Below are 55870 nucleotides of genomic sequence, written 5' to 3' on the forward strand. Positions count from 1 at the left end.
GGGTGGGGTGGGTGACGGGGAGTGGAGGGCCGTGGGGGGGTGTTGGGCGGGGCCTGCGGCGCGGGTGAGTCGGTTGGGTGCGCCGCAGGCCGGAGCGGCCCTGCCCGCAACGCGCCACCCCCGTGGACGCGTTGCGGGGGCCCCGACCCGAACGGGGGAGGCCGGGCCGGGACCCCGCCGGGTGTTCGGGGGCACCCGTGGGAAGCGATCTCCACGATGCCGTCCGCACTCCCTGCCCACCACCGTCATCTTGTTGCAACGGGGCCTCCGGAGGCCGGTCGATACCTGGGCGTACCCCCGCATTACGCCGCCCGGTGCGAGAGGAGCCGTGTTGCGGAGCCGGTCCGGACCGCTCATAGTTGCGCTGCGGAAGAGGTGGCAAACCGGGGGTGGAATGGGCGATGGCCGGGCACGGGACGGAGGAGCATCCACACGGAGCCGACCGACTGTGCGCCGCCGGGGATCGCGTGTACTCCCGGGCCGTGCGCCGGGGCCGGGTCCCGCGCACGGACGCCGACGCGGTGCCCTGTCTGCTCGAACTGGCGCTGCTGCACCCGGACCCCGACGACATGGACTGGCTGGTGCCGACCTCCCCGCAGGAGGTCATGACCCGGCTGCTGCGCGGGGTCTACGACGAGGTGACGGACAGCCAGCGACGCGTGGGCTCGGCGGTGGCGGCGTTCGACTGGTACGCCGGGCTGGGGCGGCAGCTGCCGGACCTGACGGCCGCCGCCGACGGTACGGCGGCCATCCGCGTCCTTGACGGGCTGTCACGGATCCAGGCGGCCATGGACGAGGCGACGGAGGCCTGCACGGCCGAGGTGCTCACCGTGCAGCCCGGCGGCATCCGCCGCGAGTCGGAGCTGACCGAGGGCCTGCACCGGGCCCTCGCCCTGCGCGGCCGCGGCGTGCGGATGCGCGACCTCTACACCCACGTCGCCCGGCACGGCCAGGGACTGCTCAACTACCTTGAGCTGATGGGCGACGCGGTCGAGGCCCGTACCCTCGACGAGGTCATCGACCGGCTGATCCTCTTCGACCGCACGGTCGCCTTCATCCCCGCGAACGCGGACCGCACGATGGCCCTGGAGCTGCGCCACCCCGCCCTGGTCGAGTACTTCGTCACGGTCTTCGAACGGCTGTGGCGGCTGGCCATCCCGCTCACCGCCCCGCTGCCCGACACCGGCATCGAGGGCATCTCGCACCGCGAGCAGTCCATCGCGGCGCTGCTCGCCGAGGGCCACCAGGACGCGGTCATCGCGGAACGCCTCGGCATCAGCGTCCGTACCTGCCGTGCCCACATCGCCCGGCTCTCGGAGACGCTGGGCGCGGCCAGCCGTACCCAACTGGGCGTGCGGATAGCGCAGGTGGGCCTGGACCGGCCGCCGGGCGGGGCGAGCGGGACCAGCGCGCAGGGTGCGGCGCCGGCCGTGGTCAGTCTTCCCGATCAAGGATCCCCGAGCGTCCGATGAGATAGCCGAGCTGGGCGCGGCTGTCGCTGCCGAGGGTCACGCCGAGCCGGGCGATGTGGTCCCGGGCGGTCCGTACGTTCATGCCGAGCCGTTCGGCGATGACGGCGTCGGTGTGACCCTCCACGAGCAGGGCGGCGATCGCCCGCTGGCGCGGCGTGACGCCGCCCACGGTGGGCCGGTGCTCGACGTCCGGGTAGATCGGGGTGGCCAGCCGCCACAGCCGGTCGAAGGTGGTGACGAAGTACGTGATCAGCGCCGGATGCCGGACCTCGAGGGCGAGGGAGCCGTCCGCGTCGGCCGGGACGAAGGCCACGGTCCGGTCGATGACGATCAGCCGGTCGGGCAGCTCGTCCAGGGCACGGGCCTCGAAGTCGCCCCGGAGCTCCTCGAAGACGCCGTACACCTCCGGCACATGGCGCAGGGTGTGCTGGTAGAGGGCGCGGACCCGGGCCCCCCGGTCCAGGATCGCCTGGTCCCGGTCCCGGGCGGCAGCGGCGGCGGCCCGGCCGCGGGCGCCGGTGAGACCGGAGTGCGACTGGATGCAGAGCACCTCCCGGCCGGCCTCGGCCATGGCGTCGGTGATGGCCCGGTTGATGGGGCGGGTCCCGCTGTGCAGCCGCAGCGTCGGGGTGCCGCCGTCCGGCGGGGACGGCGCGTGGACCCGCATCAGCGGTTCGAACAGCTCCACCAGCCGTTCCTCGCGCCGGCGTTCGTCGGCGACGCGGGCGGCGGCCGAGCGCAGCAGCCGGTGCAGGGCCGTGGCGGGCGGCTCGGGCTCCAGCCGGTCCAGGTCGTCCAGCGCCGGGTGGAGGAGGCCGAAGTCGGTCAGGCAGGGCGCGTCGGCGGCGTCCCGGACGCTGATGTGCCCGGCGCGCAGCGCGCGTTCGTACAGTTTCGCGCCGGCCGGGCACAGCTCCTCGACCCCGTGCTCGCAGCGGGTCAACGAGCCGCCTCCGCGCGCTCCGGGAGCGCCGGCCTCCCGTGCTCGGTGCCCGGGGCGGACGTCACGTGCCGCCGCCGTCCTCGGGGATCTTCCGGTCCAGGATCCCGGACTGGGCGATCAGGTAACCGAGCTGGGCGCGGCTGCCGCTGCCGAGCACCTGGGCCAGTTTGGCGATGTGGGCCCGGCAGGTGCGGACGTTCATGCCCAGCCGGCGGGCGATGGCCTCGTCGACGTGCCCCTCGACCAGGAGCTTCGCGATCGAGTGCTGGATGTCGGTGATGCCGTCGGGAGCCGTCTCGTAGGGGGCGCCGGCGCTCAGCGGCACGGCCCGGGTCCACATGAACTCGAAGACCTTGACCAGGTAGCGGACCAGGCCCGGGTGGCGCAGTTCCAGAGCGACCTGCTGGTCCTCGCGGATGGGGATGAAGGCGACCGTCTCGTCACAGATGATCAGGCGCTCCACCAGCTCGTCTATGGAGCGGTACTCCACCTTGCCGTCGGCGAGCTGGGCTCCGTAGGCCAGCTTCTCCTGGCTGTAGCGGGCGGTGTGCTGGTACAGCGTCCGGATCCGTACGCCCCGTTCTATGAGGGGCCGGTCGCGTTCCAGGCCGCGCAGCATGCTGGCCTCGGAGATCCGGTCGCTCGGCTGGACCGTGAGCATCTCCGTGTGGCACTGGGCGGTCGCCAGGTTGAGCGCGGTGTTGATGCGCTCGCCGCCTTCCAGGACCGTGATCGAGCCGCCGCCCGCCGTCGACTGGCCGCCGATGGACAGAAAGGGCTCGAAGGTCCCCGCGATGTCGGTGGCCAGCCGCCGGCGTTCGGTGATCTCGCGTTCGAGGGGGTTGAGACGCTGGGCCAGCGCGATGGCAGCCGGCACCGGCCGCAGCCAGTTCGGGTCGTCGGGATCGGGGTGCAGCAGGGCGGAGTCCATCAGGCAGGGCGCGGGTTCCGCGTCCGCGCGCGCGATGCGTCCCGCGCGCAGAGCGGCCGCATACAGCCGACTACCCTCCGTGCACAGCTCGTTCACGGCATGGGGATGTGTCGCATTTGAGTGACTTGTTACCAAAACTCCACCCCCCAGGGTCCTGAACATGCAGGAACATGATGCACCGATTGTGTGGCCACGACGTGCCCGAATGAGCCATCGTCGTACCTGACGGGGGAAAAGGGGACCTTCAAGTGAGGACGAAGCCGAAGATGCGTAACAAACTGCTTCGCTCGGTACTTGTCGCCGCCTTGTCCGCCGTCGCAGCCCTCGGGGTGCTCAGTGGCTTTTCGGCCGCCGGGAAGAGTGAGGTTCGTGCGAACAGCAGCTGGCCATCGGTTGCCGTGAACTCCGAGACTGCCGGCGCTACTGATTCCGTGACCGATGGAGCCGGGAGCTGAAGTGACCACCCCACCCGACGACCGATCCTTCCGCCGTGAGATGGCCACCGCGTACCGATCCGGCTGGCATTTCATCGACCTGGTCACCGCCATCCCCCACAGTGGTGACTCGCTGATGGTGACCGTCTTCGGAGAACCGGTGGTCGTCACGAGGGACGAGGACGAGGACGTACGGGCGTACCGATGCCTGCGCAAGCCGCGGGGCGCGCCACAGCCTGTGCGCTGTGCCGTCCGGTACGGCATGATTTTTGTGAATCTGGACCAACGGGACCATCGGCTGGCTGAGCCGGAGGTACCGGACGTGAGGACCATCTCGGCCACCCCCCGCAGTGCCTGACGCGATTCCCCCGTCGTAACAAAGATCGCTCAGGTGCTTCCCCCCGCAGCGGCGTCACCGTGACCTGAACACGGTGACGCCGCTGCAGTTTTGTGGGGACATTTCCTGGTATCGGCCGCTTCCGGCCATCATTCACGGTGGCCGAAACCCGCCGGTGGAACGGGTCGGCCGCCCCGGCCCCGCCGCGCCGACCTCCCCGGACACGCCACGCCGGCCTCCCCGTGCCCCCTCCCTGTACCCCTCCCGCACCTCCTGCGGAACAGTTGCCGGAAGACCTCCCGGTCTCACCTTGAGTGGAATAGACTCAAGTTTGTGTACGTTGGCTGAGTCAGTACCGGGACCAGCATGGGGACGTAGGAGGAGAACGCGAACGTGGACGCCGAGCTGACCAACAGGAGCCGGGACGCCATCAACGCGGCCAGCAGCCGGGCCGTGACCGAGGGGCACGCGGACCTCACCCCTGCCCACCTGCTGCTGGCTCTGCTGGCGGGGCAGGACAACGAGAACATCACCGACCTGCTCGCGGCCGTCGACGCCGACCAGGCCGCCGTACGCCAGGGCGCCGAGCGCGCGCTGGCCGCGCTGCCCAGCGTGACCGGGTCCACGGTCGCGCCGCCGCAGCCCAACCGCGACCTGCTCGCGGTCATCGCCGACGCCGGGGAACGCGCCAAGGACCTCGGCGACGACTACCTCTCCACCGAGCACCTGCTCATCGGTATCGCCGCGAAGGGCGGCGCGGCCGGCGAGGTGCTCGACCGGCAGGGCGCCACCGCGAAGAAGCTGGCCGAGGCCTTCCAGAAGGCGCGCGGCGGCCGCCGGGTGACCACCGCCGACCCCGAGGGCCAGTACAAGGCGCTGGAGAAGTTCGGCACCGACTTCACGGCCGCCGCCCGGGACGGCAAGCTCGACCCGGTCATCGGCCGGGACACCGAGATCCGCCGGGTCGTCCAGGTGCTGTCCCGCCGTACCAAGAACAACCCGGTGCTCATCGGCGAGCCCGGCGTCGGCAAGACGGCCGTGGTCGAGGGGCTCGCGCAGCGGATCGTCAAGGGGGACGTGCCCGAGTCGCTGAAGGACAAGCGGCTGGTGGCGCTGGACCTGGGCGCGATGGTCGCGGGCGCCAAGTACCGGGGCGAGTTCGAGGAGCGGCTGAAGACCGTCCTGGCCGAGATCAAGGACTCCGACGGGCAGATCATCACCTTCATCGACGAGCTGCACACGGTCGTCGGGGCCGGCGCGGGCGGCGACTCCGCCATGGACGCCGGCAACATGCTCAAGCCGATGCTGGCCCGCGGCGAACTGCGCATGGTCGGCGCCACCACCCTCGACGAGTACCGCGAACGCATCGAGAAGGACCCGGCGTTGGAGCGCCGTTTCCAGCAGGTGCTGGTCGCCGAGCCGACCGTCGAGGACACCATCGCCATCCTCCGTGGCCTCAAGGGCCGTTACGAGGCCCACCACAAGGTGCAGATCGCGGACTCGGCGCTGGTCGCCGCCGCGACCCTGTCCGACCGGTACATCACCTCCCGCTTCCTCCCCGACAAGGCCATCGACCTGGTGGACGAGGCCGCCTCCCGGCTCCGCATGGAGATCGACTCGTCCCCGGTCGAGATCGACGAACTGCAGCGCTCCGTCGACCGGTTGAAGATGGAGGAGCTGGCGCTGGAGAAGGAGACCGACCCGGCCTCCGTGGAGCGCCTGGAGAAGCTGCGCCGTGACCTCGCCGACAAGGAGGAGGACCTGCGCGGCCTCAACGTCCGCTGGGAGCGCGAGAAGCAGTCCCTGAACCGGGTCGGTGAGCTGAAGGAGAAGCTCGACGCCCTGCGCGGCACCGCCGAACGCGCCCAGCGCGACGGCGACTTCGACACCGCCTCCAAGCTGCTGTACGGCGAGATCCCGCAGCTGGAGAAGGAGTTGGAGGCCGCGTCCGAGGCCGAGGAGGAGACGGCCAAGGACACCATGGTCAAGGACGAGGTCGCCTCCGACGACATCGCCGACGTGGTCGCCGCCTGGACCGGCATCCCGGCCGGCCGGCTGCTGGAGGGCGAGACCCAGAAGCTGCTCCGCATGGAGGACGAGCTGGGCCGCCGTCTGATCGGCCAGACCGAGGCCGTACGGGCGGTGTCCGACGCCGTACGCCGGTCCCGCGCCGGCATCGCCGACCCGGACCGCCCCACCGGCTCCTTCCTCTTCCTCGGCCCGACCGGCGTCGGCAAGACCGAACTCGCCAAGGCGCTCGCCGACTTCCTCTTCGACGACGAGCGGGCGATGGTCCGCATCGACATGTCCGAGTACGGCGAGAAGCACAGCGTGGCCCGGCTGGTGGGCGCCCCGCCCGGCTACGTCGGCTACGAGGAGGGCGGCCAGCTGACGGAGGCGGTCCGCCGCCGCCCGTACACCGTGGTCCTCCTGGACGAGGTGGAGAAGGCCCACCCCGAGGTCTTCGACATCCTCCTCCAGGTCCTCGACGACGGCCGGCTCACCGACGGCCAGGGCCGCACGGTGGACTTCCGCAACACCATCCTGGTGCTGACGTCGAACCTGGGCAGCCAGTACCTGGTGGACCCGTCGCTCGGCGCCGAGGAGAAGAAGCAGCAGGTCCTGGAGACGGTCCGGCGTTCCTTCAAGCCGGAGTTCCTGAACCGCCTCGACGACCTGGTGGTCTTCTCGGCCCTGGAGAAGGACGAGCTGGCCCGGATCGCCCGGCTCCAGATCGACCGGCTCGCCAGGCGGCTCGCCGACCGCCGGCTCGCCCTGGACGTCACCCCGGAGGCGCTGGCCTGGCTCGCCGAGGAGGGCAACGACCCGGCGTACGGCGCCCGCCCGCTGCGCCGGCTGGTCCAGACCGCCATCGGCGACCGGCTGGCCAAGGAGATCCTGTCGGGCGAGGTCAAGGACGGCGACACGATCCGTGTCGACGCCTTCGGAGAGGGGCTGATCGTGGGTCCGGCGACCCCCGACGAGGCCGCCGGGAGCAGCGGTACGGAGACCGGAAAGACGCTCTGAGCTGAATTCCGCCAACGGGAGGTGAACCCGCCGGGGCGGGGGTTGCCACCCCCCTCCCCGGATGGGAGAGGATGGCAGGATCCGTATGAAGGGAAAAACACGGTGACCATCGACCCGTCCTCGATTCCGAACTTCGGGGGCCAGCCCGAGCCGCAGCCCCAAGGACCGGCGGGCCCCGTCGTCCCGGATCAGGATCTCGTGAAGCAGCTCCTCGACCAGATGGAGCTCAAGTACGTCGTCGACGACGAGGGTGACCTCGCGGCGCCGTGGGAGCAGTTCCGTACGTACTTCATGTTCCGCGGTGAGGACGAGCAGGCGGTCTTCTCGGTGCGCACGTTCTACGACCGTCCGCACAAGATCGACGAGAAGCCGCAGCTGCTCGAGTCCATCGACGACTGGAACCGGCGGACCCTGTGGCCCAAGGTCTACACCCACACCCACGACGACGGCACGGTCCGTCTCATCGGTGAGGCGCAGATGCTGATCGGCACCGGCGTCGACATCAACCACTTCGTCTCGTCCACGGTCAGCTGGGTGCGCGCCGCGATCGAGTTCGACAAGTGGCTCGTCGAGCAGCTCGGCCTGGAGGAGGCCGTCAACGAGGCGGACAAGCCCGAAGACGGCGACGAATAAGCAGCCGGGCAGGCAGCGGGCAAGCAGCAGACCTACAGCGGTGTGCGCGCGTACACGACGAGGTACGTGCCGTAGCCGAACGAGAGCCCGGCCAGGGCCGTGACCATCACCGTCGCGTGCCAGGGCCGGGCTCTCGCCGTGCGCACCAGCGCCCGGGCCGGCGGCAGCAGCAGCGGGAAGGCCGGGAGCAGGAAGCGCGGCTTCGACTCGAAGAAGCCCGAGCCGCCGAGCGTGATCAGCAGCAGCACGGCGCTGTAGACGAGCAGCGGGAGCGGGGCCCGGTCCAGGGCCAGCAGGGCGTACAGGACCACCGCGGCCGCCACGATCAGCAGGGCCACCGGGAAGACGAGGCGGTGGGCGCCCAGCAGCAGCTCACGGACGAAGCGCAGCGAGCCCCGGCCCAGGTCGAAGCGCGAGCCCCACAGGCGCTGCACGTCGAAGTAGCCGCCCAGCAGGTCGCCGGTGCGGCCGCCGACCCACAGGACGTACGCCGTCCAGCCGAGCGGGGCGAGCGCCGCGCCCGTCCACAGTCTGTGGGTAACCCGGCCGCGGTGGCGGCGCAGCTCGCAGGCGGCGGCGACGAGCACGGCCGCGGCGACCGCGAAGCCGTTCGGCCGGGACAGGCCCGCCAGCGCCGCCAGGGACCCCGCCCACAGCCAGTTCCCGGCCAGCACCGCGTACAGCGACCAGGCGGCGAACGCGGTCAGCACCGGTTCCGTGTACGCCATGGACAGCACCACGGAGTGCGGGAGCAGGGCCCACAGCAGCACCAGCGCGGTGCCCACCGCACGGCCGTGCAGCCGGGCCCCCACCGCGTAGACACCGGCCGCGGCGACGGCCGCCGCGGTCCAGGCCACGAGCAGCCCGGCGCCCGCCCCGCTGAGCGGCGTCACGGCCGTCAGAGTGCGGATCAGGGCCGGGTAGAGCGGGAAGAACGCCAGGTCGCTGTGGACGATGCCGGGCCCGAAGTGCAGGGTGCGGCCGTAGCCGTGCGCCGCGATGCCCAGGTACCACGCCGAGTCCCAGGACCGGCCGAGCAGCGTCAGCGGATGCCCGCCGCCCGCCCACGCGAGCAGCGCGAACACGGCCATGCCGGTGAGCCGGACCGCCGCGAACAGCCCCACGGCGACCCCGCCGGCCGTGACGAGGGACAGCCGGGTGCCGGGCCGCTGGGCGACGGGCGGGGCGAGGGCGGTGCTGGCGTGGCTCACACTGGCACAGTGCCGTCGGACGCCGAGGCGAGCGAGAAATAGGCGCCCGATGGGGGACTGCTACCGTCCGGCCGCGTGAACGACAGCGTGAACGACAGCGTGAACGATGGCTTGGGTGACGGCTTGGGTGACGGCGTGAACGGCCGCGTGGGCGAAGGCTCGGGTGACGGCGTGGGCAATGGCCCGGGTGACGGCGTGTACGTGGGTAACGCGGGTGTGGACGCGGCCCTGGACCGGGGGTGGCTGCTCGGGCACTTCAAGGGCCCCGGCAATCCGCGGCACAGCGAGGCCGTGGAGATCAAATGGGGTGTCCACCCGCGCGGCGACGAGCGGGCGCGGTGGGTGGAGGGCGAGGAGCGCACCGCCCTCCTCGTCCTCGTCAGCGGCCGCTTCCGCGTCCAACTCCCTGGCCGCAGCGTCCTGCTGGCGGAGCAGGGCGACTACGTCGTCTGGGGCCGCGGGGTCGGCCACTCGTGGGTCGCCGAGGAGGAGTCGGTGGTCCTGACCGTGCGCTGGCCGTCCGTACCCGGCTACGCCGTGCCGGATGGCTCCGCCTAGCCGGACCGGCCGCCGGCTACGACAGCTTCCGCAGCCGCTCCGCCGCCTCCTTCAGGACCTCCGCGCGCTTGCAGAACGCGAACCGCACGAACGGCGCGCCCGCCTCCCGGTGGTCGTAGAAGACCGCGTTGGGGATGGCGACGACCCCCGCCCGCTCCGGCAGCGAACGGCAGAACGCGAAGCCGTCGCTCTCGCCGAGCGGGCGGATGTCGGTGGTGATGAAGTACGTGCCGGCGGTGTCGTAGACCTCGAAACCCGCCTCCTTCAGACCCGCCGCGAGGATGTCGCGCTTGGCCCGCATGTCCTCGCGGAAGGACTCGAAGTACGCGTCCGGAAGGGCGAGGGCCTCGGCGACCGCGTACTGGAAGGGGCCCGAGGAGACGTACGTCAGGAACTGCTTCGCCGAGCGCACCGCCGCGACCAGCGCCGGGGCCGCCGTCACCCAGCCGACCTTCCACCCGGTGAACGAGAAGGTCTTCCCGGCCGACCCGATGGTGACGGTGCGCCCGCGCATCCCGGGCAGGGTGGCGAGGGGCACGTGCTCGGCGTCGTCGTAGACCAGGTGCTCGTACACCTCGTCCGTCACCACCAGCAGGTCCCGCTCCACCGCCAGCTCGGCGATCGCGGTCAGCTCGGCGCGGGTGAGGACCGTGCCGGTCGGGTTGTGCGGGGTGTTGACCAGCAGCAGACGGGTGCGCGGGGTGACCGCGGCGCGCAGCTCGTCGAGGTCGAGGCGGAACGCGCCGCCGTCCGGACGCAGCGTGACCGGCACCCGGGTGCCGCCGGCCATCGCGATGCAGGCCGCGTAGGAGTCGTAGTAGGGCTCCAGGGCGACGACCTCGTCACCGGGCTCCACGAGGGCCAGCAGGGCCGCCGCGATGGCCTCCGTGGCGCCCGCCGTGACCAGCACCTCGGCGTCCGGGTCGTACGACAGCCCGTACCGGCGCTCCTGGTGCGCGGCGATCGCGGTGCGCAGCTCGGGGACGCCCGGACCCGGCGGGTACTGGTTGCCGCGCCCCTCGCGCAGCGCGCGCACGGCGGCCTCCCTGATCTCCTCGGGGCCGTCGGTGTCCGGGAAGCCCTGCCCCAGGTTGATGGAGCCGGTGCGCAGCGCCAGGGCGGACATCTCGGCGAAGATCGTGGTCCCGAACTCGGCGAGCCGGCGATTGAGGAAAGGGCGTTCGCTGGAGGTCATGCCGGTCATCCTGCGCCCAAGCTCTGGACTTCCTCAACTCTGCTTTGGCTGGTGAGACGGCCGGGCATCCCAGGGTCACGCCGCGCTCCCGCGGCGGCCGGGGCGCCCACGGGGGGTCGTCCCAGGGGGAAGGAAAGCAGGTGACGCCATGAGCGCCGTGTTCGTCGTGGTGGTGGCCGCGATCGTCTGTCTGGCGATCGTCCGGGGGGTGGCCCGCAGGGGCGGGTCGGGCAAGGGGTCGGCGTCCGGCGGGGGCGGGTCCTCCTCGTACGACGGCTCGAGCAGTTGGTGGGCGGGGGACGGCGGCGGGTCGTCGTCCTCGTCGCACGGTGGGCACGGCGGGCACGGCGGGGGCCACCACGGGGGGCACTCCTGCGGTGGCGGTCACTCCTCGTGCGGAGGCGGTTCCTCCTGCGGCGGAGGGTCCTCGTGCGGCGGCGGCGGTGGCGGCTGCGGCGGGGGCAACTGACCGGGGGAGGGGGAGCGGGGGGAACGGGGGACGGGGCGTCCGGCGGGAGGGCGGGGGAGCTCTCCGCGGACGCCCCGGCGCGCGCCGGGTGCCCTACGGCGCACGACATGGTTGAACAGTTGAGCTGTGGAGCCCTCTGAGGGATGGAAACCCCACGAAGTTGGGTAAAAACGCTGTGGCAGCGCCACAGTTCATGATTCCCTCTAAATCACCAAAGCAGCACCTCGGACGTCCTGACGACACCCCTCCCCGGCTGGGCCGGCCGGGCCGCTCTCCCGGTGTCGACCGAGGTGCGCCGGACCACACTCCCCTTCTTTTGCGTGCTAGCGGAGCCGATCCATGCTCACGACCCTCAACACCTCCTACACCGATACGCGCGCGGCCGACCTCGCCTGGGCCCTGGGGCGCGAGCCGTTGCCCGCCCTGGCCACCCTCGACCTGGAACTGAGCGGGGCGAAGCTGCAGCTGAGACTGCTCGGCGCGTCCCACCAGGTGCTCCTGGAGGAGGAGCGGGGCGGCTGTTCGGAGACGGTGGCGTGCATCCCGGGGTCCAGCACCCCCCTGCCGCTCGGGGTCGCCAAGCGCAACGGCGACTGGGAGTACGAGTTCGCGGCCCGTGTCGAGGTGCTGTCACCCGGCTCCTTCGCGGGCCGCGCCCAGGAACTGCTCGCCCTGGTCTCCGAGCACCCGCACGGCCTCGCCGGGGTCTTCCCCGGCAGCCCGCACGCGTTCACCGCGCTGCTCGCCCAGCGCCACGAGGGCCAGGTGCACTGGCGGACCTGGCACGCCTACCCGCAGGACGGCCAGTTGGTGGCGACCAGGACCAGGGTCGGCGTACGGGCTCCGGTAGCGCAGTCCATCGGTCGATGACATAAACCAACTGGGCGTCAAGGCCCGCGAGTTCCACACGTGTGGGTGACGAAGCGTACCGAGTGAGTGACGTAACGTCGCAGAGTGATCGAACCGCACGCACCCGCCCCGCCCGGCGCACCGCCGCCCTGGGGCACGCCACGCGCGCCGCTGCCCGTGCGGCCGGGCACGGGCCGCCTGCTGGTTCTGGCGTGCGTCTTCGTCTGCGCGGCCTGCGGGCTGGTGTACGAACTCGAACTCGTCGCCCTCGCCTCGTACCTGATCGGTGACTCGGTCACGCAGGCCTCCGTGGTGCTGTCCGTGATGGTCTTCGCGATGGGTGTCGGCTCGCTCGGCGCGAAGCGGCTGCGCTGGCACGCGGCGGCCGGATTCGCCGCGGTGGAGGCCGTGTTGGCGCTGGTCGGCGGATGCAGCGCGATGGCCCTGTACGCGGTCTTCGCCTGGACCGGCGGCTGGGGCGGCCTGTGGGCGGCCGGTCCGCGCTGCCTGCTGGTCGCCTTCTCCCTCGCCATCGGCCTGCTCATCGGCGCCGAGGTGCCGCTGCTGATGGAGCTCATCCAGCGGATCCGCCGCCAGGACGCGGGCGGCGCGGTGGCCGACCTGTTCGCGGCGGACTACGTCGGCGCGCTGGTCGGCGGTCTCGCCTTCCCGTTCCTGCTGCTGCCGGTGCTCGGCCAGCTGACCGGCACCCTGCTCACCGGCACGGTCAACGTGGTGGCCGGCGGCGCCCTGGTCCTCGGCCTGTTCCGGCGCGACCTGTCCCGGCGGGCCCGCTGGACGCTGGTCGTCACCAACCTGACCGTCCTCGGCGTCCTCGCCTCCGCCGCCGTCCTCGTCGACGACTTCGAACGGGCCGCGCGGCACGCCGTCTACGGTGCCGACGTCCGGGTCGCCCTCCAGACAGACGTCCAGGAGATCGTCCTCGCCGGCGGCACCCACGGCCGGCCCCTCGACCTCTTCCTCGACGGCCGGCTGCGGGTCGGCGGCCGGGACGAACGCCGGTACCACGAAGCCCTCGTCCACCCCGCGATGAACGGCCCGCACGCGCGCGTGCTGATCCTCGGCGGTGGCGACGGCATGGCCGCCCGCGAGGTGCTCCGCGAACCCGGCGTCCGGCGGGTCGACGTGGTGGAACTCGACGCCGGACTGATCCGGCTCGCCCGCCGCGACCCGGCCCTCGCCGCGCTCAACGGCCACGCCTACGACGACCCCCGCGTCCACGTGGTCACCGCCGACGCCTTCCGCTGGCTGCGCGAGGCACCGCGCTCCGGGTACGACGTGGTCATCGCCGACCTGCCCGACCCCGGCATCACGGCCAGCACCAAGCTCTACTCCGAGGAGTTCTACGGCCTGGCCCGCGGTGCCCTCGCCCGCGGCGGCCGGCTGGCCGTGCACGCCGGCCCCGTGCGGGCCCGTCCCGGCGTCTTCTGGACGGTCGCGGCGACCATGCGGGCGGCGGGCCTGGCACCGGCCCCCTACCGGGTCCTGGGCCGGGACGCCGGCTTCACCCCGGGCCCCGACCGCTCCGCGGGCGAGTCCAGGGCCCCGCACGACTGGGGCTTCCTGCTGGCGACGCCGGGGCGCCGGCCGCCACGGCTGCGGCTGCCGGCCGACGGACCGCCCCTGCGCACGCTGACCCAGCGGGAACTGACCCGGGACGCGCTGCCACCGCCCCCGCCGGACCTGCCGGTCTCCACCCTGGTGGATCCGCGGTACTGAGGCGGTACGGCTGCCCGTGCGTCGCGGAGTGGTGAGGCGGCGCGGCTCCTGGTGCGTCGAGGAGGGTGTGTCGGCCCGACTCCTGGGTACGCTCAGACGCCATGGAGCACCAGGTGTACGTACCGGCCCCGAGCGCGCGGCTCCGGGACGCGCTGGCCGACCCCGAGCGGGTCGCCCGGGCGGTCCCCGGCCTCCAGCAGGACGCGGGCGCCGCCCCCGGCACCGGCCGGCTCAAGGTCCGGATCGGCAGCCACTCGATCACCTACCGGGGTGCCCTGAGGGTCAGCGCCCGCGACGACGGGGCCTACGCGGTCGACGCCGACGCCACCGAGGCCCGCGGCACCGGCACGGTACGGCTGGCGCTGGTCCTGCGCCTCGCGGACGCGGACGAGGGCTGCGAGGTCACGGTGACCGGTACCGCCTCGGCGGGCGGACGGGCGGCGGAGCTGCCTGCGGAGGCGGTGGAGTCGGCGGCGGCGAGGCTGCTGAGCCGTTTCGTGGAGGGGCTGGGGGAGGCGCGGCCCGAGGCCCCGGCCGAACCGGCGCCGACGGTCTTCGAGACGGAGGTCCCCCCACCGTCCCTGGCCCCCGGACCGGCGGAGCCGGTGGAGGTGCCGATCGAGGAACCCCTCCCCGAGATCTTCGCGGAGGCGGCCCACGCCCGCCGCACGATGATCGGCCGCAGCGCGGAGGAGGTCGACCACGCCCCGCCGAGAGGACGCTACGCACCCGTCCCCGCACCCCAGACGGTCGCATCGAACCCGGCACTGCGCTGGGCAGCCCCGGCAGCGGCCCTGGCACTGGCATCGGCGATCGTGGTGACGAGGGCCCTGCGCAAACGCCGCTGAGTCGAGGCGCCTCGTGAGGGGCGCGGGCCCCGGTATCGACATGCGGCTCCGCCGCGTGGGCGCGATCAGCCCCCACCCACCCGCACCCGAAACGCAACCCACTTCCCCCAGTACTGTCATCCCGTGAGTAACGAAGACATCACGCTGACCGCGGGCGACGCGGAAGTGCGCCTCCACCCCGGCAACGGCGGCCGTATCGCCGGCCTCAAGGTCGGCCCCCTGGAACTCCTCCGCCAAGGCGACCGTTTCGGCTGTTTCCCGATGGTCCCCTGGTGCGGCCGGATCCGGGACGGCCGCTTCCTCGACGGCGCCACCACCGTCCAGATGCCCCTCAACTCCCCGCCGCACGCCATCCACGGCACCGCCCGCGACGGCGCCTGGCGCACCGCCCGCGTCTCGGCGGACCAGGCCGTGATCACGTACGAACTCGTCGCCCCCTGGCCGCACCCCGCCCGCATCACCCACGACGTGCGGCTCACCGCGGACTCGCTGACGCTGACCATGGGCGTCGAGACGTACGACGACTCCTTCCCGGCGCAGATCGGCTGGCACCCCTGGTTCAACCGGAGCCTCGGCGGCCAGGACGCCCGGATCGCCTTCGACCCCGCCTGGCAGGAGGAGCGCGGCGACGACCACCTGCCCACCGGCAAGCGCGTCGACCCCCGGCCCGGCCCCTGGGACGACTGCTTCGGCATGCCCGACGGCGTCGACGTCACCCTCACCTGGCCGGGACAGCTGGAGCTGAAGGTCGCCTCCCGCGAGCAGTGGGTCGTGGTCTACGACGAGCAGGAGGCGGCGGTGTGCGTGGAACCGCAGACCGGACCGCCGAACGGGCTCAACACGCTGCCCCGGCTGGTCACCCCGCTGGAGCCGCTGGAAGCCACGACCACCTGGACCTGGACGCGCCTCTAAGCTGTTCGGCATGACGGATGCGCGTGCTGAGCTGCTGGAACAGATCAAGAACAAGGCCGTGGTGCACGGCAAGGTGACCCTGTCGTCGGGCCTGGAGGCGGACTACTACGTCGACCTCCGCCGCGTCACCCTCGACGGCGAGGCCGCCCCGCTGGTCGGCCAGGTGCTGCTGGACCTCACCGAGGGACTGGAGTTCGACGCCGTCGGCGGTCTCACGATGGGCGCCGACCCGGTCGCCGCGAGCATGCTGCACGCGGCCGCCGCCCGCGGCCGCCGGCTGGACGCCTTCGTCGTACGCAAGGCGGCGAAGGCGCACGGTATGCAGCGCCGGGTCGAGGGACCGGAGATCAAGGGCCGCCGGGTCCTGGTCGTGGAGGACACCTCCACCACCGGCGGTTCCCCGCTCACCGCCGTGGAGGCCGTGCGCGAGGCCGGCGCCGAGGTCGTCGCCGTGGCCACCATCGTGGACCGGGCCACCGGCGCGGACGAGAAGATCCGCGCGGGCGCCGGTGTGCCGTACCTGTTCGCCTTCTCGAAGGATGAACTGGGTCTGGACTGACACCCAGGTTGACGGCTGGGATTGACCCCGATTTGACCGGCGCGTGGACCATCGGTTCATGTCTGGAAAGATGGGGACGACGATGACGTCGCCCCCAAGGTCTAGGTCAGGGCCGTAAGAAAAAAGCAGTACGCCGACCCGCACACTCAAGGAGCGGACAGATGCCCATCGCAACCCCCGAGGTCTACAACGAGATGCTCGACCGGGCGAAGGCAGGCAAGTTCGCCTACCCGGCCATCAACGTCACCTCGACCCAGACCCTGCACGCGGCGCTGCGCGGCTTCGCGGAGGCGGAGAGCGACGGCATCGTCCAGATCTCGACCGGCGGCGCGGAGTTCCTGGGCGGCCAGTACAAGAAGGACATGGTCTCCGGCTCGGTCGCGCTCGCCGAGTTCGCGCACATCGTCGCCGAGAAGTACCCGGTCAACGTCGCCCTGCACACGGACCACTGCCCGAAGGACAAGCTCGACGGGTACGTACGTCCGCTGCTCGCGATCTCCGAGGAGCGGGTGAAGAACGGCCGCAACCCGCTCTTCCAGTCGCACATGTGGGACGGCTCCGCCGAGACCCTCGCCGACAACCTGGCGATCGCGCAGGAGCTCCTGGAGCAGGCCCGCCGCGCCAACATCATCCTCGAGGTCGAGATCACCCCGACCGGTGGCGAGGAGGACGGCGTCTCCCACGAGATCAACGACTCCCTGTACACGACCGTCGACGACGCGATCCGCACCGCCGAGGCGCTGGGCCTGGGCGAGAAGGGCCGCTACCTGCTGGCCGCCTCCTTCGGCAACGTGCACGGCGTGTACAAGCCGGGCAACGTGGTGCTCCGCCCCGACCTGCTCAAGGAGCTGAACGACGGCGTGGCCGCGAAGTTCGGCAAGCCGTCGCCGTTCGACTTCGTCTTCCACGGCGGTTCCGGCTCCACCGAGCAGGAGATCCGCACCGCGCTGGAGAACGGCGTCGTGAAGATGAACCTGGACACCGACACCCAGTACGCCTTCACGCGGCCGGTCGCCGACCACATGTTCAAGAACTACGACGGCGTCCTGAAGGTCGACGGCGAGGTCGGCTCCAAGAAGACCTACGACCCGCGCACCTGGGGCAAGCTGGCCGAGGCGGGCATGGCCGCGCGCGTCGTCGAGGCCACCCAGAACCTGCGCTCCGCGGGCAACAAGATCAAGTAAACGGTGATCCAGCGGACCCGGCGCCTGTCTACGGCGCCGGGTCCGCTGTATACCTGGACCATGCCCGACGTCCGGCTCGCCTCTTCGCAGGGCAAGTGGATCCTGCTCACCACAGTCCTCGGTTCCAGCATGGCGATGCTGGACTCGACGGTCGTCAACGTCGCTCTGCCCCGCATCGGCGAGGACCTGGACGCGAGCCTGTCCGCGCTCCAGTGGACGGTCAACGCGTACATGCTGACGCTGGCAGGACTGATCCTGCTCGGCGGCTCGCTCGGCGACCAGTACGGCCGCCGGAAGATCTTCGTCCTGGGCGTCATCTGGTTCGCGGCCGCGTCCCTGATGTGCGGTCTGGCCCCGACCGACGCCGTGCTGATTGGCGCCCGCGCCCTCCAGGGCGTCGGTGGCGCCCTGCTCACCCCTGGCTCGCTCGCCCTCATCCAGGCCTCCTTCCACCCCGACGACCGGGCACGGGCGGTCGGCCTGTGGTCAGGCTTCGGCGGTATCGGCGCGGCCGTCGGCCCGTTCCTGGGCGGCTGGCTGGTGGACGGCCCCGGCTGGCGCTGGGTCTTCCTCCTCAACGTCCCGCTGGCCCTGGTCTGCGTCCCGGTGGCCCTGCGCCATGTCCCGGAGTCCTCCGACCAGCGCGTGCACGGCCGTTTCGACGTCCTCGGCGCGGTGCTGGGCGCGCTCGCCCTCGGCCTGGTGACGTACGCGCTGATCGAGGGCGGGGTGACCGGCGTCGTGGTGGCCGTCGCCGGTGTCGTGACCGCGGTGGCCTTCGTGCAGGTCGAGAAGCGGCGCCGGGACCCGATGCTGCCGCTGGACATCTTCGCCTCCCGCCAGTTCACGGCGGTCAACATCGTCACCCTGTGCGTGTACGCGGCCTTCAGCGGCTTCTTCTTCCTGACCGCGCTGCAACTCCAGGTGGTGGCGGGCTACTCGGCCCTGGCCGCCGGCACGGCCCTGCTGCCGTCGACGGTCCTGATGCTGTTCCTGTCGGCCCGCTCGGGCGCGCTCGCGGACCGGATCGGCCCCCGGATCCCGCTCACCGTCGGTCCGCTGCTGTGCGCCGCGGCGATGCTGCTGATGCTGCGGGTGGGCGAGCACGCGGACTACCTGACGGACGTACTGCCCGCGGTCCTCGTCATGGGCCTCGGCATGGTCACCCTGGTGGCCCCGCTCACCGCGACCGTCCTCGCCTCCGTGTCCACCGCCCGCGCCGGCATCGCCAGCGGCATCAACAACGCGGCGGCACGGGCGGCGGGCCTGATCGCGGTGGCGGGGCTGCCGCTGCTCGCCGGGATGGGTCCGGAGGCCTACCGGTCGGCGACCGCCTTCGACGCGGCCTTCGACCGGGCGATGCCGATCTGCGCCGGTGTCCTGGTGGTCGGCGCGGCCCTGGCCTTCGCCCTGGTCCGCAGGCCGGCACCGGGCTGCGTACGCCCGGAGTGCCGTACCCACGGGAACGTGACGTCGCCGCCGATCGAGGCGAGGGGCCGTTAGGGACGGGAGGCTACTGCCGACGGCGGGCCAGGGCGGTCCGCAGGTCGTGTTCGGTGATCTGGTCGGCGGGGCGGTCAAGTGTCCAGCGGTGCGCCTCGCCGCCGTCCATGGGCAGTACCTCGACGACGGTTTCCAGCGACGGGCGGCCGCGTGCGTCACGGCCGAGCTGGCGGATCACGACGGCGGTGTCGTCGTCCAGGCCGAGCAGGACGCGCACGGTGTCCCTCAGTTCGCGCAGCCGCGGGCTCGGCCAGGCGCTTCCCGGGCGTGGTTCCAGATACCCGGGAGGTGCGTCCTGCCGCCTGCCCGCGGCCATGGCCAGCTGCCAGGCCGCGAGGCACAGCAGCGTGCCGGTCTCGGCGAGGAGGCTGAGGCCGGCCTGCGGGGCGGGCTGGAGACCGCGTTCGGTGAACCCGAACACGCCGACCGTGCGCGAGGCCGCGAAGCCGCCGAGGGCGCCGAGCGCGACGCCGGCCGCCGCGGCTCGCAGCAACAGGGGCGGCGTCCCCGCCGCCAGCAGGGCGGCGAGGGCGAAGGAGACACTGGCCTGGAGGAGGAACAGCGGGCCGACGACGTGCACGAAGCGGTATCCGTCGACGTACAGCTGGGCGTGGACGAATCCGCCGGCGGCGAGGGTGCCGGCGGTCGCCCACCGCAGGGCGGCGGTGAGGAGTCCTTGGTTGTTCATGCCAGCCTCTGATCCTTGACGGCCAGTTCGCGGTCGCCCTGGCGGTAGCCGACGCTGCGGATGCCCAGTGCGTCCTTGAGCTGCCGGGCGGGGACGACCTGCGGGGTGGGGGCGGGGGCGCGGCCCGGTTTCGGCAGGGGGTAGGCGGTGGTGGTGGCGGAGTGAAAGGTGATGTTGCCCTCGGTCTTGGTGAACAGCTGGTGGACGTGCCCGTTGAGGCAGGTGACGGAGGAGAAGCGGCGCAGCAGGGCGATGACCTTGAGGGCGTCGTCGGTGCTCCAGCCCCACTTCGGGTACATGGCGAACAGCGGGATGTGGCTGAAGACCACGACGGGGGTGTCCGAGGGCAGGCCGGCGAGGTCCTTGCGGACGAAGTCGATCTGGGCGTTGCCGAGGTGGCCGAGCTTCTCCAGGCTCAGGGTGTTGACCAGGGCGATGAAGTGGACGCCGTGGGTGTCGAAGCTGTACCAGCCGTCGCCGAGCGTGCCCGCGCCGAAGGTGCGCCGGTAGGCGCGGCCCGCGTCGCCGACGGAGTCGTGCTCGCCCGGCACGGTGAACACCCGGTCGGTCCTCAGCCCGGACATCATCTGCTTGACCTGGTCGAACTGCCCGGCCGTGGACAGGTGGGTCAGGTCGCCGCTGTGCATGACGAAGTCGGGCCTGAAGCCGAGTGAGTTGACCTGGTTCACCGCTTCGGTGAAGGAGCCGGCCACGTCCGTGTTCGCCGGGCCCTGGAACCCGATATGGCTGTCGGAGACCTGCACGAACCGCAGCGTGGCGCTGCCCGCGGCGGCACCAGTGGCGGCCTCGGCGGTGGGGCCCCGGGAGCCGGCGATCTGGCTGATCACCTCGCCGCCGGCCATGGTCAGCACCACCGCGCCGCCGAACCACCCTGCGTGCCGCGCCAGTTGGCGACGCGTCATGCCGTGTTCCGTGACGGGCTCATCGGGTTCGTCGTGAGCGTCGTAGGCGGTCATCGGGTCACCTCCACGGTGGCGGTCATGAACGGATGGATGGTGCAGAGATAGGCGTAGGTGCCGGGCTTGGTGAACGTGTGGCTGTAGGTGGCGCCGGTGGCCAGGGCGGCGGAGTGCAGCGGGCCGCCCGATCCGTCGCTGGTGACGGTGTGGGCGTCGGTGTCCTGGTTGGTCCAGGTCACCGTCGTACCCACCGGCACCTTCAGCGTGGCCGGCGCGAAAGCGAAGTTCCTGATCGCGACGGTGTGCCCGGTCACCGCGGTGTCCGTGCCCGCGTGGTTCGCCGGCATCGGCATGCTCATGCTGGGCATTGGGGACGCGCCGGGACGGCCGGATGCGACGGCACCGGCCGCGGCGGCCGAGGAGTGCGGCGACGGGCCGCACGAGGTGAGGAGTCCCAGCGTGCCGACGGCGGCGAGGGCGGCGAGGGCCGACCCGACCGCGGTGCGTGAGCGTCGGCCGGTCGTGCGGGGGTTCGCGGGGCGGTGTGTCTCGGTCACGTCTGATCCGTCCTTTGCCGTGCGGGGGGTCTTGTCCGGCTCCACGGACGGCGACGGCCGTACGGTTCGGCACATATGCGCTTTTCTCGGATTTCTTCGGCGGCATGCGAAGCGCTACCCGTACCGCGCCCTGCGTTACAGGACAAAGAACTGCATGTGCGCGATCATCGACTTATGCCCCGGAGTTTCCGAAAACGTGAGCAAAGGGTTGATCCGGATCGCCCCGCGCGCCGTGTCTCCGGTAGAGGAACGCTTTCGACGGCGGACGAGGAGCTGCTGCGCACTCTCTACGCGGAGCACGCGGGGCCCCTGTTCCACTACGCGCTGCGACTGACCTCGGGAGATCGGCAATGGGCGGAGGACGTGGTGCAGGAGACGCTGCTGCGGGCGTGGCAGCACCCCGCGGCGTTCGAGCCCGCACGCGGCCCGGCCCGGGCGTGGCTGTGCACGGTCGCCCGGCATGTGGTCATCGACGCCCACCGGGCCCGGCGGGCCAGGCCGGCCGAGGCCGGCGGCGAGGCGCTGGAGCGGGCCGCCGAGCAGGCCCCGGGCGAGGACGAGATCGAGCAGGCACTGCAGAGCTGGGCGGTCGCCGACGCCCTCCGGGCGCTGTCCCCCGACCACCGCGCGGTGCTGGTGGAGACCTACTACCGGGGGCGGACCATGGCGGAGGCCGCACAGGTGCTGGGCATCCCGCTCGGCACCGTGAAGTCGCGGACGTACTACGCCCTGCACGCCCTGCGGCTGGCGCTCCAGGAGCGGGGGATCGAGCCATGACGGATCGAGCCATGACCGTGATGGGCGGGAGGTGGCGACCGTGAGCGCGGAGCACGATGCCCTCCGGCTGGCGCTGGGTGGATACGTCCTGGGCGCACTGCCCCCGGCGGAGATGGAACAGATGCGCGTCCACCTGGCCGAATGCCAGGAGTGCCGGTCCGAGCACGTCCGGCTGGCGGGCCTGCCCGCGCTGCTGGCGACGGTGACCGAGGCGGAAGCGGCGGGCCGGACGGTTCCGGCGCCCGACGGGGACCTGGCCGACCGGCTGGTGGCCCATGCGGCCGAGAGTGCGCTGGCCTCCTCGCCCGTGCCGCCGGTGGCGGCGGCACCGCCACGGGTGGGTGTGCTGGAGAGCCTGCTGCAGCGGGCCGCGGCCCGGCGGCGCAGGACCCGGCGGCTGCAACTGGCCGGTGCCGCCGCCTCGCTGACGTTCGTCGCGGCAGCGGCCGGCGGCACCTGGCTGGCGACGGTCGGGACCGTGACCAGTCAGGCGACGCCGCCCGGGGCGACCGCGCCGACCGCCTGGCGCACGTTCTCCGGAAGCGATCCCGCCACCGGTGTCACCGCCTCGGTGCGGGTCTACCCCTCCTCCTGGGGGAGTGTGCTCCAGGTTCACGCCAAGGGGGCGCCGGCCGGAATCACCTGCCGGCTCCAGGCGGTCGGGCCCGGCGGCGCCAGGGTGGACGGCGCCACCTGGCGGGCGGGCGAATACCCGCCCGGCACCATGGTCCAAGGGGCGGTCGCCATGTCTCCGGGGGACATCCAGCACTTCGAGATCCTCGCGGGCGACGGCCGGAAGCTGGTCACCGTCCGGGCGTGAGGTGCCGCCAACCAGCCTGCTGTGCGGGCGACTTGGCGCCGGCCGTGACGTGACGCCGAGAATTCCGACAAAAGGTGCGAACGGTTCGAACCGTCGGGCACGTGCCGTCCGTGGAACTGGATGAGCGCATACATGCAGGACCGGCACACCGACCCCCGGCACTGTCGACGGTCTCCCCCCGTTCCGGTCTCCGCACCTCCACGGAAGAGCCAGAAGACCATGTTCGTGACCGATTCGCCCGGCCCCGGTCCACTGTCCGGCCGGTCCAGCCGCCATCAGGCGCTGCTCGTCCTGCCCGCGCAGGAGGCGCACGTCTCCGCCGCCCGTCACTTCGCGGCCGATCTGCTGGAGACCTGGAGCGTGCCCGCGAGCGAGCGGGACTCCGCCGTTCTCATCGTCGACGAACTCACCGCCAACGCCGCCCAGTACGGCCGCGAGCACATGACCCTGTCGCTCGCCCTCGACCACGGCACTCTGCACATCGTGGTCACCGACTCCGGCACGACGGTGGAGCGCCGTCGCCGCGACGCGGCCCCCGACGAACACGGCCGCGGCACCGGCATCGTCCAGTACCTCGCCCAGTCGACCGAGGTCCACCAGACCCGCGGCGGCCGCGAGGTCCGCGCCTGCCTGAGGTGTTCGGCATGACCGGCCCTCGCGCCTACGCGGACGCGCCCGGGCTGCGCCGCGAGATGCACCGGCTGCTCGCGCTCGGGGCCGAACGCGACGGCCGCGGGGCCGGGCCGGTCACCGGGCCGCCGGCCGACCCGACGGCCGCCGAGCGGGCCTGGCTGCTGCGCAGGGCCGCCCTCATGGACCGGATGGCCCTGGGCGGCGGCTCCTGCCCGGCCGCGGCCGCCGCGGAGACCGCCGAGCGGCTCGTCCGGTTCGACCGCCGCCATCCCGGCCTGGTGGCCGGCCCGTACCGTCCCGACACGATCACGCTCGCCCGCAGACGCCGGCTGTACGTCCGCCAGGAGTACGCCGCCTGGACGGCTGCCGGGTGCCCCGGAAGCTGAGCCGCTCCCTGCCACCGGAGGCTGAGCCGCCCCCTGCTATCCGTGCAGCTCGGCGTACGCCTCCGCACTGCTGTCCTTCAGGAACTGCCAGCAGCGCTCGTTCTCGTCCTTCTCGCCGATCTCGCCGGCGGCGCGGGCGAGCCCGGCCAGGCAGCGCAGGAAACCCCGGTTGGCCCGGTGTTCCCAGGGCACGGGGCCGTGCCCCTTCCAGCCGGCGCGGCGCAGGGCGTCAAGTCCGCGGTGGTAGCCGGTGCGCGCGTAGGCGTACGACTCGACGACCGCGCCGCGCTCGAACGCCTCGTCGGCGAGCAGCGCCCAGGCCAGCGAGAAGGTCGGGAACTTCGCCGCCACCTCGACGGGAGCCAGCGACTCCTCGCCCAGCAGGCGGTACGCCTCTTCGTTCTCCGGCAGATACGTCGGCTCCGGGCCGCCGAGCAGGTTCGTGTGCGTCGTCATGGCGCAAGTCTGCCACCGCCGGGAACCTCCCCGGCGTCCCGTCGCCGCCGGACGGGCGTTCCCGGCGGGCGGGCCTTGCCGTGTGCGGGGTACGTTGCGGAAGATGCGGGTGGGGACCGGGGCCCCCGTGTCGGCATCGGCAGGGGCGGACCGCTACCCGGAGTACTAACAGGAGACAGCGATGTCCCAAGAGGCTCTCGAAACGAACGAGCCCGAGACCCCGCATCTCGACTTCGCCGGCACCACGCCGTACGAGGACTACGTCAAGGCCGATGTCCTCACCCATCTCCAGCACACCCTCTCCGACGATCCCGGAGAGATGGTCTTCCTGGTCACGACCCAGGTGATGGAGCTGTGGTTCACCGTCATCGTGCACGAGTGGGAGACGGCCGCGGCGGCCCTGCGCGGCGACGACATCCCCACCGCGATCGCCGCGCTGAAGCGTTCCACCCGGGAACTGGAGGCGCTGAACGCCTCCTGGAAGCCGCTCGGCCAGCTCACCCCCGCCCAGTTCAACTCCTACCGCTCCGCCCTCGGCGAGGGCTCCGGCTTCCAGTCGGCGATGTACCGGCGGATGGAGTTCCTGCTCGGCGAGAAGTCCGCGTCCATGCTCGTCCCGCACCGCGGCGCACCCCGCGTCCACGCGGAACTGGAGAAGGCCCTGCACGAGCCGAGCCTGTACGACGAGGTGGTACGGCTGCTCGCGCGCCGCGGCCACGCCGTACCGGACGCGGTGCTGCGGCGTGACGTGTCCCGGCGCTACGAACCCGACGACGCCGTGGAGGCGGCCTGGACGGCCGTCTACTCCGGTGCCGAGGACGCCGACCTCGCGCGCCTCGGCGAGGCGCTGACGGACGTCGCCGAACTCGTCTGGCGCTGGCGCAACGACCACCTGGTCGCCACCCGCCGTGCCATGGGCGCCAAGCCCGGCACCGGCGGCTCGGCCGGCGTCGCCTGGCTGGAGAAGCGCGCCCGCAAGAACGTGTTCCCCGAGCTGTGGACGGCGAGGTCCCATGTCTGAGCAGGTGCTGCGGGCGGAGAAGGCGGACGCGGCGGACGAACTGGCCGGCGTCCGGGAACGCTTCGTCCTCGACGAGGTCGTCTACCTCGACGGCAACTCACTGGGCGCGCTGCCCGCACACGTCCCCGGCCGGGTCGAGGACGTCGTACGACGGCAGTGGGGCGAACTGCGCATCCGGTCCTGGGACGAGAGCGGCTGGTGGACGGCGCCGGAGCGGATCGGCGACCGGATCGCCCCGCTGGTCGGTGCCGCGGCCGGGCAGATCGTGGTCGGCGACTCCACGAGTGTCAACGTGTTCAAGGCGCTCGTCGGCGCGGTACGGCTCGCGGGGGAGGGCCGCGACGAGATCCTCGTCGACGCGACCACCTTCCCCACCGACGGTTACATCGCCGGCTCGGCGGCCCGGCTGACGGGGTGCGTGCTGCGGCCGGTGACACCGGCGGAGGTGCCCGCGGCGCTGGGCGACCGTACCGCCGCCGTGCTGCTGAACCACGTCGACTACCGCACGGGCCGGCTGCACGACCTGCCCGCCCTCACCGCCGCGGTCCGCGCGGCCGGCGCGGTGTCCGTCTGGGACCTGTGCCACAGCGCGGGCGCGCTGCCCGTCGGCCTCGACGAGCACGGGGTGGACCTGGCGGTCGGCTGCACCTACAAGTACCTGAACGGCGGCCCCGGTTCACCGGCGTACCTGTACGTGCGGCAGGGGTTGCAGGACCGCTTCGACTCCCCGCTGCCCGGCTGGAACTCGCACACCGAGCCCTTCGGGATGCGACCGGAGTACGAACCGGCCGCGGGCGCGGTACGGGGCCGTGTCGGCACCCCGGACATCCTCTCCATGCTGGCCCTGGAGGCCGCGCTGGACGTCTGGGACGGCGTCACGGTCGACGCCGTGCGCGCCAAGTCCCTCGCCCTGACGGACTTCTTCCTGGAGTGCGTCGAGGCGTACCTGCCGGCCGGCCGCGTCGACTGCGTGACCCCGGTGGCGCACGAGGAGCGCGGCAGCCAGATCGCGCTGCGCTGCCCCGACGCCGGGGACGTGATGCGCCGGCTGATCGAGCGGGGCGTGGTCGGGGACTTCCGGCACCCCGACGTCCTCCGCTTCGGCTTCACCCCGCTGTACGTCGGTTTCGCGGACGTGGAGCGGGCGGCACGGGTGCTGGGGGAGGTCGTGCGGCTGCCCTGAGGGGTCGACATAGGGATACGACGACCCCGGCGGAAACTGCCGGGACGGTACAGAACCGTTCAATCCTCACCGTGCGTGACATCCACGTGTCCCCGCACGTCACCGGCCTGATACCGTCCCGGCCAACGGCCGATCTCCCCACCTGGTCCGCCGACATCTCCCGCAGCGCCGAAAGCCCGGAAGGTGTCCCCATCGTCGTTGAGAGGTTGGAGCATGCCGGACGACGCCGCAGCCGCACGGGCCGCCGCCGAGGAGGAGTCGGCCTTCTCGCACCCGCAGGTCGCGCCCGACGCCACGGCGGCCTACGGCGACCATCCCGACCAGGTGATCGACTTCTACGCCCCGCGGGCCGGTGAGCCGTCGGCCCCGCTGGTCGTGGTGCTGCACGGGGGCGCGTGGCGGGCGCCGTACGACCGCGGCCACATCACCCCCTTCGCCGACTACCTGGCCCGGCGGGGCTTCGCGGTGGCCAACGTCGAGTACCGGCGCGGTGCGACGCTGCCCGCGCAGGGCGGTACGGCGCCGGTCGCCGGCCGCTGGCCGGACACCTTCGACGACGTGGCCGCGGCGCTGGACGCGCTGCCGGCGCTGGCCAGCGAGGCACTGCCCCAGGCGGACCTGCGCCGGACGGTCCTCACCGGTCACTCGGCGGGCGGCCACCTGGCCCTGTGGGCGGCGGCGCGGCACGTCCTGCCCGCCGACGCCGTGTGGCGCACCCCGGCGCCCGCGCTGCTGCGGGGGGTGGTGGCGCTCGCGCCGATCGCGGACTTCGCGATGGCCGAGAAGCTGGAGGTCTGCGGCCATGCCGCGCTCCAACTGCTCGGCGGGAACGACCACTTCACCGACCGGCAGCGCTATGCCGACCCGGCGCTGCTGCTGCCCACCGGCATCGCGACGACCCTGGTCCAGGGCCGCACGGACGTGGTCGTACCGCAGGCGGTCGCCGAGTCCTACGCGGACGCGGCGGCCAAGGCGGGCGAGGTGGTGGGCCTGACGCTGCTGGAGGAGGTCGGCCACTTCCCGCTGATCGACCCGGCGGCGGACGCGTGCGCGGTGGTGGCGGAGGAGATCGCCCAACTGGCCTACTGAGCCCAGGCCGTGACCCCCTCCGGGGCCTCCCCGGAGATACCCGTAGTACCTGAGAGCTACCCCGAGACTGAGCTCCCAGGCGGGACGCGAACGACAACCCCCGCTCCGTAACTTCCCGTTCAGACCAGCCCGGCACCGAGCCGAACTGAACGGGGACCACACAATGCCCAACCCAACGGGCACACCAACGGGAGACCGAGGGCACAGTTCCCACATCCCCCACAGCCACGAACCGCGGCCACGGCCGGTCAGCTTCCTCCGCAACTGCGCCCCGCAGGGGCAGGCGCGGGGCTCTCTCGGTTTCCTCCTCAGCTGCGTGCCGCGGGGACGGACGGTCGGCTTCTTCGGCTTCTTGTGCCTCCTTAGCTGCGGGCAGTCGTGCCGCTGGGGCGGCACGGGTGGGCGCGGCGGCACCCCGCCGACGCGGGTGAGCGAGACTCCGCGCCTGGGCGGCACCGAGCTCGCTGTACCGGCGTGGGTGAGCGAGACTCCGCGCTCCGGCGGCACCCTGCTTGCGCGGGTGAGCGGGACCCCCCGCCCCGGTGACACCTCCCTCGCGGCTTCGGCAACGTCCGCTGCCACCCCCTCCCGCACCCGCCGTACCCTTCTCGCCGCGCTCCTCGCTGCCGCCGTGGTGCTCCCCCTCTCCGCGGCGACCCAGTCCCACATCCCCGCCCCGCCCCCGGCCACGCTCCCCACCCCCCTCACCCCGGCCGGCCTCGCCACCGCCTACGCGGCCAACCGTGCCGACGCCCTCGACGCCGCCCGCATGGCCGCCGCCCACGGCGACACCTCCCGCGCCGCCGCCGACCGCGCCCTCGCGAGCCCCGGCCGCCGGCTGCTGCACTTCGACGCCCGCGGCGGCGGCCAGGCCACCGAGGTCCTCGGCGACCTGGCGCACGCCACCCGCGTCGCCGTCCTCGTCCCCGGCTCGGACACCACCCTCGACACCTACGCCCGTTTCCACACGGCGGCCGACTCCCTGTACCGGCGTCTCACTCACGAGCAGCCGCACACCCGGACCGCCGTCATCGCCTGGCTCGGCTACCAAACCCCCGCCACGATCAGCGCCACGGTCCTCACCCCGGGCCGCGCCGGCCAGGCGGCCCCCGTCCTGCGCGGGTTCCTGCGCGAACTCCGCGCCCTCACCGCCCGCCCGAGGCCCGCGGCCGTCTCCCTGCTCTGCCATTCCTACGGCACGGTCGTCTGCGCCCGCGCCGCCCCCACCCTCACCGGTCTCGGCGTCACCGACATCGCCCTGGTCGGCAGCCCCGGCACCGGCGCCGACTCGGCCGCGGCCCTGCACACGTCCGCCCGGATCTGGGCGGCCCGAGGAGCCGCCGACTGGATAGCCGACGTGCCGCACCTGCGCGCCGACCTCTTCGGCACGAGCGTCGGCTTCGGCACCGACCCCGTGTCCCCGGCCTTCGGCGCCCGCGTCTTCGCGGCGGGACCCGGCGGCCACAGCGACTACTTCACCCCGGGCTCGGCCTCCCTGGCCAACCTCGCCCGGATCGTCCTCGGCGAGACAACGGAGGTCACCCGTGGGTAAGCCGCCGGCACCCGTACTCCAAAAACCCCGTGTCCCCGCCCCCTCCACCGCCGTACGCCGGTTCGCGCACCGGGTGGACGCGGCCACCCCGCCCGGCCGGGACCGCGCCGTGGACGCGCTGCGCGCGTTCGCCGTCCTCGGTGTGGTCCTCGGCCACTGGCTGGTCACCGCGCTGGTGGCGGACGGCGGCAGCCTGCACACCAGCAGTCCCCTCCAGCACCTGCCCCAGCTGGCCCCGGTCTCCTGGGTGTTCCAGACGCTCGCCGTGTTCTTCATGGTCGGCGGCCACGTGGCGGCCCGCGGTCATGCCACCGCAAAGGCCGGCGGAGTCCCGTACCACCGCTGGCTGCGCTCCCGCCTGGCCCGCCTGGGCAGGCCGGTCGCCGCCCTGCTCGTCCTCTGGACGGTCGTGGCCACAGCCCTCCTGCTGTCCGGCACCGACGTCGCCACCGTCCACACCCTCGCCAAGCTCGCCCTGTCCCCGCTCTGGTTCCTCGTGGTGTTCGCGGCGCTGACGGCGGCGACGCCGCTCGTCGCCCGGCTCAACCCGGTGTGGCCGCTGGCCGTCGTCCTCCATGTGGACCTGCTCCGTTTCGGCTTCGGCGCCCCGGCCGCCGTCGGCTGGGTGAACCTGGCGGCCGGCTGGCTGGTGCCGTACACCCTGGGCGCGGCCTGGGCCCGCGGCGAACTGGACCGCCCGCGGGCCGGCTGGGTGCTGCTCCTCGGCGGTGCGGTGGCGACGGCCGGGCTCGTCGGCTGCGCGGGCTACCCGGCGTCGATGGTCGGCGTCCCCGGCGCCGCCGTCTCCAACCTCGACCCGCCCACCCTCGCGGCCGTCACCTTCGGCCTGGCGCAGTGCGGTCTGGCCCTGCTCCTGCGTGAGCGGCTGCGCCGTGCGATGCGCCGCCCCCTCGCCTGGGCGGCGGTGGCCTTCGTGAACCTGTCCGCGATGACGATCTTCCTCTGGCACCAGACCGCCCTGATGGCGACCACGGCCACCGGCCTGCTGCTGGGTCGGCTCCCCGGTCTGCACACGCCCCCCGACCACATCGCGTGGGTCGCCGAACGCCTGCTGTGGCTCCCGGTGTTCGCCCTCGCGCTGGCCGTCTGCCGGGCGGCGTTCCACACCTGTGAACGCCCCGGCCCGCCACCTCGGGTCACGCGGGTGGCGCGGACCCGTCGTTCGTCCGGTCGGGCGACTCCGAGAGGAGCACGCCGTGTCTAGGCTGGCCGGTGTGACGGAGACGGGGACCGGGCGGGCGGAGCTGATCCGCCGTGTGCCGCGCTGGCTGCGGATACTCCGCGAGGATCTGTGCACGGTCCGGCCGGACCCGCTGCCCGCCTCCGTGTGGCTGCGCTGGCTGCCGCACGGCGTGCTGTGGCTGGCGGCGGTCGGCATCACGATCGGCGGCGTGGCCCAGCTCCAGCACAACGGGCATCTGGGGGCCGGCCCCGCCTCCCTGCTTGGGTTCGCCCCCGGCGGTGCCGTGCTCCTCGCGATGTGGCGGCCCGTCCCGGCCTGGTGGCTGTCGACGTCGGCCATGCTGGTGGCCGCCGTCGCGCTGCACGGCCGGCTGGGCGCGACACCGGCGGTCATGTTCACCTGGCCCTGGACGGTTGCCGGGATGATCGCGCAGCTGCTGGTGCTGCTGCTGCTCACGCTGCGGGTCCGCGCCCGTGTGGCCGTCGAGGCCCTGGCCCTGACCGCACTGGTCACCTGGCTGCTCGACGGCGTCTGGGGCGCGCCGCCGCACCAGTCCACCTCGGTGGTCACCGTCGTCCTGTCCGCGATCGTGGTGGCGCTCGGTACGGCGCTGCGCGGCCGCCGCGTGGCCCGTGCCGAACTCAACCGCCAGACCACGCTCACCGCCGAGGAACGGGCCCGGCGCACCCTCCTGGAGGAGCGCAGCCGGATCGCCCGCGAGCTGCACGACGTGGTCGCCCACCACATGTCGGTCATCTCCATCCAGGCCCAGGTGGCCCCGCATCTGGTGGAGAACCCTTCGGACGAGCTCCGGGAGAATCTCGACGGCATCCGGCACAACGCGCTGGAGGCGCTCGCCGAACTGCGCAGGGTCCTGGGCGTGCTCCGCTCGGAGAGCGCCGACGAGGACGCCTCCGACGACGCCGGACCGCACAGCCCGCAGCCGACCCTGGACCGGCTGGACGCGCTGGTGGAGAACACCCGGGCGGCCGGTCTGACCGTCACCACCCGGATCAACGGCGAGCGCCGCCCGATGCAGTCGGGTGTGGAGCTGTCGGCGTACCGGATCGTGCAGGAGGCGCTGAGCAACGTACTGCGGCACGCGCCGGGAGCCACCGCCCACGTCGAGATCGAGTACATCCCCTACGGGCTGCTGCTGTCCGTCAGGAACTCCCGGCCACTCCGGGCGGCTCCGCCGTCGCCGGGCGCCGGGCACGGCCTGCTCGGCATGCGGGAGCGGGCCGCGATGCTCGGCGGGTCGCTGCGGGCGGGCACCGAGGCGGACGGCGGCTACCGGGTCTTCGCGGAGCTCCCGGCCACCGCCCCCGGAATGATGGCCGCCCGCACCCACGGCCGCGGCAGCAACGGCACGCCCCGTGCCCTCGACGCGAAGGACGACCGCGCATGACGAACAGCAGTGGCAGCACCATCCGGGTGGTCGTCGCCGACGACCAGCAGATGGTCCGGCAAGGCTTCACGGTGCTGCTGAACGCCCAGCCCGGGATCGAGGTGGTCGGTCAGGCGGTGGACGGGCTGGACGCGGTGGCGAAGGTCGCCGAACTCACGCCGGACGTCGTCCTGATGGACATCCGCATGCCCGAACTCGGTGGTATCGAGGCCACCCGCCGCATCATCGGGGAACGCCCGCACATCAAGGTGCTGGTGCTCACCACCTTCGACCTCGACGAGTACGTGTACGAGGCGCTGCGGGCGGGGGCCTCCGGCTTCCTGCTCAAGGACGCGTCCGCGGCCAAACTCGCCGAGGCGGTCCAGGTGGTGGCGGCCGGCGACGCGCTGCTCGCGCCCGTCATCACCCGGCGGCTGATCGACGAGTTCTCCCGGCTGGACGGGGGCGGGGTGCGGGCCCCGCTGAAGGCGCGCATCGGGGAGCTGACCGAACGTGAGACGGAGGTCCTGGCGCTGATCGCGCAGGGGCTGTCGAACGCGGAGATCGCCGAGCGCCTGGTCGTCGCGGAGCAGACCGTGAAGACGCATGTGGGCCGCATCCTGGTGAAGCTGGGACTCAGGGACCGTACGCAGGCGGCGGTGTTCGCGTACGAGTCGGGGCTGGTGCGTCCCTCGGGCCGCTGACTGCCTCCCGTAGTACCTGAGGGGGATCCCGGAGGACCCTTCTCACTGGTGACGACGGTGACCCCGGCCGCCGCCTACCGTCGTGTACGTGACCGAGACGACCCACACGCACGCCACGCCGCCGGAGCCACCGGACGGCGCGTTCGAGCCGTACAAGCCGCGCAGCCCGGAGTTCCGGGCCGCGATGGACGCCCTGCGCGGGCTGCGGCAGGACCTGATCAACGACGCCTTCGCCTACCGTCCGCTGCCTCGGGCGGGTGCCGGCAACCGGCTCAGCCGCAGGCTGTCGGGCCGTCCGCGTGAGTACGCGCTCTGGGCGCCGCACATCCTGATCGCCGCGGGCGGCCTGGTCGCGATGCTGACCGCCTCCGACGACGACTTCCGCGGCTCGACGGTCAACCTGGTGCTCGGACTGCTCGCCCTCGCCCCGGTCCTGCTCACCATGGTGCGGCCGGTCGGCGCGTTCTGGCTGTCGATGGCGGCGACCCCGGCCGCGGCCGCGCTGGGCTCCGAATGGGACAGCGAGTGGCCCTGGCTGCCGGGCAGCTTCCTCTGCCATCTGCTGGTGCTCACCATCGTGGCCATCCGCACCAGACCGCGCACGGCGGCCTGGATGTGGGTGCTGACCGGCGTCTACGGCGTGACGGCCGAGACCGGCTTCTTCCGGGGCGGCCACTACTTCGGCTCAAACACGGTGGAGCTGCTGTTCCTGTCCGCGCTGTCCCTGCTCGGCGTGACCATCTGGCACATACGCAGCGATGCCCGGCAGGAGGTGACGGCCCAGCGGACGGTGACCGCGCACGAGCGTTCCCGGCGCACCCTGCTGGAGGAGCGCACGACGATCGCCCGGGAACTGCACGACGTGGTCGCCCACCACATGTCCGTCGTCGCCATCCAGGCCGAGGCCGCGCCCTACCGGGTCGAGAACCCGCCGCCGGAGCTGGAGAAGGCGTTCCGCACGATCCGGGAGAACGCGGTGGCGGCGCTCACCGAGCTGCGCCGGGTGCTGGGCGTGGTCCGCGCCGAGGACTACGAGGCGCCGGACGCCCCGCAGCCGACCCTCGCCGACCTGGAGGGGCTGCTCGCCAACGTGCGGGAGGCGGGCCTGAGCGTGGACGAGGTGGTGACCGGCGCGGTGCGCGAACTCCCGCAGGGCGTGGAGCTGTCCGCGTACCGGATCGTGCAGGAGGCGCTGAGCAACACGCTGCGGCACGCGCCGGGAGCGGTCGCCCGGGTGGAGGTCGCCTATGTCCTCGGCGGTCTGGGCCTGCGCATAGTCAACGGCCCGCCGCCGCGGTCCGCCCTCCACAAGCCGTCCCCGGGCGCCGGCCACGGCATCACGGGCATGCGGGAACGCGTCTCGATGCTGGACGGCGAGATGACGGCGGTCCCCACGGACGAAGGCGGCTACGAGGTGACGGTCTTCCTTCCCGTCGCCGCCCTCCCCGAAGGTGACGCATGACGATCCGGGTACTGATCGCGGACGACCAGATGATGGTGCGCGAGGGCTTCTCGGTCCTGCTGAACGCGATGCCGGACATCGAGGTCGTCGGCGAGGCGGTGAACGGCCGTGAGGCGGTGGACCGGGTCCGTGAACTGACGCCCGACGTGGTGCTGATGGACATCCGGATGCCCGAGCTGAACGGCATCGAGGCGACCCGGGAGATCGTGGCCGCCGACGGCACGGCGAAGGTGCTGGTCCTGACCACCTTCGATCTGGACGAGTACGTCTACCAGGCGCTGCGCGCGGGAGCCTCCGGCTTCCTCCTCAAAGACGCCTCGGCCCGCCAACTGGCGGACGGGGTGCGGGTGGTGGCGGCGGGCGAGGCCCTGCTGGCCCCTTCGGTCACCAAGCGCCTCATCACGGAGTTCTCCCGGCTCTCCGGCACCCCGCGCCTGATGGCCACGGCCCACGGTGCCTACGGCGACCTCACCGACCGGGAGACGGAGGTCCTGATCCTCATCGCGCAGGGCCTCTCCAACGCGGAGATGGCCGGACGGCTGGTGGTGGCCGAGTCCACGATCAAGACGCATGTCAGCCGGGTCCTGGTGAAGCTGGGGCTCAGGGACCGCACCCAGGCGGCGGTGTTCGCGTACGAGGCACGCCTGGTGACGCCGGGCTAGCCGCCGCCATGACGGCCCGTCCCGCCGACCCCCCTGGTCAGGAGGGGGACCGCCGGTCTAACGTCCGTCCATGACAGCCTTCGACCCCTGGGACCCGGACTTCCTGGCCGACCCGTACCCCTCCTACGCCGAGCTCCGCGCCCGGGGCCGGGTGCAGTACTTCGAGGCCACGAACCAGTGGCTGGTCCCGCACCACGCCGACGTGTCGGCGCTGCTGCGAGACCGGCGGCTGGGGCGGGCGTACCAGCACCGGTTCACCCATGAGGACTTCGGGCGGACCGCGCCGCCGCCGGAGCACGAGCCGTTCCACACGCTCAACGACCACGGCATGCTCGACCTCGAACCGCCGGACCACACCCGCATCCGGCGCCTGGTGTCGAAGGCGTTCACCCCGCGCACGGTCGAGCGGCTCAAGCCGTACGTGGCGAAGCTCGCCGGTGAACTCGTCGACAGGCTGGTGGAGAAGGGCGGCGGCGACCTGCTCACCGACGTCGCCGAACCGCTGCCCGTCGCCGTCATCGCCGAGATGCTGGGTATCCCGGAGGCGGACCGCGCCCCGCTGCGGCCCTGGTCGGCGGAGATCTGCGGGATGTACGAGCTGAACCCGTCCGAGGAGACGGCGACGAAGGCGGTCCGGGCGTCCGTCGAGTTCTCCGCGTACCTGCGGGAGCTGATCGCCGAGCGGCGCGCGGCACCCGGCGACGACCTGATCTCCGGGCTCATCGAGGCGCACGACGAGGACGACCGGCTCACCGAACAGGAGATGATCTCGACCGCCGTCCTGCTCCTCAACGCCGGTCACGAGGCGACCGTCAACGCCACGGTCAACGGCTGGTACGCCCTCTTCCGCAACCCCGCCCAGCTGGCCGCCCTGCGCGCCGACCACGCCCTGATCCCCACCGCGATCGAGGAGCTGATGCGCTACGACACCCCGCTCCAGCTCTTCGAACGCTGGGTGCTGGACGAGGTCGAGATCGACGGGACCACGATCCCGCGCGGCGCCGAGATCGCCATGCTCTTCGGCTCCGCCAACCACGACCCCGCCGTGTTCGAGGCTCCGGGGACCCTGGACCTCACCCGGCGCGACAACCCGCACATCTCCTTCAGCGCCGGCATCCACTACTGCATCGGCGCCCCGCTGGCCCGGATAGAACTGGCGGCCTCCATGACGGCCCTGCTCGAACGGGCCCCGAACCTGACCCTGGCCGCGGAACCGCAGCGCAAACCGAACTTCGTGATCAGGGGGCTGGAGGGGCTCGCCGTCACGGTCTGAACCGGTGGACCAGGGCCCATACGGCGAGCGCGGCAGCGGTTCCGCCCAGTACGGCGAGAGGCAGTTCGGCGTAGAGGACGCTCCAGTCCGGGGCCTGTTCGAAGCGCCACATCCGGGAGCGGACGTCGACGGCCCACACCGCGAGCCCCGCGCCCGCGCCGACGGCCGCGGTCAGGCAGCCCGCCGCGGCCTGCATGCGTTGTCCCATGCCCAGAAGAGACGTCTGCGGCCCGGCCGGGGTTCCCGCCGGGCCGCGGTCAGGCCGTCAGGTCCCTGGCTCGGTCAGGCCGGCAGGTCCCGTCGGCGGAGTGCCGCCAGGCCGCAGGCGGTCGAGACGGTGGCCAGGGCGAGCAGGGTCAGCAGCGGGGGTCCGCTGAGATGGCCGCCCGGCAGCTTGGGGAGGTGGCCGAAGGGGGAGAGGTCGAGGACGGCCTGGGGGACGTTCAGCGCCGGGCCCACCCAGCCGACGAGGAGGACGGCCGCCGCGACGCCCCAGGCGGCCGGGGCGAGGCGTGGCGCGGCGCCGTACAGCAGCACCGCCACCCCGCCGATCACCCACACGGCCGGGAGCTGGACCAGGCAGGCGGCCAGGACGGCGCCCGGCCGCCCGCCGTAGCCGACGGCCAGGCCGAGGCCCGCCAGGAGCATGATCAGAGCGGAGCCGCCGAAGGCGGCCGTCAGGTGGCCGGCCGCCCAGCGCAGTCGGCTCACCGGGGCCGCCAGGAGGGGTTCGGCGCGGCCCGAGGTCTCCTCGCCGTGCAGGCGGAGGACCGACGCCACGACGTACAGGGCGGCGACCAGGCCCAGCATGCCGGCCATCGAGGCGAGGAACGCGTCGGTGAGCCCGTTGTGCCCGCCCATCCGCTCGAAGACCTCGCGGGTGTTCCCGTTGTCTCCCACCAGGTCGGCCGCGCCCCGCGCCAGGCCGCCGAAGACCACGCCCGCCAGGAGGAAGCCGAGCGACCAGCCGAGCACGGCGCCCCGCTGGAGCCGCCGGGCGAGCGCGGCGGCGGATCCGAGGCGCCCGGTGGCCGGTCCCGGCCGGGACGGGAAGAAGCTCATGCCGAGGTCCCGGCGGCCGGCCAGCCCGTACGCGAGCGCGCCCTGGGCCACCACCGCCGCCGCGAAGAGCAGCAGCACCCACCAGCGTTCGGCGGCGAAGGGGCGCAGGTTCTCCAGCCAGCCCAGCGGTGACAGCCAGGTCCACGGCGACGAGCCGTCCGGCCGCGCCGAGTCGCCCGCCGCCCGCAGGACGAACGCCGTGCCCAGGACCGCCGCCGTGAGTCCCCGCGCCAGTCTCGCGCTCTCCGTCAGTTGTGCCGCGACCGCCGCGGTGGTCGCGAACACCATGCCGACGGCGCCGACGCCGAGCCCGAGGGCCAGCGCTCCGGCCGCGCCCTGCTGCGCCAGGCCCGTCGTGATCAGCAGCGCGAGGACGGCGTTGGCGGCCCCCGCCGCCAGCAGGGCCGCGGTCAGCGACGCCCGGCGGCCCACCGCACCCGACGCCAGCAGTTCCGCACGGCCGGTCTCCTCCTCGTCGCGGGTGTGCCGTACGACGACGAGCAGGCCGGTCACGGCCGCGAGGAGACCGGCGTACACGCCGACCCGCCAGGCGGTCAGACCGCCGATCGAGGTGTCGTGGAGCGGGCCGATCAGCGCGCGGAAGGCGGCGTTGGACCGCAACTGCCTGACCAGATCGGCGCGTTCGGTCGGCGTGCCGTACAGGCTCTGCAGGGTGTTCGGCATGGAGAGGACCATCAGCGCGTTCACCGCGATCCAGACCGGGGTCGTCACGCGGTCGCGGCGGAGCGCGAGGCGCAGCAGGGTGCCGGTGCCGGCGAGGGTGGTCATGCCTGGTCCTGGTAGTGGCGGAGGAAGAGCTCCTCGAGGGTGGGGGGAGTGGAGGTCAGGGACCGCACGCCGGACTCGCCGAGCGAGCGCAGTACGGCCGTGAGGTGGTCGGCGTCGACCTGGAGCCGGACCCGGTGGCCCCGCACGTCGAGGTCGTGGACGCCGGGCAGGTGTGCCAACCCGTTGGGGGGACCGGCCAGTTCGGCGGTCACGCTGGTACGGGTGAGGTGACGCAGGTCGGCCAGGGAGCCGGACTCGACGGTGCGGCCCGCGCGGATGATGCTGACGCGGTCGCAGAGTTCCTCGACCTCGCTCAGGATGTGTGAGGAGAGCAGGACCGTACGGCCGCGGTCGCGCTCCTCCGCCACGCAGTGCTGGAAGACCTCCTCCATCAGGGGGTCGAGTCCGGACGTCGGCTCGTCGAGGATCAGCAGGTCGACGTCGGAGGCGAAGGCGGCGACCAGGGCGACCTTCTGGCGGTTGCCCTTCGAGTAGGTGCGGCCCTTCTTCGTCGGGTCCAGCTCGAAGCGGTCGATGAGCTCGGTGCGGCGGCGCGCGTCCAGGCCCCCGCGCAGGCGGCCGTACAGGTCGATGACCTCGCCTCCGGAGAGGTTGCGCCACAGGGTGACGTCCCCGGGGACGTAGGCGATCCGGCGGTGCACCTCGACGGCGTCCGTCCAGGGGTCGCGGCCGAGGACCTGGGCGGCGCCGGAGTCGGCGCGCAGCAGGCCGAGCAGGACCCGGATCGCGGTGGACTTCCCGGCGCCGTTGGGGCCGAGGAAGCCGTGCACCTCACCGGCCTCGACGGTCAGGTCGAGGCCGGTGAGGGCGGGGGTGCGGCCGAAGGACTTGTGGAGCCCGGCGACCGTGATGGCCTTCGTCATGTTTCAGAACGTACGCTTGCTTCAGAAATTTGTGAAGTTAAGGAAGTGTGGAAACCGACGCTAGGGTGGTGACCATGACTACGGATGCGGCCGGACGCGACGGAGGACGCGACAGGGGACGGGGCCAGGGGCGCGGCCAGGGACGCGATCGGGAGGCCGTCTCGAAGTTCGTGGAGAGCTTCGCGGCGCAGCTCGTCGAGGCCGGGATGCAGCGCATGCCGGCGCGTATCTTCGCGGCCCTGCTCTCCTCCGACTCGGGCACCCTGACCTCGGCGGAACTGGGGGAACTGCTCCAGGTCAGCCCGGCGGCGGTGTCCGGCGGGGTGCGCTACCTGGCGCAGCAGCACATGGTCGCGCGGGAGCGGGAACCGGGATCGCGGCGGGAGCGGTACCGGGTGCACAGCAACCAGTGGTACGAGGCCCTCACCAACCGGGAAGCCGTGATCAAGCGCTGGGAGGGGGCCCTGCGGGAGGGCGTGACCAGCCTCGGCCCCGACACCCCGGCGGGGCGGCGGATGGCGGAGACGCTGGCGTTCTTCGAGTTCGTGGACGGGGAGATCGCGCAGATGATGGAACGGTGGCGGGCCCGCCGCGAGGAACTGTTCGGCGGCGAGTCCCGACAAGAGTGAGCCCCGGTAGGCGCGAGCCTCGACAAGGGCGGGGCGCTCACCGCTCCCGTGTCTCCTCCAGCACCGTCCGGCCCAGCAGCGCGTACCGCTCCGGTGACCGCCGCTTGAGGTACTGCGCGTAGCCGACGCCCGTGCCCGCGACCAGCGCCACCAGCCACGGAGTCGCCTTCAGCAGCAGTGAGCCGGACTCGGCGCCCGCCGCGGCGCCCATGTTGGACACCAGCAGGGCGACCACCCCGAGCATCGCGACGCCGCCGACGAGCGGGGCGGTGAAGGTCCGGAACCAGTGCCGGCTCTCGGGGTGGTTCCGGCGGAAGTACACCAGCACCGCGAACGAGCAGACCGCCTGCACGACCAGGATCGCCATGGTGCCGAGGATGGCGAGCAGGACGTAGAGGGCGTTGTACGGGTCCTTGCCCGCGATCCAGAACGCGGCGATCAGGACGGCGGAGACCACCGTCTGGACCAGACCCGCGATGTGCGGGGAGCCGTGCCTGGCGTGGGTGCGGCCGACGGTGTCCCGGAGCTTCGGCAGCACGCCCTCCCGGCCCAGCGCGTACATGTAGCGGGCGGCGCAGTTGTGGAAGGCCATGCCGCACGCCAGCGAGCCGGTGATCATCAGCCACTGCATGAGGACGACCGCCCAGTGGCCGACGTAGTGCTCGGTCGGGTCGAAGAAGAGCGCCAGCGGGTTCGCGGACGAGGCCGCCTTCACGGCCGCCGCCTCGCCGTTGCCGGTGATGGCCATCCAGGAGACGAAGACATAGAAGACGCCGACGCCGAGGACCGAGATCATCGTCGCCTTGGGGATGATCCTCTTCGGGTCGCGGGACTCCTCGCCGTACATCGCCGTCGACTCGAAGCCGACCCAGGACCAGAAGGCGAAGAAGAGGCCGAGGCCGGCGCTGGTCCCCTTGAAGGCGTTGACCGGGTTGACCGGGGCGAAGGTGAAGCCGTGCGGGCCGCCGCCGTGCAGGGCGACCGAGATCGCCATCGCCGCGAGCACGGTCACCTCGGTACCGAGGAGGACGACGAGGAGCTTCTCGGCGACGCTGACGCCGAACCAGGTGCCGGTCGCGTTGATCGCGAGCATCAGGATCGCGAACGCCCACCACGGGACGTCGAGGCCGGTCTGGTCCTTGAGCGTCGTGTTCGCGAAGACCGAGAAGATGCCGATCAGCGCCGGTTCGAAGACGACGTACGCGAAGGTGGCGAGCAGCCCCGAGGCCAGGCCCGCGGTGCGGCCGAGACCGTAGGAGATGAAGCCGTAGAAGGCGCCCGTCGACGTGATGTGCTTCGCCATCGACGTGAAGCCGACGGAAAAGATTGCCAGGACGACCATTGCGACGAGATAGCTCGCCGGCGCGCCGATGCCGTTGCCGGACGACACCATGAAGGGCACGTTGCCGGTCATCGCGGTGATCGGCGCGGCGGTCGCGACGGCCATGAAGACCACGCCGAGCAGACCGATCGCGTTGGGCTTGAGCCGGTGAACCGTGCCGTCGCCGTCGGCGCTCCCGCCTGTCTTCGTCGCCGGGGCGACTCCCTCGTCCACTGCCATCGGGGTGGCCCCTCTCCTGCTGTTCGCTGGCTGTACCGAACCGGAACTCTGTAGGCCGAATGAGTCCGTCGAGGGGCTCGGTGCGTTAAATGTTTGTCACTCAGACCTTTAGAAATCTGAGGCAATCTGCCGGCAACACCCGGCTCGTACGGTCGCCGCCATGACCACGTACACGGCCACCCTCGGTGGCGAACGCCACCGCTTCGGCTCCCTGGCCCGCCTGCTGGCCGCCGCGAGCCCCGAACGCTCCGGCGACCGGCTGGCCGGCCTCGCCGCCGCGAGCGCGCGGGAACGGGTCGCGGCCCGCTGGGCGCTGGCGGAAGTGCCGCTCGCCACCTTCCTGACCGAGCCGGTGATCCCGTACGAGGACGACGACGTGACCCGGCTGATCCTGGACACGCACGACGTGGCCGCCTTCGCGCCCGTCGCCGGCCTGACGGTCGGCGAGTTCCGCGAGTGGCTGCTCGCGGCGGATTCCGGGGCGCTGGCCGCGGTGGCGCCGGGGGTCACGCCGGAGATGGCCGCCGCCGTGTCCAAGCTGATGGGGAACGCGGACCTGGTGGCCGTCGCCCGCAAGGTCCGGGTGGTCACCGCGTTCCGCTCGACGATCGGCCTGCCGGGGCGGCTCGCGACGCGGTTGCAGCCCAACCACCCCACCGACGACCCGGCGGGCGTGGCGGCCGCCCTCCTCGACGGCCTCCTCCTCGGCTCCGGCGACGCGGTCATCGGCATCAACCCGGCGACCGACAGCCCCAGGGCGGTCCGCGACCTGCTGGACCTCCTGGACGGCGTGATCAGCCGGTACGCCATCCCCACCCAGTCCTGCGTCCTGTGCCACGTCACGACGAGCGTGGACCTGATGGAGCGCGGGGCCCCGGTCGACCTGGTCTTCCAGTCCATCGCCGGCACCCAGGCCGCGAACGCCTCCTTCGGCGTGACACTGGGCCTGCTCGACGAGGCGTACGAGGCGGCCCTCGCGCTCGGCCGCGGCACCGTCGGCGACAACGTCATGTACTTCGAGACCGGCCAGGGCAGCGCCCTGTCGGCCGACGCGCACCACGGCGTCGACCAGCAGACGGTCGAGGCACGGGCGTACGCGGTCGCCCGCCGCTACCGCCCGCTCCTGGTGAACACCGTCGTCGGCTTCATCGGCCCCGAGTACCTCTACGACGGCCGGCAGATCCTCCGGGCCGCCCTGGAGGACCACTTCTGCGGCAAGCTCCTCGGCCTGCCCATGGGCCTGGACATCTGCTACACCAACCACGCCGACGCCGATGACGACGACATCGCGACGATGCTCACCATGCTCGGCGTGGCCGGCGCCTCCTTCGTGATCTGCACGCCGGGCGGCGACGACATCATGCTCAACTACCAGTCGGCCTCCTACCACGACGCGTTGTACCTGCGCGAGGTGCTGGGCCTGCGCCCGGCCCCGGAGTTCGAGGCGTGGCTGGAGTCGGTCGGGCTGCTGGCCGAGGACGGCGGCGTACGGGAGGTCGGCGGCCACCCGCTGGCGGCGATCGGAAGGGAACTGGCCGCATGACTGACATGACTGAGATGACGACGGCCGCCGGACTCGACGAACTCTGGCCCCTGCTGCGCCGCCGGACCCAGGCCCGGATCGGCCTCGGCCGCTCCGGCCCCGCCCTTCCCACCCGGCACCGCCTGGGCCTCCAGGCGGCGCACGCGGCGGCCCGGGACGCGGTCCACTCGCCGTTCGAGCCGGACCGGGTCACGGCGGAACTGGCGGGCCTGCCGACGGTCCGGGTCCGCAGCGCGGCCGGTGACCGGCTGACGTATCTGCAACGCCCCGACCTGGGCCGCCGCCTCGACCCCGTGGACCGCGCCCACCTCCCGGCCGGCAGCTGGGACGTCGTCTTCGTCGTCGCCGACGGGCTGTCCAGCCGGGCCGTGCACGCGCACGCGGCTGCGGTGGTCCGGGCGACGGCCGCCCGCCTCCCGGCCTGGCGCGTCGCCCCGGTGATCCTCGCCGAACAGGCCCGGGTGGCCCTCGGCGACGACATCGCCCACACGATGGGTACGGCCCTGGTGGTGGTCCTCATCGGCGAACGCCCCGGCATGTCGGCGGCGGACTCGCTGGGCGCGTATCTGACGTACCGGCCGGTGCCGGGCGTGACGACGGACGCCGACCGCAACTGCCTGAGCAACATCCGGCCGCCGCGGGGCCTCGACTACGAGACGGCGGCGGCGAAGCTGGCGGGGCTGATGGGGAGGGCGCGGGAGCTGGGGCGGACGGGGGTGGAGCTGAAGGACGAAAGCGATCACGGAAATGTGATCGGTCGGATACTCTGAGTGGTGTCTGGTCCGCATCACGGGGAGGGCGCAGAATGACGTTGATGACTGAGCGACCGACGATAAGCGGCACCGAGCCCGACAGCTTCGAGGATCTGCTGGACGCCCTCGACGAGTTGGACGTGCCCGATGGCTATAAGGCCGAGATCATCAAGGGGAGCATCGTCTTGTCGCCGTGGTCGAAGGGGTACTACACCCGCGTGATGCGCCTGGTCTGCCAGCAACTGGAGGCGTACCTTCCGGAGGGCCACGTGATCGAGCGGGCGCCAAACCTCTTCGTCTTCCCGGGGGACGAGCGCGCGTACGGACCCGATATCCACGCGGCGGACGAGCGGGTCTTTGATTCCGACAGCACTCACCTGGACGGCGAGGCCCTTTCCTTCGTTGCCGAGCTGACCTCCTCATCTACCCGGGACGGCGACCTGACCGACAAAGTGCATGTCTACGGAAGGGCGGGTATCCCGGTCTACCTGCTCCTCGACATGCAGGAGAAGCGGGCCACCGTCTTCTCGACGCCCTCGGCCAAGGGCTACGAGTCACGTGAAACGAGGCCGTTCGGAGAGAAGCTCTCCATCCCGGCCCCCTTCGACTGCACCCTCGACACCACCGGCTTCCAGCCCCCCGTCAAGAAGAACTCGGCACCGTAAGCCCCCACGCGCCCTCCAGTACCCGCCACGTCCGGCGGCGTACCGGGCCCGCCACCCCCGCGTCGGCCCGGTACCGGAAGTCCGCGCCCACCACCGTCACCGTCCGGCCCGACGCGCGTAGCGGAGCCGCCGCGGCGCCCACCGACAGCGGGCGCACCTCCACCTCGGCCACCCCGCACGCGCCCGGGGTCACCGACACGCCCTCCACCGGCTGGTCCAGGTCCACCACCGTCCGCCCGTCGACCTCCACCCGCAGCCGCGCGGGCCCCGGCCGGGACACGACCGGGGCCGGGCGGGCGGACAGGGACCGTACGAGGGTCTGGTACGGCCGCAGCCACGGCCGTATCGCGGTCTCAGGCGACGGCTCCGGCACCTCGGGCTCGGCCGCCACCGGCGGGATGCGCAGCGCACCCAGCACCACCCCGTCGCTGTCGTCGACCAGGAGGTCCATCCGGCGCTCCACCCCGTCCAGCACCGCCCGCGCCGCCGCCACCGCACCGGCGGGCACGCCCAGGGTGTGCGCCACGCTCTGCGCGCCCCCGACCGGGACCACGGAGAGCACACATCCGGCCAGCTCCCGGCGGCGGTGCAGCAGGGTCACCGCACGGACCAGGGCGCCGTCGTCACCGATGACCACCGGCCGCCGCGAACCCCGGCGGGACAGCGCGCGGGCGAATTCCTCGGGGCCGTCCGGCATGCACACCTTGGCAGCCGCACCCGCGCTGAGCACGTCTTTCGCGATCCGGACGGATTCGTTGTCCGTTTCCCTGGCCACCGGATCGATGATCACCAGCAGCTGATCGGACGTCGCGAAAGTCGCCACCTCGGTCCTGCCTCGCTTCCTCGGGTAGCATCACTGTGCAAGAGCCCCTTGCGCTATTGCGCCAGGGGCTTCGTCTATTCCGGGGCATCCGGTCCGACGGTTGTGCGGCCAACGACGGTCGCGGTGGTACGCGGCGCTGAACAATACGCGCACGCCCCTGACCTTGGACATGCCCCGCCCGGAAGGGGTGTACGCGCGTGCCCGCACTTGTGCTGCTCGGTGCTCAGTGGGGTGACGAAGGCAAGGGAAAGGCGACGGACCTGCTAGGCGGTTCCGTCGACTACGTGGTGCGTTATCAGGGCGGCAACAACGCCGGCCACACGGTCGTCGTGGGCGACCAGAAGTACGCGCTCCACCTGCTCCCTTCCGGAATCCTCTCGCCCACGTGTGTCCCGGTCATCGGCAACGGTGTCGTCGTCGACCCGTCGGTCCTGCTCTCCGAGCTGAGCGGTCTGAACGAGCGTGGCGTCGACACGTCCAAGCTCCTGATCAGCGGTAACGCGCACATCATCACGCCGTACAACGTGACCGTCGACAAGGTGACGGAACGCTTCCTCGGCAAGCGGAAGATCGGCACCACCGGGCGCGGCATCGGCCCGACCTACGCCGACAAGATCAACCGCGTCGGCATCCGGGTCCAGGACCTGTACGACGAGTCGATCCTGACGCAGAAGGTCGAGGCGGCCCTCGACGTCAAGAACCAGATGCTCACCAAGCTCTACAACCGGCGCGCGATCGCCGTGGAGCAGGTCGTCGAGGAACTGCTGGGCTACGCGGAGAAGCTCGCTCCGTTCGTTGCCGACACGGTCCTCGTGCTCAACCAGGCGCTGGAGCAGGACAAGGTCGTGCTCTTCGAGGGTGGCCAGGGCACGCTCCTGGACATCGACCACGGCACGTACCCCTTCGTGACCTCGTCCAACCCGACCGCCGGCGGTGCCTGCACCGGCTCCGGTGTCGGCCCGACGAAGATCAGCCGGGTCATCGGCATCCTCAAGGCGTACACGACCCGGGTCGGCGCCGGCCCGTTCCCGACCGAGCTGTTCGACGCGGACGGCGAGGCGCTGCGCCGGATCGGCGGCGAGCGCGGTGTGACCACCGGCCGGGACCGCCGCTGCGGCTGGTTCGACGCGGTCATCGCCCGCTACGCGACCCGGGTGAACGGCCTGACCGACTTCTTCCTCACCAAGCTCGACGTCCTCACCGGCTGGGAGCAGATCCCGGTCTGTGTCGCGTACGAGATCGACGGCAAGCGAGTCGAGGAACTCCCGTACTCGCAGACCGACTTCCACCACGCGAAGCCGGTCTACGAGAACCTGCCGGGCTGGTCCGAGGACATCACCAAGGCCAAGTCCTTCTCGGACCTGCCGAAGAACGCCCAGAACTACGTCAAGGCGCTGGAGGAGATGTCCGGCGCCCCGATCTCCGCGATCGGCGTGGGTCCGGGCCGGGACGAGACGATCGAGGTCAACTCGTTCCTGTAAGTCGTGCGTACGCGCGTCCACTTGGGCCGGTCTTGGGAATCCTTGACCGGCCCTTGGGCTTTCCGTGGTTACGCCGGTAACGGGCGAGGGTCAGCATCTACGCGGGTAGCCCGCCGCGGCCCGCACGCCTCACCCGTCCTCTGTGCCTCTCCAGGAGTCCTGAATGCCCGTCAATCCCATGAACCGTCGTGAGTTCGTGCAGAAGTCGGCCGTCACCGGCGCCGCCGTGGCCGTCGCGGGAACCGTCGGTACCGGCAGCGCGCAGGCCGCCGAGCGCGGCCACGGCGGTGCCAAGCCGCCGAAGGCGCCCAAGACCTGGAGCTTCTCCATCCTAGGCACCACCGACCTGCACAGCCACGTCTTCAACTGGGACTACTACACCAACGCCGCCCCGAAGGACTCCAAGGGCAACACCTACGGCATCGCGCGCATCGCCACCCTGGTGAAGAACATCCGCAAGGAGCTGGGCGCGGACCGGGTCCTGCTCGTCGACGCCGGTGACATCATCCAGGGCACCTCCCTCGCCTCCTACTTCGCGAGCGTCGACCCGATCACCGGCAAGGACGGCAAGCGCGGCCCCGAGCACCCCATGGCGATCGCCATGAACGAGATGCGCTACGACGCGGCCGCCCTCGGCAACCACGAGTTCAACTACGGCATCGAGGTGGTCCGCACCTTCGAGAAGCAGTGCGACTTCCCGCTGCTCGGTGCCAACGCCCTGGACGCCAAGACGCTGAAGCCCGCCTTCCGGCCCTACACCGTCAAGCACATCAAGGTCCCGCACGGCCCGGACATCAAGGTCGGCATCCTCGGCCTCACCAACCCGGGCATCGCCCTGTGGGACAAGGACAACGTCTCCGGGAAGATGGCCTTCACCGGTCTGGTCGAGCAGGCGAAGAAGTACGTGCCGCGGCTGCGCGCCCTCGGCTGCGACGTCGTCTTCCTCACCGACCACTCCGGCCTGGACGGCTCGACCTCGTGGGGCGACGAACTCCCCTACGTGGAGAACGCCTCGAACCTGGTCGCCGAGCAGGTCCCCGGCATCGACGCGATCCTCGTCGGCCACACCCACGTCGACGTCCCGTCGTACACGGTGAAGAACGCGGAGACGGGCGAGGACGTCCTCCTCTCCGAGCCGTACTGTTACGGCTACCGGCTCTCCCGCTTCGACTTCGAGCTGGAGCACGTGCGCGGCTCCTGGAAGGTCACCAAGAAGACCGCCACCACCCTGAACAGCAACACGGTCGCCGAGGACCCGCGGATCACCGAACTCCTCACCGCCGACCACAACCTGGTCGTCAAGTACGTCAACACCGCGATCGGCACCTGTACCGCGGCGATGTCGACGGCGGAGGCCTGCTGGAAGGACGTCCCGGCCATCGACTTCATCCAGCAGGTCCAGATGGACGCGGTGAAGGCGGGCCTGTCGGCGGCGGACGCCGCGCTCCCGCTGATCTCGGTGGCCGCGTGCTTCAGCCGTACGGCCACCATCCCGGCCGGCGACGTGACGATCCGCGACGTGGCGGGCCTGTACGTCTACGAGAACACCCTGTACGGCAAGAAGCTCACCGGCGCCCAGCTCAAGGACTACCTGGAGTACGCCGCGAAGTACTACCACCAGGTCCCGGCCGGCACGGCGGTGGACACCGCCACCCTCACCAACGCCAACAGCTTCTGGGACTACATGTACGACATGGCGGCCGGCGTCGACTACGAGATCGACATCGCGGCGGCCGAGGGCTCGCGCATCAAGAACCTCAGCTACAACGGCGCGGCGGTCGCCGACGACCAGGTCTTCGTCGTCGCCGTCAACAACTACCGCGCCAACGGCGGCTCCGGCTACCCGCACATCGCGTCGGCGGAGATCGCCTACAGCTCCACCAACCAGGTCCGCGACCTGATGGTCGCCTACGCCACCGCCAAGGGCACCATCGACCCGTCCGCCTTCGCGGCCACGAACTGGAAGCTGACCCAGGCCGGGACGCCGGTCTTCTGATCCTGGCGTCCCGTCACCACCCCGGGCCGGCGTCTCAGGCGAGTTCCGCCGCGGCCGGTGCGGGGTGGGGGTCGCGCAGGGTGAACGCCGTCGGTCCGGGGCCGTGTTCGCGTACCAGCGCGACCCGCTCCAGCGCCTCGGCGAGGGTCGGGCGGTGGCCGGCCGGGATCCACCACAGGGCCAGGTGCGGCTCGAGCGCGCGGCGGAACCACTCGCGGCGGCGGCTCAGTACGCGCAGGTGGTCGGAGCGGTAGGTGAAGTCCCGCAGGGCTTCGAGCGATTCCCAGACCGAACAGTTGATCAGGAGGAGGGCGTCGTCCCGGTCGGCGCGGATGCCGGTCGCGTCCGCCCCCTCGTCGTCGACCATGCGCCACACGAATCCGGGGCTGCGGTCGGCGAGTCCGTTGATCTCCGGCTGCAAGGCGACGAAGTCGGCCAACTCGGGTCCGTCCAGCGGGGCGACGATGCGGCCGACGTTGACCTGCGCGAGATGAAAGCCAGTCATGGGTCCAGCATGGCCGGACCCGGCTTCTATAGTCAATGAGATTTGTTTTTAGAGAGGGCCACACAGCACCCGCCGGGACACGGGTCCATCGCCGGCGACCACTCCTCGGACGCCAGACCTTCGAGGAGCGCGAGGTTCATGCCGCAGACCAGCGCCGGGAACTCCGCGGCCAGCGCGTGGAAGGGGCAGTTGTGCAGCCGCAGCGTCTCCCCGTCCCAGAAGGGCTCGTAGCCGCGGGCCCGCAGCACCTCGACCAGGTCACCGGCGCCCGCGTCCGGATCCGCCGCGCCCGCGGCCCGCGCCGCGGCCTGCAACTCCCGGTCCAGGCCCGCGCTCTCCACCACCTCGGCGAGCAGCCGGCCGGCCGCGTCGTAGGACCGGGGCGGGACGGACACGGAGTGCTCGCCCTCGGCCCGCCGGTACACCTTCGCCGGCCGCCCGGCCCCTGGACCGGTGCGCCCGGAGAGCCGCTGGAAGGACACCTCCAGCAACCCCGCCTCGACCAGCTTGTCCAGGTGGAAGGCGGCCAGCGACCGGGTCACCCCGACGGCCTCCGCGGCCGCGTCGCGCCCGACCGCACCCGGCGTGGCGGCGACGTGCCGGTAGAGCCGACGGCGCACGGGATCACCCAGCACGCCCAGCACCGCGAACGCGGAATCTGCGGGATCGGCGGGATCTGCGGAATCTTCAGCGGTCACGCGCCGAGTCTAGGGTGACGGGCCGGCCGCGGATCCGGCGAGTTGAGTAGCCGTACTCAAGCGGGAACGCGCGAGTGGGGGCGACATTGGGGGCATGAGCCTGCCGCCGCCCGTGTACCCGCCGTCGTACGGTCCCGCGTTGCCGCCGCCGCGCCCCGCGCCGAGTGGGCCCGCGTGGGTGGGCTTCGCCGTGCTCGCCGGGCTGCTGCTCGCGGCCGCCGTCGCCGTCACCGGGCTGTTGTTCTTCGGCATGCTCTTCGCCGGCGACAGCTGTGGCACGTCGGCCGGGACAGGGCGGTTCTGCGACGACTCCGGCGCCTGGATGCTGGTGGCGATGTTCGGGCCGACGGTCACGCTGCTGGCCGCGGTGGTCACGGTCGTGCTCGGGGTGGTGTGGGCGCGGCGGCCGTGGACGTCCCTGGCCCTGGGCACGCTCGTCTACGCGACCGGCCCGGCAGTCGCCCTGTTCACCGTCTTCGGCTAGCGCCCCGCCTCCGCCTCCAGGAAGGCACCCCAGGCGGCGGGGGAGAGGGTGAGCTGAGGGCCGCCGGGGGCGGTCTTGGAGTCACGGATGTGGACGGTGTGGGGGCAGGGGGATATTTCGACGCAGTTCCCGCCGCCGCTGTCGCTGTAGGAGGACTTGCGCCAGGTGTAGGCGGTCTCGACGCAGTTGCCGCCCCCGTCGTCGCTGTAGCTGGACTTGAACCATCGCAGGGTTTTGGTGCGGGTCATCGCTTCTCTCCTGCCAACCGTTCGATGAGGCTCACCGAGTCGTCGGTACTCAGGGCCTGTGCGCGGATCTTCGCATAGCGGTGGGCGAGTTGGGAGACTTCCTCCGGTTCGCTGACCAGGATGCCCTGGTCCTCGATCTCCATGTAGACGACGTGTTCGTGCTCCGCGGTCACCACCATCTTCATGGGGCCGCGAGCACCGGCGTACGTCCCCCGCAGCCCCCGCTCCATCGGCAGCACTTGCAGGCACACATTGTCGCGCCGCGCGTCCTCGACGAGCGAGAGCAGTTGTCGCCGGAGCACGTCCCAGGAGCCGAACGGCCGGCGCAGCACGCTCTCTTCCAGGATCAGCTCGATCATCGGCGCGGGCTCCCGCTTGAACAGCGCCCGGCGGGCCAGCCGCGCCTCGACCAGCTCCTCCCGCTTCTGCTCGGTGACCGGCGGGAAGCCGCCCCCGATCAGTGCCCGTGCGTAGTCCTCGGTCTGGAACAGCCCGTCTACCACATGCGTCTCGTACGACGAGATCGTGACCGCCCCCGCCTCCAGCTCCGAGAAGCCCCGGAACCGGGCGGGGTACTTTTCCAGCAGCATCCACTTGCGGGCCTTCTCGAAGACCCCCATTCCGTTGCCGATGGCCTCTTCCAGCGCCACCAACATCTTGTCGCTGGCGGGCTGCGCACACGTCTCCATCGCGCTGACCGCGGAGGCCGTGTAGCCGGTCCGCTTCCCAAGCTCCTCCTGCGTCAGCCCTTGTTGCTCACGCAGCGCCTTCGCCAGGGCGGCCACCATCTGTGCCGTACCGCCCGCTTCCTCTTTGTTCTCAGCCCGCGCCATTGCGGTCACCCCCGAACTCAACCGAACTCAACCGGTCACAACCGACGCACCCCGATTTCCGACCGTATTCAACGGTCGACCCCGAGTCATGGAAAAGCTAGCCCCGGCTGCCGAAACTGATCCCATGAACACGGAAAGTGACTCCTTAAAGCTGGGCTGGGTTCCGGCGCACGGCGTGCAACTTCGCAAAGCCGGTGTTCAGTTCGACGCCGTGCGGGTGGACGACGGGGAGCGGGGGCGGCGGCTCGCCGACCGGCTCGCGGAGCTGACCGGGGGTGATCCCGGGCCCGTCATCGAGGTCGCGAGCGGCCGGCGCTGCGTGTACTTCCTCGTGCCGGCCGGGAGCACGGACCACCTGCCGTGGCCTGCGGAGGTGACCAGGTTGACGGCGGTTCCGGACCGGGTGTCGTACATCCCGATCCCCGCGCTGGACGACATGACCTGGCCGTTGTCGTGGCGGTACCGGCCGACCTGTCCCGACCGTTTCGTGCACACGCGACTGCTGCGTTCCGCGCTTCACTCCCCGGAGTGAAATCCGTCAACGTGGCGCCGGGAAAAAGGGATTGTGGCTTGCGCTCGGCTCTTTGCGGGGCCCTAAAGTCACGATCAACAGATTGCCCCCGCGGTGCGCCAACACCCGGGGGCTTGACACTGGAGAAAGCCCTCCGATGCACGTTCATCGTATGGCGCCCGTGCGCGCCTTCGCAGCCCTTGCCCGCACCCTTTCCCGGGACCGTCGTCTGTCCTGGGGTGCGGTAGGCGTACTGGCGTACCTCTTGGGGCTGCCCGACGGTTCCTGGATCACCGAACGCATCCTCGCCGAGCGGCGCCGGGAAGGGTGCATGTCGGTCGTCGCCTCCCTGCGTGAGCTGGAGGAACGGGGTTATCTGCGGCGGGTGGTGTCGCGGGACCCGGTGACCCGGCAGTACTCGACGGTCTGCGAGGTATTCGACAGGCCGTACGAATCCACTGCACCGACGGGTGAAATGCAAAAAGTTCGCCTCGTGGCGGCTTAATTCCAAGGAGAGAAGACTGCAATGACTGCCTTGCTCGAACGGCCCGAGACGGTATACCGGAGGTATACTTGCGTCATGGCTGACACCACCGTCAAGGTCGACCCCGCTGTCCGTGACCGCCTCATGGTGCTCGCCAGGGAGCGCGGGATGACCATGCGCGACCTGATCGCCGAGCTCGCGGGGGCCACGCCCACGCAGGAGGAACTGCACAAGCGCTACGAGGAGACGAAGGCGTACTGCGAGACGCACTTCGGGGTGACCTTCACGCAGGAGGACCACGACCGGGTGGAGAAGGTCTGGCAGGACCTCGAGGCCGGCCGCCCGGTGGACAGTCTGTGAGCGCGATGAGGGCCGGTTCCACCGGTGTCGTCTTCGACGAGTCCGCCCTGCTGGCGCTCGGCTCGGGGAACTCGCTGGCTTCCCACTTCGTGGCGAACACGGAACACGGGCCGACCCGGCACGTGTACGTTCCCGCGCTCTGTCTGGCCGCGGCCGACGGTATGCGCAAGGGGCTCGCGGAGCACGTCGGTGCGCTTCCGGCCGTCGAGATCGTGGAGTTGGACTTCGCGGGTGCCTCCACGGTCGGCGCGCTGTTGCGTGACGGCGTGGAGTGGCGGCTCGGGCACGCGGTTCACCTGTCCCGGCCCACGCTCGACTGGCCCGACGGTCGTCATGTCGTGACCGTCGATCCCGGCCGCTATGCCGACATGCCCCTCGTGCGGACCATCAGGCTGCCGCAGCAGAGGTGACCGACGGACACCCCAGAGCTCCGGACCGACAACGGTCCGGAGCCCTGTCCACTTCACTCAGAGATGATCACGCGGCTCAAGGCCGGTTCAGTCGGTGCGTGGCGGCCTACCAGCCGTGGCCGCAGTCGGAACCGATGTCGGTGAACTGCGCACCCGGGCTGCCCTCGCCGTTGAGGAGGTTGCCGGCGAGCCCGTTGGCGATGCCCACCTCACCGAGGATGTCGAGGTTGAAGTCGTGCGACCGGCAACCGCCGCCGTGGTGGCCGCCCTGCGGCAGAGCCGTGGCCGGGACGGTGCCCATGAAACCGACGCCGCCGATGATGGCGACCGCAACAGCTGCTTTCTGAAGCTTGCGCATGTCTCCTCCTTGGGTTCGCTGGAGCGCGCGACAAAAGATCTGATAAGCGCTCATTTCGGAGGCTAGATCGACATCTCTCGCCGCGCTCCCCGGGGGGAGCCATACGGGGTTCCGCCGTACGGGGGCGGTTTCACGGACCGTCAGCTGAAGACGATCATGGAACCCTGCGCCAGGCTGCGGGTCGCCGCCGCGTGCAGGCCCAGCCATACGTGCCGTTCGCGGGCGAAGGGGCTCGGGTCGTAGGGGGCCGGGACCGCCGGTTCCTCCAAGTCGGTCGGGGCGGACGGCGGTTGGGGCGCGGCCGGCGGGTTCGCCGGGTCGATGCCGATCGACGGGGCGACGTACTCCAGCTCCCGCAGCAGCGCGTGCGAGGAGCCCAACGGGCCGCCACTCGCGAGCAGTTCGTCACTGGCGAGCGGGTGCGGGAAGTCGACCGGGACGTAGGCACCCGCGTGGTCGTAGTGCCAGACGAGGTGGGACTGCTGGGCCGTCGACTCGAACATCTCCAGGAGCTGCTCGTAGTCGCCGCCCAGGTCGTCCACCGGGGACACCGGCAGACCGCAGACCTGGAGCAGATAGGCGCGGCGCAGGAAGTGCAGCGCGTCGTAGTCGAAGCCGGCCACGGGTGCGACCTCGCCAGACAGGCCCGGCATGTACTGGTACACCGGCACCGGTGGCAGTCCGGCCTCGGCGAGCACCTTGTTGTATTGCGCGAGTTCCTCGGCGAACGGATTGTCGGGGGTGTGGCACAACACGTCGACGAGCGGTACCAGCCAGAGGTCACAGGCCAAAGAGGGCTCCTCGTATCGGTGCGTTCACAGCTCGTGTACAGCCAGGTGGTCAGGAAGAGTAGTCGGTGCGGAGCCGGTCAGCTCCCCCCGTGCAGGTCCCATACCCAGACCCCACCGGTCCACTTACCGGGTTTTCCGGTCAGTGCCGACACGGCCTGCCGGAGCTTGTCGTCGTTGGGCTGCGGGGCGACCACCAGGGCGCCCGCCTTCCAGAAGGCGAAGTCCTTCTTCGCCTGCGCCCGCCAGTTCTCGCCGATCACCGGCACCTTCCCGGTGTAGCGGACGTCACGCAGCATGTCGGAGGTGTAGCGGGGGACGGCGCCGTAGATACCGATACGGTCGTTGCCGTAGGGGCCGTTGAAGTATCCGCCGGGCAGTCTGAAACCGAGGCCGGCGGTGGTCTGCCAGTGCAGCGCCTCCGCGGCGCCCGGGTCGGGAAGCGGAACCGGGACGAGCGACTCGCCCTTCGCCACGTACGACTTCCACGCCCCGCTCGTGATGAACGCCGGGACCGCCTCCCGCTGCTGTGCCTTCAGGGGTGCCGGGATGATCGGCAGCAAGGCGAGGGCGACCGAGAGCAGGCCGAAGTAGAGGGTGCCGATCCGCCGGGCGGACAGCACCTTCTCCAGGAAGACGGCCAGCAGGACACCCAGCGCCGGCGCGCAGACCATCGCGACCCGGCCCTCGATCACCGACTCGAAGAGCGGGAACTTCCGCACCAGCGCCCACGGCCCCGGATACACGGTGTCCGTCAGCGGGATCCGGACCTGCGGTCCGAGCGACAGCAGCGCGGCGGCCAGCGAGGTGAACGCCAGCGCCTTGACCAGCGGCCGCTCCCACAGTCGTACGACGATCGCGAAGGCGAGCAGCACCAGCGGCCAGCCGTAGAAGGCGTTCTGCTCGGTCGGGTTCAGGGACAGCTCGTTGGCACGGGCCGCGTCCCCGAAGAGCATCGACCGCTCGGCGAAGGCCAGCAGGGAGAGCGGACTGTTCCCGGCGTCGTCGCCGTGCAGGACGCTGTGGTAGCTCTGCGGCCCGGTGAACTGCCAGTACAGAGGGAAGGCCACCAACGGGAGGCAGACCGCCCCGGCGACCAGCAGACCCTTGCCGAGGGGGCGCCAGGCCTCCTTCGCCACCTGCGGCCGTACCGCCGCGTACCCCACGGCGAACAGCGCCATCCCCAGCGCGGCCAGCAGCAGCGGCTCCTCGCCCAGGAACACCTGGTAGGCCGTCAGGGCACCGAGCACGATGCCGTCCCGCCGGACCCGCGCACCGGTCGTCAGCCGCAGGGCGCGGTCGACGATCAGCGGGATCACGAACAGGATCACGAAGTTCGGGTGCGCGTTGGCGTGGCTGACCATCGGCGGTGCGAAGGCCGCGAGGGCCGCGCCGACGGCAGCCGCGCCCCGGTGCCCCGTCACCCGCTTCACGATCAGCCAGTACCAGGCGACCGCGGTCGCGGCCAGGCCCAGCGCCATGCAGACGGAGAGCGAGACCGCGGGCCCGGCGAGCAGCGTGAGCGGGGCGAACGGGACGGACAGACCCAGCATGACCGTGTTGGCCATCAGGTTCACGCCGTCGGGGAAACCCTGGAGATCGGAGAAGAGCGGATTGCGCAGGTGCGCGAGGTTGTCCGCGGTCACCGCGAAGAACCACTCCCACTGGTTCTGGTCCTGGAGGGAGTCGACGAGGTAGCGGTGGTCCGGGTCGAAGAAGCGGCCCGAGTACAACGCCACGGACAGCACCAGGAAGAGGGCCGCCACCAGCAGGTCGGCCGGGCGCAGCCGGCGCAGCCGCAGCCGGGCCAGGTCGGCGAGGACCCTCGGGTAGTCGAGCGGGCCCACCTTCGAACCCGGCTGGTGGCTCCAGCGGACCGGGACCTCGGCGATGGGATGGCCGCCCCGGTGCAAATCCTGGAGGACCTCGACGTCGATGCCCCAGCCGTCCAGGCGGGACGCGGCGAACGACGCACGGGCCAGGTCGCCGTCGAACAGCTTGAAACCGCACTGGGTGTCCCGCAGACCCGGCACGGCGGTGGCGCGTATCAGGAGGTTCCCGGCCCGGCCGAGCAGCTCGCGCAGCCGGTGCTGGTGGTCGGCTATCTCCGCGCCGGGCACCGCACGCGAGCCGATCGCCGCCGCCGCGCCCTCGCCGAGCGCCTTGTCGAGCCGTTCCAGCTCCTCGACGGGGGCCGCGAGGTCGGCGTCGGTGACCAGCACCCGGCCGCCCCTCGTCGCGGCGACGCCGAGGCGCAGGGCGTTGCCCTTGCCCCGGTTGCGGTCAGCGGCGACCAGCCGGACACGCGGATGCGCCAGGGCGGCGACCTCGCGGGTGCCGTCCGTCGAACCGTCGTCGGAGACGATCACTTCCCAGGAGCCGAAACGGCTCTCGTTGTCCGTGAGGTAACGGGTGACGGCGTCGAGC

General features: G+C 71.9%; 58 protein-coding genes (1 of these 58 cut by a window edge). 38 read left to right on the plus strand and 20 right to left on the minus strand.

Annotated elements, in window-relative coordinates; all coding sequences use genetic code 11:
• Nucleotides 1-401 precede the first annotated feature (401 nt).
• Nucleotides 402-1472: a helix-turn-helix transcriptional regulator gene (locus tag MB828_RS07575; RefSeq protein WP_301647496.1), complete on the plus strand. Its 1071-nt coding sequence runs from the start codon at nt 402-404 to the stop codon at nt 1470-1472.
• On the opposite strand, the gene MB828_RS07580 is transcribed toward MB828_RS07575, so the two are convergent.
• Both MB828_RS07580 and MB828_RS07585 read right to left on the minus strand, forming a co-directional pair.
• The gene (locus tag MB828_RS07580; protein WP_301647497.1) at nt 1435-2415 is read right to left on the minus strand and encodes a helix-turn-helix transcriptional regulator; all 981 of its coding nucleotides are present in this window, start codon (nt 2413-2415) and stop codon (nt 1435-1437) included. The two genes, MB828_RS07575 and MB828_RS07580, sit on opposite strands and share 38 nt — an antisense overlap.
• Nucleotides 2416-2476: 61 nt before the next feature.
• The gene (locus tag MB828_RS07585) at nt 2477-3508 is read right to left on the minus strand and encodes a helix-turn-helix transcriptional regulator (protein WP_301647498.1); all 1032 of its coding nucleotides are present in this window, start codon (nt 3506-3508) and stop codon (nt 2477-2479) included.
• A 333-nt stretch (nt 3509-3841) separates the two neighbouring features.
• On the opposite strand from MB828_RS07585, the gene MB828_RS07590 reads away from it, so the two are divergent.
• The 3 genes from MB828_RS07590 (at nt 3842) to MB828_RS07600 (ending at nt 7777) form a co-directional block, all read left to right on the plus strand.
• Entirely contained in the window at nt 3842-4138 is a 297-nt protein-coding gene (locus tag MB828_RS07590) for a (2Fe-2S)-binding protein (protein WP_046730465.1), read from the plus strand.
• Between the two features lie 372 nt (nt 4139-4510).
• Nucleotides 4511-7144, plus strand: coding sequence for an ATP-dependent chaperone ClpB (gene clpB / locus MB828_RS07595; protein ID WP_301647499.1), 2634 nt, complete (start codon nt 4511-4513; stop codon nt 7142-7144).
• Nucleotides 7145-7246: 102 nt separating this feature from the next.
• A complete protein-coding gene (locus MB828_RS07600; protein ID WP_133023494.1) occupies nt 7247-7777 on the plus strand; it encodes a YbjN domain-containing protein in 531 nt (176 codons plus the stop codon).
• A gap of 32 nt (nt 7778-7809) precedes the next feature.
• Here MB828_RS07600 and MB828_RS07605 read toward each other — a convergent pair whose 3' ends face one another.
• Nucleotides 7810-8988 carry a hypothetical protein gene (locus tag MB828_RS07605; RefSeq protein ID WP_430381343.1) on the minus strand — a complete coding sequence of 393 codons (1179 nt, stop codon included), beginning with the start codon at nt 8986-8988 and terminating at the stop codon, nt 7810-7812.
• A 195-nt stretch (nt 8989-9183) separates the two neighbouring features.
• On the opposite strand from MB828_RS07605, the gene MB828_RS07610 reads away from it, so the two are divergent.
• Nucleotides 9184-9546, plus strand: a complete 363-nt coding sequence (locus MB828_RS07610; protein WP_301647500.1) for a signal peptidase I — start codon at nt 9184-9186, stop codon at nt 9544-9546.
• 16 nt (nt 9547-9562) lie between these two features.
• On the opposite strand, the gene MB828_RS07615 is transcribed toward MB828_RS07610, so the two are convergent.
• A complete protein-coding gene (locus tag MB828_RS07615; protein ID WP_133023493.1) occupies nt 9563-10750 on the minus strand; it encodes a pyridoxal phosphate-dependent aminotransferase in 1188 nt (395 codons plus the stop codon).
• Between the two features lie 139 nt (nt 10751-10889).
• Between MB828_RS07615 and MB828_RS07620 the strand changes: the two genes are divergently transcribed.
• The 8 genes from MB828_RS07620 (at nt 10890) to MB828_RS07655 (ending at nt 18805) form a co-directional block, all read left to right on the plus strand.
• Nucleotides 10890-11210 (plus strand): hypothetical protein, encoded by a 321-nt coding sequence (locus tag MB828_RS07620; RefSeq protein WP_301647501.1) that lies wholly within the window; start codon nt 10890-10892, stop codon nt 11208-11210.
• Between the two features lie 339 nt (nt 11211-11549).
• On the plus strand, nt 11550-12080 hold the full coding sequence (locus MB828_RS07625; RefSeq protein WP_046732614.1) for a DUF2617 family protein: 531 nt from the start codon (nt 11550-11552) through the stop codon (nt 12078-12080).
• Nucleotides 12081-12164: 84 nt separating this feature from the next.
• On the plus strand, nt 12165-13799 hold the full coding sequence (locus MB828_RS07630) for a polyamine aminopropyltransferase (protein WP_301647502.1): 1635 nt from the start codon (nt 12165-12167) through the stop codon (nt 13797-13799).
• A 101-nt stretch (nt 13800-13900) separates the two neighbouring features.
• Nucleotides 13901-14647 carry an SRPBCC domain-containing protein gene (locus MB828_RS07635; protein WP_301647503.1) on the plus strand — a complete coding sequence of 249 codons (747 nt, stop codon included), beginning with the start codon at nt 13901-13903 and terminating at the stop codon, nt 14645-14647.
• 123 nt (nt 14648-14770) lie between these two features.
• Nucleotides 14771-15559 (plus strand): aldose 1-epimerase, encoded by a 789-nt coding sequence (locus MB828_RS07640; protein ID WP_301647504.1) that lies wholly within the window; start codon nt 14771-14773, stop codon nt 15557-15559.
• A 10-nt stretch (nt 15560-15569) separates the two neighbouring features.
• Complete coding sequence (gene pyrE, locus MB828_RS07645) at nt 15570-16118, plus strand: orotate phosphoribosyltransferase (protein ID WP_133023488.1); 549 nt, start codon at nt 15570-15572, stop codon at nt 16116-16118.
• Nucleotides 16119-16279: 161 nt separating this feature from the next.
• Entirely contained in the window at nt 16280-17302 is a 1023-nt protein-coding gene (gene fbaA / locus MB828_RS07650) for a class II fructose-bisphosphate aldolase (RefSeq protein ID WP_301647505.1), read from the plus strand.
• A gap of 60 nt (nt 17303-17362) precedes the next feature.
• Nucleotides 17363-18805, plus strand: a complete 1443-nt coding sequence (locus tag MB828_RS07655) for an MFS transporter (protein WP_301647506.1) — start codon at nt 17363-17365, stop codon at nt 18803-18805.
• A 10-nt stretch (nt 18806-18815) separates the two neighbouring features.
• Here MB828_RS07655 and MB828_RS07660 read toward each other — a convergent pair whose 3' ends face one another.
• The 3 genes from MB828_RS07660 to MB828_RS07670 are packed head-to-tail and all read right to left on the minus strand — an operon-like array spanning nt 18816 to nt 20970.
• Complete coding sequence (locus tag MB828_RS07660; RefSeq protein WP_301647507.1) at nt 18816-19493, minus strand: hypothetical protein; 678 nt, start codon at nt 19491-19493, stop codon at nt 18816-18818.
• On the minus strand, nt 19490-20470 hold the full coding sequence (locus MB828_RS07665; RefSeq protein ID WP_133023485.1) for a metallophosphoesterase family protein: 981 nt from the start codon (nt 20468-20470) through the stop codon (nt 19490-19492). Before MB828_RS07665 ends, MB828_RS07660 begins: the two co-directional genes overlap by 4 nt.
• Entirely contained in the window at nt 20467-20970 is a 504-nt protein-coding gene (locus MB828_RS07670) for a cupredoxin domain-containing protein (RefSeq protein WP_301647508.1), read from the minus strand. Before MB828_RS07670 ends, MB828_RS07665 begins: the two co-directional genes overlap by 4 nt.
• A gap of 174 nt (nt 20971-21144) precedes the next feature.
• Here MB828_RS07670 and MB828_RS07675 point away from each other — a divergent pair, with 174 nt between their 5' ends.
• From MB828_RS07675 to MB828_RS07690, 4 genes are all read left to right on the plus strand, one after another.
• Complete coding sequence (locus MB828_RS07675) at nt 21145-21747, plus strand: sigma-70 family RNA polymerase sigma factor (RefSeq protein WP_301647509.1); 603 nt, start codon at nt 21145-21147, stop codon at nt 21745-21747.
• A gap of 40 nt (nt 21748-21787) precedes the next feature.
• Nucleotides 21788-22567 carry a zf-HC2 domain-containing protein gene (locus tag MB828_RS07680; RefSeq protein WP_301647510.1) on the plus strand — a complete coding sequence of 260 codons (780 nt, stop codon included), beginning with the start codon at nt 21788-21790 and terminating at the stop codon, nt 22565-22567.
• A 219-nt stretch (nt 22568-22786) separates the two neighbouring features.
• A complete protein-coding gene (locus tag MB828_RS07685; protein WP_301647511.1) occupies nt 22787-23215 on the plus strand; it encodes an ATP-binding protein in 429 nt (142 codons plus the stop codon).
• Nucleotides 23212-23586: a hypothetical protein gene (locus MB828_RS07690; RefSeq protein WP_133023483.1), complete on the plus strand. Its 375-nt coding sequence runs from the start codon at nt 23212-23214 to the stop codon at nt 23584-23586. Before MB828_RS07685 ends, MB828_RS07690 begins: the two co-directional genes overlap by 4 nt.
• Nucleotides 23587-23622: 36 nt before the next feature.
• On the opposite strand, the gene MB828_RS07695 is transcribed toward MB828_RS07690, so the two are convergent.
• Nucleotides 23623-24042, minus strand: coding sequence for a DUF3151 domain-containing protein (locus MB828_RS07695; protein WP_133023482.1), 420 nt, complete (start codon nt 24040-24042; stop codon nt 23623-23625).
• A 181-nt stretch (nt 24043-24223) separates the two neighbouring features.
• Here MB828_RS07695 and MB828_RS07700 point away from each other — a divergent pair, with 181 nt between their 5' ends.
• From MB828_RS07700 to MB828_RS07745, 10 genes are all read left to right on the plus strand, one after another.
• Entirely contained in the window at nt 24224-25063 is an 840-nt protein-coding gene (locus tag MB828_RS07700; protein ID WP_133023481.1) for a tryptophan 2,3-dioxygenase family protein, read from the plus strand.
• A complete protein-coding gene (gene kynU / locus MB828_RS07705) occupies nt 25056-26246 on the plus strand; it encodes a kynureninase (RefSeq protein WP_301647512.1) in 1191 nt (396 codons plus the stop codon). The genes MB828_RS07700 and kynU overlap by 8 nt, the downstream gene beginning before the upstream one ends.
• A gap of 213 nt (nt 26247-26459) precedes the next feature.
• Nucleotides 26460-27335 (plus strand): alpha/beta hydrolase, encoded by an 876-nt coding sequence (locus MB828_RS07710; RefSeq protein WP_301647513.1) that lies wholly within the window; start codon nt 26460-26462, stop codon nt 27333-27335.
• 427 nt (nt 27336-27762) lie between these two features.
• The gene (locus MB828_RS07715) at nt 27763-28887 is read left to right on the plus strand and encodes an alpha/beta hydrolase (protein WP_301647514.1); all 1125 of its coding nucleotides are present in this window, start codon (nt 27763-27765) and stop codon (nt 28885-28887) included.
• Nucleotides 28880-30112 carry an acyltransferase family protein gene (locus MB828_RS07720; RefSeq protein WP_301647515.1) on the plus strand — a complete coding sequence of 411 codons (1233 nt, stop codon included), beginning with the start codon at nt 28880-28882 and terminating at the stop codon, nt 30110-30112. The genes MB828_RS07715 and MB828_RS07720 overlap by 8 nt, the downstream gene beginning before the upstream one ends.
• On the plus strand, nt 30105-31499 hold the full coding sequence (locus MB828_RS07725; protein WP_430381344.1) for a sensor histidine kinase: 1395 nt from the start codon (nt 30105-30107) through the stop codon (nt 31497-31499). Before MB828_RS07720 ends, MB828_RS07725 begins: the two co-directional genes overlap by 8 nt.
• Nucleotides 31496-32182: a response regulator transcription factor gene (locus tag MB828_RS07730; protein WP_133023476.1), complete on the plus strand. Its 687-nt coding sequence runs from the start codon at nt 31496-31498 to the stop codon at nt 32180-32182. Before MB828_RS07725 ends, MB828_RS07730 begins: the two co-directional genes overlap by 4 nt.
• Before the next feature lie 88 nt (nt 32183-32270).
• The gene (locus MB828_RS07735; protein ID WP_301647516.1) at nt 32271-33644 is read left to right on the plus strand and encodes a sensor histidine kinase; all 1374 of its coding nucleotides are present in this window, start codon (nt 32271-32273) and stop codon (nt 33642-33644) included.
• Nucleotides 33641-34306, plus strand: a complete 666-nt coding sequence (locus MB828_RS07740) for a response regulator transcription factor (RefSeq protein ID WP_301647517.1) — start codon at nt 33641-33643, stop codon at nt 34304-34306. The genes MB828_RS07735 and MB828_RS07740 overlap by 4 nt, the downstream gene beginning before the upstream one ends.
• Before the next feature lie 70 nt (nt 34307-34376).
• Nucleotides 34377-35579, plus strand: coding sequence for a cytochrome P450 (locus MB828_RS07745; RefSeq protein ID WP_301647518.1), 1203 nt, complete (start codon nt 34377-34379; stop codon nt 35577-35579).
• Here the strand turns inward: MB828_RS07745 and MB828_RS07750 are convergent.
• The 3 genes from MB828_RS07750 to MB828_RS07760 form a co-directional block, all read right to left on the minus strand.
• Nucleotides 35569-35787 carry a hypothetical protein gene (locus MB828_RS07750; protein ID WP_301647519.1) on the minus strand — a complete coding sequence of 73 codons (219 nt, stop codon included), beginning with the start codon at nt 35785-35787 and terminating at the stop codon, nt 35569-35571. The two genes, MB828_RS07745 and MB828_RS07750, sit on opposite strands and share 11 nt — an antisense overlap.
• Before the next feature lie 74 nt (nt 35788-35861).
• A complete protein-coding gene (locus MB828_RS07755; protein ID WP_301647520.1) occupies nt 35862-37430 on the minus strand; it encodes an ABC transporter permease in 1569 nt (522 codons plus the stop codon).
• Nucleotides 37427-38314: an ABC transporter ATP-binding protein gene (locus MB828_RS07760; RefSeq protein ID WP_301647521.1), complete on the minus strand. Its 888-nt coding sequence runs from the start codon at nt 38312-38314 to the stop codon at nt 37427-37429. Before MB828_RS07760 ends, MB828_RS07755 begins: the two co-directional genes overlap by 4 nt.
• 74 nt (nt 38315-38388) lie before the next feature.
• Between MB828_RS07760 and MB828_RS07765 the strand changes: the two genes are divergently transcribed.
• Nucleotides 38389-38943, plus strand: a complete 555-nt coding sequence (locus MB828_RS07765; protein ID WP_301647522.1) for a GbsR/MarR family transcriptional regulator — start codon at nt 38389-38391, stop codon at nt 38941-38943.
• Nucleotides 38944-38980: 37 nt separating this feature from the next.
• On the opposite strand, the gene MB828_RS07770 is transcribed toward MB828_RS07765, so the two are convergent.
• The gene (locus MB828_RS07770; RefSeq protein WP_301647523.1) at nt 38981-40504 is read right to left on the minus strand and encodes an APC family permease; all 1524 of its coding nucleotides are present in this window, start codon (nt 40502-40504) and stop codon (nt 38981-38983) included.
• A gap of 160 nt (nt 40505-40664) precedes the next feature.
• On the opposite strand from MB828_RS07770, the gene MB828_RS07775 reads away from it, so the two are divergent.
• The 3 genes from MB828_RS07775 to MB828_RS07785 are packed head-to-tail and all read left to right on the plus strand — an operon-like array spanning nt 40665 to nt 43464.
• Nucleotides 40665-42047 (plus strand): ethanolamine ammonia-lyase subunit EutB, encoded by a 1383-nt coding sequence (locus MB828_RS07775; RefSeq protein ID WP_301647524.1) that lies wholly within the window; start codon nt 40665-40667, stop codon nt 42045-42047.
• Nucleotides 42044-42817 carry an ethanolamine ammonia-lyase subunit EutC gene (gene eutC, locus MB828_RS07780; RefSeq protein WP_430381345.1) on the plus strand — a complete coding sequence of 258 codons (774 nt, stop codon included), beginning with the start codon at nt 42044-42046 and terminating at the stop codon, nt 42815-42817. The genes MB828_RS07775 and eutC overlap by 4 nt, the downstream gene beginning before the upstream one ends.
• Nucleotides 42818-42852: 35 nt before the next feature.
• Complete coding sequence (locus MB828_RS07785) at nt 42853-43464, plus strand: Uma2 family endonuclease (protein ID WP_301647525.1); 612 nt, start codon at nt 42853-42855, stop codon at nt 43462-43464.
• Here the strand turns inward: MB828_RS07785 and MB828_RS07790 are convergent.
• A complete protein-coding gene (locus MB828_RS07790; RefSeq protein WP_133023465.1) occupies nt 43442-44287 on the minus strand; it encodes a diacylglycerol kinase family protein in 846 nt (281 codons plus the stop codon). The two genes, MB828_RS07785 and MB828_RS07790, sit on opposite strands and share 23 nt — an antisense overlap.
• Before the next feature lie 197 nt (nt 44288-44484).
• Between MB828_RS07790 and MB828_RS07795 the strand changes: the two genes are divergently transcribed.
• The gene (locus tag MB828_RS07795; RefSeq protein ID WP_301647526.1) at nt 44485-45768 is read left to right on the plus strand and encodes an adenylosuccinate synthase; all 1284 of its coding nucleotides are present in this window, start codon (nt 44485-44487) and stop codon (nt 45766-45768) included.
• A 163-nt stretch (nt 45769-45931) separates the two neighbouring features.
• On the plus strand, nt 45932-47764 hold the full coding sequence (locus MB828_RS07800; protein WP_301647527.1) for a bifunctional metallophosphatase/5'-nucleotidase: 1833 nt from the start codon (nt 45932-45934) through the stop codon (nt 47762-47764).
• 34 nt (nt 47765-47798) lie between these two features.
• Here MB828_RS07800 and MB828_RS07805 read toward each other — a convergent pair whose 3' ends face one another.
• Nucleotides 47799-48269: a DUF3291 domain-containing protein gene (locus MB828_RS07805; protein ID WP_301647528.1), complete on the minus strand. Its 471-nt coding sequence runs from the start codon at nt 48267-48269 to the stop codon at nt 47799-47801.
• Between the two features lie 32 nt (nt 48270-48301).
• Complete coding sequence (locus tag MB828_RS07810) at nt 48302-48967, minus strand: helix-turn-helix transcriptional regulator (protein ID WP_430381346.1); 666 nt, start codon at nt 48965-48967, stop codon at nt 48302-48304.
• Between the two features lie 94 nt (nt 48968-49061).
• Here MB828_RS07810 and MB828_RS07815 point away from each other — a divergent pair, with 94 nt between their 5' ends.
• Nucleotides 49062-49451 (plus strand): hypothetical protein, encoded by a 390-nt coding sequence (locus tag MB828_RS07815; RefSeq protein WP_301647529.1) that lies wholly within the window; start codon nt 49062-49064, stop codon nt 49449-49451.
• On the opposite strand, the gene MB828_RS07820 is transcribed toward MB828_RS07815, so the two are convergent.
• Together MB828_RS07820 and MB828_RS07825 are read right to left on the minus strand one after the other, a co-directional pair.
• Nucleotides 49448-49699, minus strand: coding sequence for a DUF397 domain-containing protein (locus MB828_RS07820; RefSeq protein WP_301647530.1), 252 nt, complete (start codon nt 49697-49699; stop codon nt 49448-49450). The genes MB828_RS07815 and MB828_RS07820 overlap by 4 nt on opposite strands.
• On the minus strand, nt 49696-50541 hold the full coding sequence (locus MB828_RS07825) for a helix-turn-helix domain-containing protein (RefSeq protein ID WP_430381347.1): 846 nt from the start codon (nt 50539-50541) through the stop codon (nt 49696-49698). The genes MB828_RS07820 and MB828_RS07825 overlap by 4 nt, the downstream gene beginning before the upstream one ends.
• Before the next feature lie 115 nt (nt 50542-50656).
• Between MB828_RS07825 and MB828_RS07830 the strand changes: the two genes are divergently transcribed.
• From MB828_RS07830 to MB828_RS07845, 4 genes are all read left to right on the plus strand, one after another.
• Nucleotides 50657-51064 carry a hypothetical protein gene (locus MB828_RS07830; RefSeq protein ID WP_133023459.1) on the plus strand — a complete coding sequence of 136 codons (408 nt, stop codon included), beginning with the start codon at nt 50657-50659 and terminating at the stop codon, nt 51062-51064.
• 151 nt (nt 51065-51215) lie between these two features.
• Nucleotides 51216-51548, plus strand: coding sequence for a hypothetical protein (locus MB828_RS07835; RefSeq protein ID WP_301647532.1), 333 nt, complete (start codon nt 51216-51218; stop codon nt 51546-51548).
• A gap of 75 nt (nt 51549-51623) precedes the next feature.
• Nucleotides 51624-51887 carry a hypothetical protein gene (locus MB828_RS07840; protein ID WP_240528846.1) on the plus strand — a complete coding sequence of 88 codons (264 nt, stop codon included), beginning with the start codon at nt 51624-51626 and terminating at the stop codon, nt 51885-51887.
• A gap of 5 nt (nt 51888-51892) precedes the next feature.
• The gene (locus MB828_RS07845) at nt 51893-52297 is read left to right on the plus strand and encodes a hypothetical protein (RefSeq protein WP_301647606.1); all 405 of its coding nucleotides are present in this window, start codon (nt 51893-51895) and stop codon (nt 52295-52297) included.
• Between the two features lie 106 nt (nt 52298-52403).
• On the opposite strand, the gene MB828_RS07850 is transcribed toward MB828_RS07845, so the two are convergent.
• From MB828_RS07850 to MB828_RS07860, 3 genes are all read right to left on the minus strand, one after another.
• Complete coding sequence (locus MB828_RS07850; RefSeq protein ID WP_301647533.1) at nt 52404-52655, minus strand: hypothetical protein; 252 nt, start codon at nt 52653-52655, stop codon at nt 52404-52406.
• A 140-nt stretch (nt 52656-52795) separates the two neighbouring features.
• Nucleotides 52796-53446 carry a hypothetical protein gene (locus tag MB828_RS07855; protein WP_133023454.1) on the minus strand — a complete coding sequence of 217 codons (651 nt, stop codon included), beginning with the start codon at nt 53444-53446 and terminating at the stop codon, nt 52796-52798.
• 77 nt (nt 53447-53523) lie between these two features.
• Nucleotides 53524-55870, minus strand: the 3' portion of a protein-coding gene (locus MB828_RS07860; protein WP_301647534.1) for a dolichyl-phosphate beta-glucosyltransferase. 92 nt of this gene lie beyond the right edge of the window; only the last 2347 of its 2439 coding nucleotides appear in the window; the start codon falls outside the window, past its right edge; it ends in the stop codon at nt 53524-53526.

The organism is Streptomyces arenae (genome assembly GCF_022343545.1).
Classification (GTDB): Bacteria; Actinomycetota; Actinomycetes; order Streptomycetales; family Streptomycetaceae; genus Streptomyces; species Streptomyces humi.

Coding starts and splice junctions, on each gene's coding strand:
- MB828_RS07835 (WP_301647532.1), top strand. CDS start 51,216: ATGGCGCCCGTGCGCGCCTTCGCAGCCCTTGCCCGCACCCTTTCCCGG.
- MB828_RS07815 (WP_301647529.1), top strand. CDS start 49,062: ATGAGCCTGCCGCCGCCCGTGTACCCGCCGTCGTACGGTCCCGCGTTG.
- MB828_RS07690 (WP_133023483.1), top strand. CDS start 23,212: ATGACCGGCCCTCGCGCCTACGCGGACGCGCCCGGGCTGCGCCGCGAG.
- MB828_RS07830 (WP_133023459.1), top strand. CDS start 50,657: ATGAACACGGAAAGTGACTCCTTAAAGCTGGGCTGGGTTCCGGCGCAC.
- MB828_RS07760 (WP_301647521.1), bottom strand. CDS start 38,314: ATGACGAAGGCCATCACGGTCGCCGGGCTCCACAAGTCCTTCGGCCGC.
- MB828_RS07785 (WP_301647525.1), top strand. CDS start 42,853: ATGACGTTGATGACTGAGCGACCGACGATAAGCGGCACCGAGCCCGAC.
- MB828_RS07845 (WP_301647606.1), top strand. CDS start 51,893: ATGAGGGCCGGTTCCACCGGTGTCGTCTTCGACGAGTCCGCCCTGCTG.
- MB828_RS07655 (WP_301647506.1), top strand. CDS start 17,363: ATGCCCGACGTCCGGCTCGCCTCTTCGCAGGGCAAGTGGATCCTGCTC.
- MB828_RS07660 (WP_301647507.1), bottom strand. CDS start 19,493: ATGAACAACCAAGGACTCCTCACCGCCGCCCTGCGGTGGGCGACCGCC.
- MB828_RS07675 (WP_301647509.1), top strand. CDS start 21,145: ATGCCCCGGAGTTTCCGAAAACGTGAGCAAAGGGTTGATCCGGATCGC.
- MB828_RS07575 (WP_301647496.1), top strand. CDS start 402: ATGGCCGGGCACGGGACGGAGGAGCATCCACACGGAGCCGACCGACTG.
- MB828_RS07710 (WP_301647513.1), top strand. CDS start 26,460: ATGCCGGACGACGCCGCAGCCGCACGGGCCGCCGCCGAGGAGGAGTCG.
- MB828_RS07730 (WP_133023476.1), top strand. CDS start 31,496: ATGACGAACAGCAGTGGCAGCACCATCCGGGTGGTCGTCGCCGACGAC.
- MB828_RS07740 (WP_301647517.1), top strand. CDS start 33,641: ATGACGATCCGGGTACTGATCGCGGACGACCAGATGATGGTGCGCGAG.
- MB828_RS07755 (WP_301647520.1), bottom strand. CDS start 37,430: ATGACCACCCTCGCCGGCACCGGCACCCTGCTGCGCCTCGCGCTCCGC.
- MB828_RS07765 (WP_301647522.1), top strand. CDS start 38,389: ATGACTACGGATGCGGCCGGACGCGACGGAGGACGCGACAGGGGACGG.
- MB828_RS07775 (WP_301647524.1), top strand. CDS start 40,665: ATGACCACGTACACGGCCACCCTCGGTGGCGAACGCCACCGCTTCGGC.
- MB828_RS07590 (WP_046730465.1), top strand. CDS start 3,842: ATGGCCACCGCGTACCGATCCGGCTGGCATTTCATCGACCTGGTCACC.
- MB828_RS07620 (WP_301647501.1), top strand. CDS start 10,890: ATGAGCGCCGTGTTCGTCGTGGTGGTGGCCGCGATCGTCTGTCTGGCG.
- MB828_RS07820 (WP_301647530.1), bottom strand. CDS start 49,699: ATGACCCGCACCAAAACCCTGCGATGGTTCAAGTCCAGCTACAGCGAC.
- pyrE (WP_133023488.1), top strand. CDS start 15,570: ATGACGGATGCGCGTGCTGAGCTGCTGGAACAGATCAAGAACAAGGCC.
- MB828_RS07700 (WP_133023481.1), top strand. CDS start 24,224: ATGTCCCAAGAGGCTCTCGAAACGAACGAGCCCGAGACCCCGCATCTC.
- MB828_RS07805 (WP_301647528.1), bottom strand. CDS start 48,269: ATGACTGGCTTTCATCTCGCGCAGGTCAACGTCGGCCGCATCGTCGCC.
- MB828_RS07695 (WP_133023482.1), bottom strand. CDS start 24,042: ATGACGACGCACACGAACCTGCTCGGCGGCCCGGAGCCGACGTATCTG.
- MB828_RS07750 (WP_301647519.1), bottom strand. CDS start 35,787: ATGGGACAACGCATGCAGGCCGCGGCGGGCTGCCTGACCGCGGCCGTC.
- MB828_RS07615 (WP_133023493.1), bottom strand. CDS start 10,750: ATGACCGGCATGACCTCCAGCGAACGCCCTTTCCTCAATCGCCGGCTC.
- fbaA (WP_301647505.1), top strand. CDS start 16,280: ATGCCCATCGCAACCCCCGAGGTCTACAACGAGATGCTCGACCGGGCG.
- MB828_RS07685 (WP_301647511.1), top strand. CDS start 22,787: ATGTTCGTGACCGATTCGCCCGGCCCCGGTCCACTGTCCGGCCGGTCC.
- MB828_RS07665 (WP_133023485.1), bottom strand. CDS start 20,470: ATGACCGCCTACGACGCTCACGACGAACCCGATGAGCCCGTCACGGAA.
- kynU (WP_301647512.1), top strand. CDS start 25,056: ATGTCTGAGCAGGTGCTGCGGGCGGAGAAGGCGGACGCGGCGGACGAA.
- MB828_RS07585 (WP_301647498.1), bottom strand. CDS start 3,508: ATGTTCAGGACCCTGGGGGGTGGAGTTTTGGTAACAAGTCACTCAAAT.
- MB828_RS07625 (WP_046732614.1), top strand. CDS start 11,550: ATGCTCACGACCCTCAACACCTCCTACACCGATACGCGCGCGGCCGAC.
- MB828_RS07635 (WP_301647503.1), top strand. CDS start 13,901: ATGGAGCACCAGGTGTACGTACCGGCCCCGAGCGCGCGGCTCCGGGAC.
- eutC (WP_430381345.1), top strand. CDS start 42,044: ATGACTGACATGACTGAGATGACGACGGCCGCCGGACTCGACGAACTC.
- MB828_RS07745 (WP_301647518.1), top strand. CDS start 34,377: ATGACAGCCTTCGACCCCTGGGACCCGGACTTCCTGGCCGACCCGTAC.
- MB828_RS07840 (WP_240528846.1), top strand. CDS start 51,624: ATGGCTGACACCACCGTCAAGGTCGACCCCGCTGTCCGTGACCGCCTC.
- MB828_RS07800 (WP_301647527.1), top strand. CDS start 45,932: ATGCCCGTCAATCCCATGAACCGTCGTGAGTTCGTGCAGAAGTCGGCC.
- MB828_RS07770 (WP_301647523.1), bottom strand. CDS start 40,504: ATGGCAGTGGACGAGGGAGTCGCCCCGGCGACGAAGACAGGCGGGAGC.
- MB828_RS07850 (WP_301647533.1), bottom strand. CDS start 52,655: ATGCGCAAGCTTCAGAAAGCAGCTGTTGCGGTCGCCATCATCGGCGGC.